Consider the following 57,671-nt stretch of genomic DNA (forward strand, 5'->3'; position numbering starts at 1 on the left):
AGCGCTGCCTTCAGATCCTCGACGAGGTCGGTGCGCTCCCATGAGAAGAAGTCGCCCTCGGGCTTGCGGCCGAAATGGCCGTAGGCGGCGGTCTTCCTGTAGATCGGCTTGTTGAGGCCGAGATGGGTGCGGATGCCGCGCGGGGTGAGGCCGCCCAGCTTCTCGATGCTCTGGATCGCCTGCTCGATCTTGTCGTCGCCCACCGTGCCGGTGCCATGCGTGTCGACATAGAGCGAGAGCGGCTTGGAGACGCCGATCGCATAAGCGAGCTGGATGGTGCAGCGCTTGGCCAGGCCCGCCGCCACGATGTTCTTGGCGAGGTAGCGCGAGATATACGCCGCCGAGCGGTCGACCTTGGTCGGGTCCTTGCCCGAGAAGGCACCGCCGCCATGCGGGGCCGCGCCGCCATAGGTGTCGACGATGATCTTGCGGCCGGTCAGGCCCGCGTCGCCGTCCGGTCCGCCAATCTCGAAGCTGCCGGTCGGGTTGATGTGATAGACCGTCTCGTCGCCGAGCAGCGCCGCCGGCATCACGTCGGCCACCACCTTCTTCACATAGGCGTGCAGCTGCGCTTCCTTCTCGCCCTCGTCATAGCCCGGCGCATGCTGGGTCGAGACCACGATCGCGGTCGCCGCCACCGGCACCCCGTTCTCGAAGCGCAAGGTCACCTGGCTCTTGGTGTCCGGCTCCAGGAACGGCGCCGCGCCAGAGTGGCGATCCGCCGCCATCTGCTCCAGGATCTTGTGGCTGTAATAGAGGGTCGCCGGCATCAGGTCCGGCGTCTCGTCGCAGGCGAAGCCGAACATGATGCCCTGGTCGCCCGCGCCCTCGTCCTTGTTGCCAGAGGCATCCACGCCCTGGGCGATATGCGCCGACTGCGCGTGCAGATGGTTCTGGAAGCTCAAGGTCCGCCAGTGAAAACCGTCCTGCTCGTAGCCGATCTCCTTGACCGTGTTGCGCACGGTCTTCTCGATCTCCTCCAGCGCCCCGTCGACCCAGCCGCCATTCTCGTACACGCCCTTGCACCGGATCTCCCCGGCAAGAACCACAAGCTGCGTCGTCGTCAGCGTCTCGCACCCGATCCGCGCCTCAGGATCCTTCGACAGGAACAAGTCCACAATCGCGTCCGATATCTGATCCGACACCTTGTCCGGATGACCCTCCGACACCGACTCCGACGTGAACAAATAACTACTGCGCATGGGATGCCTCTCTTTTTGATTGGGTGGTTGGCTGTGATGGAAAAATCTTGCGGAGCGCCTAGCGTGTCCGCTCGATGATGTAGCTCTCGTCGTTGAACCAGAGCTCGCCATTCTTGCGGAGGACGGAGCGGGTGGCGTCGAGATAATTGCTGTTGCTCATCGCCTCGGCGAGGCGCTCGTCGTCGATCTGCGCCACATAAGTGGCGGCGTTCCAGGCGGCGAGCAGAGTCGAGGTGCCGATCGACGCGCTCTCGCTATCGATCTCGTCGGGCAAGGTGTGCATCTCGTAACGGAACAGGGCCTCGCGATTAGGGAGCGGGTCGAAGCGATATTTGGCGGCATCCGCGCCCATGGCATCGCGCGTCGCATCGAGCAGTTCGCGGCGCGAGGTGGTGAAGGGATCTTCCTCCGGCCAGATCTTCTGGACGATCTCGATGCCCGGATCATTGCCTGCGGAATGGATGCCGAGCAGTCGGCCACCGACGCCGAGCGCCTTGGCGAGCGGCGCCAGCACGCGCCTGGCCTTGAAGCTGGTCGCGGCGCGCAGGCGGAAAGGCTGGCTCGCGAGAATGAGGTCGTAATTCGCGACCGGCTGGCCCTGCTTGGGAATGACCTGGTCGAGCAGGAACTTGCAGTCCTCGCGATAGAGGATGACGGTGGTCGGCGTCTCGGGGATCATGCTGCCCGTCTTCTCGCTGACCTTGGTCTTCCATTTTTCGGCGAGGAATGGCTGAAGCTCGAGGATCTGCCGCTCGAACTCGGCGGTCGTCGTGCCCTTCAGCGCGACTTCCTTCCAGACCATGTTCTTGGCCGCTTCCGGATTGGCCGGGTGCAGCCAGGGCGCGTCGGAATAAGAGATGTTGGTGAAGGCGAATACCATCTCGGGATGTTCGAGGAAGCGATCCGGCATCTTGTCGAGCGTGAGGCGCACATCCTCGAGGCTGATCTCCTTGCCCGCGATGAAGAAGGGGAAGCGCTCGAACTTGCGGTGCAGGGCGCGCAGGACGCGGGCCAACACAGTACCATCGCCCATTCCCGCGTCGAAGAAGCGCACTGAAGGGGGCCGTGGCGTGAGCGATTCAATTTCCTTGTGGACACGTTCGGACACCACCCACTTCTCCGAGCAGGTGTTCACGAACATCAGATATTTCTGGCGATTGTCGTAGAAGCGGAAGTTCTTCTCCGGCTCGTCCGTCGCTGCGGCGGCCGGCGGTGGCGCGCTCTTGGCCGGCGCGAGTGTCTGTTCGGTCGAAGCCATACCTCTCAAAACTCCTCATCCTCGGCTCGCCCGGTTCGGCAGCCCAACTCCATTGGATGCAGGGAAGACATTTTGCGGTCCTGTCGGTAAACCACATTCGGTCCCACCGGCCGCAGGTGGGCGGATGCCCATTGCGGGAAATATCTGGTTTTCCTGTGAATAGCGCGCTTTGCGAAGCGTTAGGACGAGGTGACATTTCTCGATTTCCTTCCGGCGACTCGCAAGCGTCGCTATGCGCATAATCACCTTTCTTTCGGTGCCTCCCTCGATAGAGTGGCGACACATCCGCAAAGGAGGAGAGGGGACGTGGCGCTCAACCCATCCATTTCGAGCAGTTCCGACCCCGCCGTGATCGATCCTGCGGGCGCGCATGTCGACGTGCCGGAACTGCGCCTGTTCGTCTTTGGCCTCTTCTTCGTCTTCGGTGGTATCACGAGCCTGAACGACGTCATCATTCCCAAGCTCAAGGAGCTGTTTACCCTCAATTATTTCCAGGCGATGACGATCCAGTCGGCCTTCTTCGCCGCCTATTTCTTCATCTCCATTCCCGGCGCGGCGATCGTTCGCAAAGTCGGCTATATGCGGGGCGCCGTGGTCGGGCTGGTCACGATGATGGCGGGCTGTCTGCTGTTCATTCCGGCCTCGTCGAGCGCGCGCTTCGGCCTGTTTCTCATCGCCCTGTTCGTACTGGCAAGCGGCATCACGATCGTGCAGGTGGTCGCCAATCCGCTGATCTCGCTGCTTGGCCCGGCACGCTCGGCGTCCAGCCGGCTCACCTTCGCGCAGGCATTCAATTCGCTGGGGACCACGATCTTTCCCTATGTCGGCTCGCTGCTGATCCTCGGCGGCCTCGCCGCCGTCTCGGCGAGCCAGCTCTCGGGCGCGACACTTGAAGCCTATCGTACGCAGGAGACGCGCGCGGTAGTGCATGCCTATCTCGGGCTGGCCGTGGCGCTCGGGGTCGTGGCGACGATGGTGTGGCTCTACCGCAACCGCCTTCCCGAGGAGACGCGCGGGCAGGGGTCGATCCTGCGCAGCTTCGATCTTCTCGGGCGACCGCGCTTCGGCTTCGGCGCGGCCTGCATTTTCCTTTATGTCGGCGCGGAGGTGTCGATCGGTTCGCTGATCGTCGCCTATCTCATGCAGTCGCATGTGCTGGGCCTGGCCGAGCAGGCGGCCGGCAAGCTCATCCCGCTCTACTGGGGTGGTGCTCTGGTCGGCCGGTTCATCGGCTCGGGCGTGCTGCGGCTGGTCAATCCGGGCAAGGTGCTGATGGGCGTGGCGCTGGGCGCGATCTGTCTGCTGGCGCTTTCCGCCGGGAGCAACGGGGCGGTGGCGGGTTATGGCCTGCTTGCGGTTGGCCTCATGAATGCGATCATGTTCCCGACCATCTTCAGTCTCGCCAGCGAAGGGCTCGGCGTCCGAGCGGCGGAAGGGTCCGGCGTGATCTGCGTGGCGATCGTGGGCGGCGCCGTGGTGCCGCCGCTGACCGGCTCGCTGGCCGATCTGAGCGGCAGCCTGAGCACTGCGCTGGCGCTGCCGGCGCTCTGCTATGCGGTGATCTCGCTATACGGGCTGTGGTGCGCGCGGCGGGCGCGGTAGGCTGTCCCATTGTGGCGCAAGGCGGCGGTGGAACAGCGTGTAAAAGTTTGTAACCATGCGTCCAATCGCATGACGACTCCCTATTTCCGGCCTAGATCGACAGATGAGGGGGCGTGGGAGCGAAGATGCGCATCGCAATTGTGGACGACGACGAAAGTTCGATCGAATTCGTGACCCAGGTGCTTGCTCAAGGCGGCCACAAGATCGTTGCCTTCCCACGCAGTCGGGACGTGCCCAATGCCTTGCGCCGCGAGACATTCGATTTGCTGATCCTCGACTGGAACATGCCCGACATGTCCGGAATGGACATTGTGGCGTGGGCGCGAGTGAACCTGCCCACCTGCCCACCGGTGATCATGCTCACCAGCCGATCGGACAAGGACGATGTCGCCGCGGCGCTCAACGCCGGCGCCGACGATTTCATCGTCAAGCCCGAGTCGGCCAATGTCATCGCCGCGCGGGTCGAGGCGCTGCTGCGGCGGACGAGCGCACAACCGGTCGACAGCCGCGTCGAGGCCCATGGTCCCTACGTCTTTGACCGGCTTGAGGAAACCGTTACACTGAATGGCGAGCAGGTCGTGCTCACCTCCAAGGAGTTCGCGCTTGCCCGGCTGTTCTTCGCCAATCTCCACAAGCCCTTGTCGCGGCGCTACCTGATGGAGGCGGTCTGGAAGTCCGTTGCCGAGCTTTCGACGCGGACGCTGGACATGCATGTCTCGCGAATCCGCGCCAAGCTGCAGCTGCGCTCGGACAATGGCTACCGGCTGCAGACCGTGTTCGGATATGGCTATCGACTCGAAAGCTTCTGAAATTGCGTAGCGCGGCGACCTTGCTGGCTGCCATTGCCGCGCTGCTCTTCGCGCCGGAAGCCCTGGCTCAGAAGGCGCCGTCGGTTCTCAAGCCGAAGCCGGACATGTTCGCCTATACGATGCAGAAAGGCGACAATCTCTACACGTTGGCTGGCCGCTATTTCCTGCATCTGTCCGATTATCGTGCGGTGCAGGGGCTCAACCGGATCGCCAATCCGCGCCGCATACCGGTCGGCAAGGTCATCGGCATTCCGGTCCGGCTGCTGCGTGTGGAGCTGCTCAGCGCCCGACTGGTCGCCGCGCGCGGCGATGTGCGGGCCTGGAACGGCGCGCGGATATTGCCCGTGAGCACGGGCATGGCCCTGCCGATCGGTACGGCGGTGGAGACCGGCGCCAACGGCTTCCTGACGATCGAGCTCCCCAATGGCTCGCGCACGACGCTGCCGACACGCAGCCGGATCGTGATCCGGCAGCTCCGCCGTTTCCTGCTCGGCGGCGCGATCGACTACGACCTCGAAGTGGGGGCCGGCAAGGCGGAGACCGAGGCGACCCCGCTCGGTCCAGGCAAGGGCGACCTGCGCGTGCGGACGCCGCGGGCAGTCTCGGCGGTTCGCGGCACGCGTTTCCGCGTGGGATATGACGGCGAGCAGACCAGTGCGGAAGTGCTGGAAGGCGTTGTCGGCGTGGGTGCGGGCAACGATCCGAGCGAGGCGGTCGAGGCGGGCTTCGGCGCGCGGATCGCATCCAACGGCCAGATCAGGGAGGAGGCGCTGCTGCCGCCGGTCGACCTTGTCGATCCCGGCAAGGTGCAGATCGACGACGAGGTCGATCTCCAGCTGAATGCCGTCGCGGAGGCGTCGGCCTATCATGTCCAGATCGGCAAGGACGCGGGCTTCGTCGATGTCGTTGCCGATCTGCTGGTCGTCCAGCCGGACGCGCGTTTTGCCAACATTGCCAACGGCAACTGGTTCGTCCGCGCGACGGCCATCTCGCAATCCGGCCTGGAAGGTCTCTATCAGACCTATTCGATGAAGCGGCGGCTGACCGGCCTCAGCGCGTCGGCGGAGGGCTCGTCCGACACCCTGCGCTTCCGCTGGAATGGTGCGGGGGAGGGGTGGCGCGTCTATCGCTTCCAGATGATGCGCGCGGATCCCGCGACCTTGCCGATCGTCGACGAAGGCGGGCTCGGTAATGAAGGCCTGGAACTGCACCATTTCGAGCCAGGCATTTATTATTGGCGCGTGGGCGTGCGGCAATTCGCGATGGAGGGATCGCAGGTCGAGATGACCGAGAAGTGGCTGCCCTTCGAGAAGCTGATCGTCGCGCCACAGGGCAAATAGGCATTGCTGTACCGTCGCCTCGCGGTCGAATGGCTGTTGGTGCTGCTGGCTGCCAGCCTATTCGTCGGTTGGGCCGCGCTCGGCGGGTGGACGCGCGCGCTCGACAACCGGTTCTATGATCTGGCCGCCAGCTGGGCGGCCGGGACACCCGATGACCGCATCCTGATCGTCGAGATCGATGACCGGAGCCTGCGCGATCTGGGCCGCTGGCCTTGGCCGCGCAATGTCCACGGAGCCCTGCTGGAGCGGCTTGCGGCGGCGCGGCCGCGCGCGATCGGCTATGATGTGTTGCTGCTCGAGCCATCGGAGGACGATCGTGCCGTCGCGGCAGCGATGCAGCGCGCAGGGCCGGTGCTGCTGCCCGCGCTGGTGTTGCGCGATCGCCGAACGGACGAGGTGACGCGGCCGACGCCCGTGCTGGACGGCGCGGCTGCGGGCATCGGTATCGCGGAGGTCATTCAGGACGAGGACGGCGTGGTCCGTACCGCCGACACGGAAACACCGGTCAACGGCCGCGCGTTTCCTCAGATGACGGCGATGCTGGCCCGCTACGCGCAGCCGGATCTGCAACTGCCGAAAGCCCAGCCTTTCCTTCTGCCCATGGCGCACGGCAAGGCCTTCCGCCGCGTGTCCTTCTCCAGCGTGGCCAGGGGCGAGGTGCCGGCGGCCTTCATCCGCGACAAGCTCGTCCTCGTCGGCGCCACGGCGGACGGCATGGGCGACATTTATCCGGTGCCGAGCGGGGCGGGCGGGCTTATGGCGGGAGTGCAGATCCAGGCCAATCTGCTCAACGCGCTCCTGACCGGCCGGACGATCGGCCAGGTGCCGGCCGCGATACTAGCGCTGTTCTCCTTGCTGCCCGTCTGGCTGCTGCTGGTGGCTTTCCTGCGCCTGCGGCCGGCGGTGAATCTGCGGCTGTCACTGGTCGCGATCGCCGGGATCATGGCCTTAAGCCTTGCGCTCGTGCCGTTGGCGCACCTCTGGCTGCCGCCGGGCGCGGCGCTGCTCGGCATCATTCTCGTCCATATGCTCTGGGGCTGGCGGCGGCTGGCGGCGATGAGCCAGTTTTTCGGGCAGCAGGCGGCGGCCCTGCAGGCGGAGCCCGGCATCGTCGCACGCCCGATGCGGCGTGAGACCATGTCCGATCCGGTCGCGCATGAGGCCCGGCAATTGCAGGAGATTATCGGCCAGCTGCGCACGCTGCGACAGTTCACCGCCGATGTGGTCGAGCGCCTGCCGGACGCCACATTGGTCATCGACGAGCGCGAAACGATCGTGCTGGCGAATGCTGGGGCGAACCGGCTGTTCGGCGGGAGCGCGCAGGGGCAGACGCTGGCCGTATTCGTCACCCATCTGTGTACGAGCGCAATCCGCGACGGCAATCGGATCAGTTGCCCGGGTGGCGAGACCCTGATCATGACGGATGCGCCGTTGGTTGGCGGCGGGCGGATCGTACGCTTCGCCGACATGACCGACCTCCAGCGCGCGACCGACGAGCGCGAGGAAGTGCTGCAGTTTCTGACCCATGATCTGCGCTCGCCCCATGCCGCGATCCTTACCTTGCTCGAAACACGCGCGCTTGTGGATGGCAGGGAAATCGCGCCTTCGCTGGTCGAGCGCATCCGCAGGCATGCGGGCCACGGACTGCGCCTCGCCGACGATTTCGTCCAACTCGCGCGGGCGCGCCGGCGGCCGATCGAGCCACAGCCGGTCGACCTGTGCGACGTCGCGCGCGAGGCGGTCGATATGGTTTGGCCACGCTCGGTCGAGCGCGCGATCCGCATCGATAACGGCTCCGATCAGGGCGAGATTTGGGTGATGGGCGATCACGCGATGCTGCTGCGCGCGACCGTCAATCTGCTCGACAATGCTGTCAAGTTCGCGCCAGAGGGCGCTCACGTCGACATCGCCGTCGTGGGCTCGGGCGACCGGGCCCGGCTCATCGTGTCCGGCCCGGGTCCGGAGATGCCGCCCGGCAGGGCTGAGCGCCCCTTCGCGCTTTATGCCGAGGGACGCGATGTCGGCGGCCGCGTCAGCATTGGCTTGGGGCTTGCCTTCGTTCAGGCAACGGCCACCCGCCATGGCGGCACCGCGGCCTATCATCACGAGCCCGGCTATGGTGCGACCTTCTCGATCATGTTGCCTCGGGCAGATGAGGATTGAACCCGCGCGCCGGCTGGTTCCACGGCCCGGCGCTAATCCCTGGCGCGCCGCCCGCCGGTCTCGCTCGACGATCCCTTGGTGAGGGCTGTCACGGCCTTATCGGCGAGATTTTCGATGCTCGCATCGATCGCGGCTCTGCAATGATGTTCCTCGGCCCAGGCGCGGGTGACAGGCAGATCGCTGGCGGGGCCGTAATAGGTCAGGACGAGGCGGTAGGTGCGCTCCTTGCAGGATTGCAGGAATCGTTTGCCCTTGGCTGCCGACAACTCAGCGCCCCCGATCACCGCGATGCCCGTCGAGGCAGGGCGGTCGGTGATGCCGATCTCCAGGCGCGCGGCGGCATCTGGTGCCAAGACGTAGCCATGCTTTCCGAGCGCCGCGATCACCGCATCCTGCGCCCTCGCGGCGATGGCAGGGCCATCGGGACCGATGCCGATGATCGTCACGGCCTGCCCAGCGGCGAGCGGTGCGCCGGCAGCGCCTGCGTTCAGATGGACGTGACTGGTGCAGGACGCCGTCATGGTCAGGATCGATGCGCAGATCAGGCGGGGGACGACGGGACGCAGGATTGCGGGCGATCTGTTCCGGGAAGCTGGTGCGCGCATCGTATCATCCTCATGCCAGACCGAGCGGTCCGAGCACAAGCGTAGGATCAGGATGGCGAAGAAGCGTGCCGGGCAATCCGGGCAAGCGCGTCCTTGATTGGCGAACGCAGCCAAATCAGGAGATCCCGTTCCGACAGCAGTAGCGGCGCCGTCGGCTCGCCGCCGTCCATAACCAGCGCGAAGCGCGCCCGTTCGCCTGGCGCGGCGGCCCAGACGCCGGCGACGCAGGCGAAGTGGCCAGGCGCCGGAGACATCCACAGGTGCGACCAGACATCGCGATCCCGAACCGGCACCGAATAGCGCGTGAGTGGCACCACACACCGGTGTCGGGCCAGCTTGCGGACGGCGCGCGCGCCTTTGACGAGTTCCATGGCGCAGACCGTCGCGTCGACCTTCTGCCCTACCGGGACCGGATTGGCCGCTTCGCCCCACTGCATCCAGTCGAAGGTAAGGCTCCCGCCCGCACCGTCATAGAGGACGAGCCCGATGCCGCCGGGCAGGACCAGCGCGTCGCACGGAGCATCGGGAGGTGGCGCGGTATCGGGAATGAGCTGATCCAGCGGCGCCCGTTCGTAGCTCAGCACCGGTTCGATCCGGCGCGCCTCGCGAAAGAGCGAGGTCAGAGGCATAGCAGCATCCCGCGGGTTTGGCGCGCCGTTCCCAAACGGCAGGGCCAATTGGGTGGGTCGCGGCGGAAACATGCTGCTGGTGGCATGCTGGCGTACCTGCCGGGGCTTATCGAGAAAGCGCCTGGCGAGACGATCCGCCAGCGATACGGGGTGCGCTGCCGCGAAATCGGCCTCGACTTCAGCGCCGGCCGATAGATCGACGTGCGGTGTGACGACGATCTCGCGCATCATCAAAACGCTGATTTGATGGTTTTGTCGGCTTCCTTCGCGACGCCATGTCGGAGCGACGAGCCTCGATGCGCCAAGCGCGCAAATCCAGAGCATTTCATCATGCGACCCCCGTCATTCCGTTTTCTGGAACGATCTTGTGCCCTCTCGGGTGGTCGTCTCTATAGAACGTCTCGGCCGGCAAGCCTTGTAAAATCTGCACCGGCAAAGAAGGCGACGCGAATTGGGCCGCGAGAAGAGTGGCGGGATGGTCGCCGCGCTAAACAGGGAGGATCTGGCACCACCGGGCCAGCAGCATCGAAAATAGCCCGATGGTCCCAGATCGCAAGGTGGAATGACCCGGCGGAATAATCGTTCCCGCGCGAAGCAATTTTCCTTCAGATCATTTTACCTCATCCGGCACTTCTGCCTCGGACTCCCGGCGCTTCCAGGCGGAATATCCGATCAACGCAATGGTCGCGCCGGCTGCCGCCAGCAGGAGGCGGTTGCGTCGGGCGAAATGGCCAGCGACGCGAAGGAGCGGGCCGGCCTGTCGCAGCGCACCGCCCGCACGGTTGCTGGGCTGGTGACCGCGAAGGGATTGCGCGACGGACTTGGACGTCGACAGCGCCAGAGCGGAAATCGCGTGACCCGCACTTTCGGCGGCAGAGGCGGCTCTGGGAAGACCGGTCTCCCTGAGGCTCTGCGCTCTGCTTTTGAGCGCCCCAATAGCGTCGCGCCCGTTGGCATGCTGAGCTGCGCTGAGGCCCGAGAGTTTCATGCTCATTCTCCGTCTGCAGTCATGGATCCCCAGTCGAGGGAACGACCGCGCCTGCGGTTGGTTCCGCGGACGGCCAGGGCGGGCTGCTGCTGCCAGCTGCATGATGGGAGAGGAGTTGGCCGGTTCCCGTTTTGGGGGGTGAGGAGGGTCGGGAACCGGCCAGGCCGAACTGACATCTCGGGGGCAGGTGGATGCCAGCTTCGATCCCAAAATGCGCCTCGCACGGGTTGGTTCCCGCCCTCGAAAAAAATAAATTTGTTGTCGGCGGGGTCCGGGAACCCATAAAGTCGTCCTGTTCTCGCGGGACTTTCCCGCCGTTTATCGCGCCCTCAAAACCGGGCGTTTCAAGGCTTAAGGAGGCTCTTCGACATGGCCCTTTCCGATCTGATCGCCAGGCAGCTTCCCTATTTGCGCCGCTATGCCCGCATCCTCACCGGCTCGCAGTCGCTGGGTGATGGCTTCGTGCGCGAGCTGCTGGAAGCCGCGCTAGCCGATCCGCAGGTCCGCGAGCAGGTTTCCACACGCGTTGGTCTGTTCGCGGCCTTCACCAAGATTTACGCGGGCGCCGGTGCTCAACTGGAAGTGTCCGGTGCAGGCACGCCGGAGGATGCGACCGTGGCGAGCCGGCTCGAACTGGTCACGCCGCGCGCGCGCCAGGCGCTTCTGCTCAGTTCGGTCGAGGATTTTTCGGCGGCCGAGATCGCCGAGATTCTCGATTGCCCGGAAGCGGATGTGCCCGCGCTTATCGACAGCGCGGTGGAGGAAATTGACGCGGGCAGCCGCTCCGATGTGCTGATCATCGAGGATGAGCCGCTGATCGCGCTGCAGATCGAGGAGATCGTGACGTCGCTCGGCCATAATGTGGTGGGGACGGCGACGACCCACGCCCAGGCCGTGGCGCTGTTCGACGCTCATCGGCCGGAGCTCGTGCTGGCGGACATTCAGCTGGCAGACGGCAGCTCGGGCATCGATGCGGTCAACGAGATCCTGGCGAAATTCTCGGTGCCGGTGATCTTCATCACTGCCTTCCCGGAGCGCCTGCTGACCGGCGAGCGGCCCGAACCGACCTATCTCATCCCCAAGCCGTTCAGCGACGATTTTGTGCGAGCCACGATCGGCCAGGTGATCTTCTTCGGATCGACTGCTCCGCTCAGGTGAGAGGCGACACCACGCCCGTCCGGTCGGCCCGCAGGCGGAACGACTTGGGCGCTCGCAGCGGGATCGAGAACTGACAACGCAGACCGGTGCTCGGAAACTCGATCGTGATCGGGGTTCCGAGTTCCTGCGCGAGCGCCCGCTCGATGAGATTGAGACCGAAGCCGCGCTTGGCCGGCTCGCTGGCCGCAGGTCCGCCCCGCTCTTCCCACTGCACCGAGACGGCCTCGCCCACGATATGCCAGTGGATGCTGACGTGGCCCTCATTGGTGGACAGGGCGCCATAGCGGATGGCATTGGTCAGCAGCTCATGGAGCGCCAAACCAAGGGACAGCGCGTCGTTGGGCGAGATGAGCACGTTGGGGCCGTCGATCCGGATCCGGTCCTCGGCATGGTCGTGAGAGCTGAGCTGCGCCTCGACCAATGCTTTGAGATCGGTCGGCCCCCACTGCGCGCCGTCGAGCAGCGAATGGCTGGCGGCGAGCGCGCGCACGCGCTCCAACAGATTGTTGGTGAAGCTGTTCAGGTCGGTGGCGTTGCGTCGGGTGAGTGCGATGATCGAGGTAACGTTGGAAAGCGAGTTCTTCACGCGATGATTGAGTTCGCGTACGAACGCGGCGCGCTCGGTTTCACGATCAGCCTGCGCCGAGAGCAACGATTGCAAATCCTCGTTCCGCCGCTGGACGAGCAGGATATAGGCCAGCAGCAATAGCGAGAAGGACACGCCGCCGACCAGCACCACGAGCGTCAGCGGCGAGAGGCCGTGCATAGACCGCTGGGAGAAGCGCAGGATCCAATGCTGACCAAACACGGACAGGTTCTGCTCAATCGGACGGCTGGTTTCTTCATCGCCTTGACCGGAGGAAAAGATCAGTTCCCTGCCGCCGTTGGTGGCGTCGAAAATCTCGACACGACCGCTCGATAGCAGATCGGATTTGACGGCCGCGCGGATAAAGTCCTGCGTTCGGATGGCGCCATAGACAAAGCCCTTGAACCGATGGTCTCCATTAATGGCATTCACCGGAAGATAGACGATCAGCCCCGGCGTGGTCTTCCGGTTGCGATCGACCACGAGCTGGATCGGATCGGTGGCGGCCATGGCACCGGTCCGGCGCGCGCGGTCCATTGCGTCGCGCCGGCGCGCCTCGCTGTACATATTGAAGCCGAGCAGTGTGAGATTGCTGGGGGTCCTGGGTTCCAGCATGGTGATGACATGGACCGTCTGATCGCGAGAGGTAGGCTCTGGCGAGATATGAAAATCGGGATGGCCCTCGCTCGCCATGCGCGCCGTCAGCGCAGGCAGATCGCGGCGGCTGACTGCCTCCGACCAACCTAAAGCGGCGACACCGCTCAGATCATAATCGAGACGAAGGCGATCGACGAACTGGTGGAAAAATTCCGGCGACACGGTCTGCGCGCTGACGAACAGTGCGCTGGTCGCTTCGAAATAGGCACTGTTGGCGGCCGCCTGGCGAGTGATAGCGGCAGCGATCTCCGTGCCCTGCGCGGCCGCGTCGGCGCGATTGGTCCGAGCGGTGGCAAGCTCGACCGACCATGCGCTCGCACACACCAGGGTCAACATGAATAGGAATACGCCAATCGGTGTAGCGCGGGGATAGTCGCGAAGCCACCGATCGAAGCGGCTCTTCGCCCACTCGCCCAATTTCCGCCCCTTCATCGCCCCCGCCAAGTTTATGCCTCCCAACCGCTGGAACTCTTTCATTCCCAGTTCGTTCCAATCCCGTCCAACGCTCTATCGGGGAGAAGCCTCATGGCGAATATCGCGCTCCAGTCCAAGCCTGAGGACGTGTCGACCGACACGGGTCTTGCGCGCGCGGACACGGACGCGGTCGCCGAGGAACTCGCAAATGCGCTCGCTGATAGTTTCTCGTTATATCTAAAGACGCTTGGCGTTCACTGGAATGTCGTTGGCTCGAATTTCTACGGGCTGCACAAGCTGACTGAAACGCAATATCTGGATCTTGGCACAGCGATTGATGCGCTTGCCGAACGAATCCGCGCGCTCGGTCATATCGCTCCCGCAGCGTTCGGGGATTATGCGGATCGCAGCGTGGTCGAGAGCAAGGCGACGATCGCGACGGCCGAAGCCATGATCCAGGCGCTGGTGAAGGATAATGAGGCAGTGGCGCGCCGCCTCCGCAAGGCGGTGGGGCTGGCGGCTGTGGCCGACGATGTCTTCACGGCCGACATGCTCACTGCACGCATCGGCCAGCACGAGCAGAACGTATGGATGTTGCGTGCCATTGCCTCGTGATCGCCATGACAAGGGGGCGCATCAAACCGGCCTGGTCGCGCGTGACGCAGGCGTATCAATTGAAGCAGAGGGGCTTTTCGTCTGACCGTGGAATATCAACTCGACAATCTCGCGCACGAGAGGGCAAGTAGGGGGATGTCCAGCAACCCCAAGTCCCCGGATGGCAAGCAAGCCGAGCGCAAGGCTCGCGCCAAGCCCGTCTGGGCCGAGGGCCTCAGGCGCATGTATGACGAAGTGGTGGATGAGAAATTGCCCGACGACTTCGTTGACCTCCTGAAGAAGCTGGATACGAACAGTGACGGCAGCTGACACACCCCAAGGCTTCGATTTTCGGGTCGAATTGACACGGGTGCTTCCGCATCTTCGCGCGTTCGCGCGCGGCTTGTGCGGTCGCCCGGACTATGCCGACGATCTCGTCCAGGAAGCCATGCTCAAGGCGTGGGCGGCGCGGGATTCGTTTCAGCCCGGCACGAGCATGCGCAGCTGGACGTTCGTCATCCTGCGCAACGTCTATCTCAGCGAAGCGCGGCGCAACCGCTTCCGCGGAGACTATGATCCCGACATGGCCGAGAAACTGCTGAGCCAGCCGGCCGGCCAGGAGGATGGCCTCCACATGGGCGATCTGCGCACTGCGATGATGCGGCTATCCCCCGAGCGGCGCGAGGCGCTGTTGCTCGTCGGCGCGGGCGGGTTCAGCTATGAGGAAGCCGCTGACATTGCCCAATGCGCCGTCGGCACGATGAAGAGTCGCGTCGCCCGCGCGCGCCGCAGTCTCGAGGACATGCTGACCGGCGACGGAACCAGCGGAATCAAGTTCAAGACGCAGTCGGTCGATCATACCGAGATGCTCGAAGAGCTGGATCGCGTCGCCCATCACCGCTGACTAGCGAGGAACCGCCTCCGGTCCCGCGCATTGTGCGGGAACCGGTGGTGATGCCGGCTTCCCTTAATCGCAGGCAGATCCCCCTCCGTGGCCAGTCTCAGTCAATATCCCAAGCTCGCTTATCCGCACATCCGCCTGAATGGCCCGGTCGATCTCGCCATGTACAACAGCTTCCGTTCGGTCATGAACAATCCGCCGGCGGACGAAATCGTGATCGCGCTGACAACGCTTGGCGGCGATCCGGAAGTCGCGCGGGTCATGGGCGAGGATATTCGCCTGTTCGGCGAGCAGACCGGGAATAATGCGCTCTTCCTCGGAAAGGTGGCCGTCTATTCCGCCGGGGCGACGTTCATGAGCTATTTTCGCCGGGAGAACCGGTTCCTCACGCACGGGACGCGCATCCTTATTCACGAGCGGCAATTGCACAAGACGGTCGAGCTCGGCGGACCCTTGCGCGCCTGCGCCGATCAATTGCGCGCGACGCTCAACGAGATCGAAGAGTCGATCCGCATCGAGGAGGAAGGCTTCGCCAATCTCATTGTCCAGTCCAATATTCCGATCGAGGATGTGCGCCAGAAGGCGCCGCACAACTGGTATCTCGATGCCGAGGAAGCGATGCGTTTGGGCCTTGTTCTTGACGTAATCTGACGGCGCCGCGCGGCCAGTGGGGAAACCGGCCGGCGGCTGAGGCGTTGTCCGCCCATGGATCCCAAGGAGTTCACGAGCGACGCGCGCACCGAGGCCGAGCCCCTCTGGGAAGCAGGTGTCGATCCGCGCCGCCGGAATAGACTGCGCCGCGCGCACCGGCGGTGGCAGCGCCTGCCATTGCCGGTTCGCATCCTTGCCTGGGCGCTGCTCATCCTCTTCACGGCCTGGCTGATCCTCTACATCACCAAGGGTCGCTTCCTGAAGCATCCCGCCGAGCGTTTCGCCACATCGCTGTTGTCCCGCGACGTGAAAGTCGAAGGCGATTTCCAGCTCTATTTCGCGCCCTTCTCGCTCAAATTCTATGCCGAGGGGCTGACTGTCGCCAATCCCGATTGGGCGAAGCAGGATGGTTCTTTCTTCAAGGCGGATGTGATCGACACTCGCATCTCGACCCGCCGCCTCATTTTCGGCAATCGCACGATCAAGGCGCTCGCGTTGAAAGGCGGAACGGTCGACCTGCGCTGGTCGCGCGAGGGCGATCGCAACACCTGGACGTTTGGCGACCCCAACAGGAAGGGCAAGCCGCTCGAATTGCCGCGCATCTGGCGCGCGATCATCAGCGGCTCGCAGGTCCATTACGAGGACCCGCGCCTGCAGCTTTACACCGACGTCAAGATCGACACGGTGCTCGCGAGCGATCGGGCAATCGACAATGCCATCACTTTCACCGGCACCGGCCGGATGCGAGCGTCGCCCTTCACGATGACCGGCAGCCTGCTCACGCCTAACGCGACTGTGGCGGGCGGCGAGAACAAGTTCGCGCTGCACGGCCGGTCGGCAACCGCCTATCTCGACGTCACGGGCACGCTCGATGCCCCCACGCAGCTGGAAGGCGCCAGGCTGGACATGGCCGTGTATGGCACTAACCTCGCAGATCTGTTCGATTTCCTCGGCGTCGCCGTGCCGGACACGCGCTCCTATCGGTTCAAATCAGATGTCACCTATATCGATCAGGCTTGGAAGTTCGCGCGGCTGCGCGGCGTGTTTGGTGAGAGCGATCTCAACGGCAACATGACGATCACCATGCCCAACGACCGACTGCTGATCGAGGCTGATCTCGCCACGCAGCATCTGCATATGATCGATATCGCGCCGTTCGTCGGTTATAATGCGCAGCGGATCGAGGCTAAGGGTGCGAATGGCCTGGTCCAGCAGGTGCAGGGCACGCCGCGTATCCTGCCCGACGCGCCATTGCGTGTGGAGGCGATCAAGCGCTTCGATGCCAAGGTGCATTACAAGGTACGCGATGTGATGGGGCAGAACTTGCCCATCTCGAACATCGCGCTGGCACTTGACCTCGATAAGTCGCTGCTCAAGCTCTCGCCTCTGACCTTCGACATGGCCGGCGGTCATGTCTGGTCGGACATCGCCATCAATGCCCGGCGGATGCCTGTCCACACCGATTACGACATCCGACTCTCGCCGACGCCGATGGGCAAGCTGCTCGGTCGCTGGGGCGTCGAGGAGAGCGGCACCAGCGGCACCATCAATGCGCGCGTCAAGATGAGTGGCGAGGGTGACACCGTGCGCAAGTCGCTGGCGACATCGAATGGCCGGATAGCCGTCATCCTGCCCAAGGGCTCAATGTGGACGCGCAACGTCCAGCTCGCCGAGCTCGACATCGGCGTGTTCATCCAGAAGATGTTCGAGAAGAAGCTGACCGAGCCGGTGCAGATCAATTGCGGCCTCATCGCCTTCACCGTGCGTGACGGCATCGCGTCGGCCGACCCGATCCTGATCGACACGCAAAAGAATGTCATGTTGGGCCGCGGCGCCTTCAGCTTCCGCGATGAGCGCCTCGATCTCGCCGTGCGCGCGGACGGCAAGAAGTTCAGTCTCTTCTCCGGCCAGTCGCCCATTGGCGTGAACGGCTTTTTCGCGAAGCCGGGCATTAATCCCATCTCGCCGGAACTGCTTGCTCGCGCTGGCCTGAGCCTCGGCCTTGGCGTGGCAGCGTCGCCTTTGGCCGCAATCATTGCCTTCATCGACGTGGGTGATGCCAAGTCCGCCGCCTGCGGGCCGGTTCTGGCCGGGGCTCAGGCTACCGCGCAGCGCACGACCAAGGGCAAGCCCCGCGACGATGTCGGCCACGGTACGCCGTCCAAGCGCGAGGATAGGCGCTGAAATTTTGGAACTGGGCGGCTAGCTCACCATGGCCATCAGGTCCGCAATCAGATTGGCTTCCTCGGCCGGCTTGTCGGTTCGGATTCGCGCGATCCGGGGGAAGCGCATCGCGAGGCCCGATTTGTGGCGCTTGGAGAGATGGATGGAATCGAACGCGACTTCCAGCACGAGCGTCTTTTCGACTTCGCGCACCGGGCCGAAGCGGTTGGCCGTGTGCTTGCGGACATATGCGTCGAGCCATTTCAGCTCCTCGTCGGTAAAGCCGAAATAGGCTTTCCCGACCGGGAGCAGTTCACCGCCCTGATCGGGGGGAGCAGTCCAGCAGCCGAAGGTATAGTCGGAATAATAGGAGGATCGCTTTCCTGAGCCGCGCTGGGCATACATCAGGACGCAATCGGCCGCGAGCGGCTGACGCTTCCATTTGTACCAAAGGCCGACCTTGCGCCCGCCGGAATAGATGCTGTCCCGCCGCTTGAACATCAGGCCCTCATAGGCCTGGGTGCGCGCGTCATCGCGCAGCTGGACGAGTGTTTCCCAATCCGACGCCTCGATGACTTGCGAAAGGTCGAAGCGATCCGGCGGCAATTGCACGATCGCCCGCTCCAGCCGCGCACGGCGCTGCATCCAGGGGAGGGCGCGCAGATCGTCCCCGTCTTCGACCAACAGGTCGTAAAGTCGCACGAACGCCGGAAATTCGTCCAGCATTGCACTGGTGACCTTCTTGCGCCCCAGCCGCTGCTGGAGCGCATTGAAACTCCCTGCCTCGCCGCCCTGGACGTCGCCGCGCACCAGCAGTTCGCCGTCCATCACCGCGCGAATATTATAGGCGGAGGCGATCTCCGGGAAGGCGCCGCTTATCTCCTCGCCGCCGCGGCTGAACAGCTTCGTGGAGCTGCCATCGCCAATGAGCTGGATGCGGATGCCGTCCCACTTCCATTCGACCGCAAAGGCCTTGAGATCGAGTGAGCCCTCCTCCAGCGGATGCGCGAGCATGAAGGGCTTGAAGGCGAGGGGATCGATAGCCGGCTTCTGTCCCTCGGGTGTCGTGGCCCAGGCGAACAGGTCGGCATAGGGTGGCTTTGCACCGTGCCAATGCTCCTCCACTTCGTCCACGTCGAGATTGAACGCCCGAGCGAAAGCGGTGCGTGCGAGGCGACCGGAGAGGCCGATGCGCAGCGCACCCGTCGCCATCTTGAGCAGCGCGAAACGACCGTCGGCCTCCAACCGGTCGAGCAGACGGGAAAGCTCGGCGATGACCGTTGAGCGCGACATGCCGGCCATGGTCTCGACTGCCTCGGAAACGGTGGGCGGCGGCTTGTCGCTCGGCTGGCGTGGCCAGATCAGGCTCGCCGTCTCGGCCGTGTCGCCGACAAAATCGCGCGACAGCGAATAGAGCAGCGGGTCGACGCGGGTCGCGACGACATCGCGGATGGTGGATGCCTTGACGGCCGGGAAGTTCAATCCGCTGGTCAGGGCGGCCAGTGCCCAGCCGCGATCCGGATCGGGCGTTTCGCGCAGGTAGGCGGCGACGAGCGCGATCTTGTCGTTGCGCGAGCGCGTGTAGATCAGGCGATCGAGCAGGGCGGCGAAGCGCTCCATGTCTCAGTTCTCATCCTCATCGTCATAACCCACCAGATCGAGCGCGCGTGCTCGGATCTGGTGCAGCCCGCACCAATGCACCAGCGCATCCTCGCGACCATGGGTGATCCAGGTCTCCTGCGGCGCCAGTTCGACGATGGTGCTGGTCAATTCTTCCCAGTCGGCATGATCCGAGATGACCAAAGGCAGCTCGATCGCGCGCTGTACCCCGCGCTGGCGCACCCGCATCCAGCCGGAAGCGAAGGCCTGAAGCGGATCGGGCAGGCGCCGGGTCCAGCGATCACCGAGCGCGGAGGGCGGACAGATGACGATCTTGCCCCTGAGGTCGTCGAGTGGCGTGTCTGCGACCAGCGCCAGTGGCCCGAGCGGAACGCCATGCGCCTCGTAGAGCGCGCACATCTTCTCCATGGCGCCGTGCAGATAGATGGTGTCGGAGAAACCGCGCGCGCGCAGTTCCGCGATAATCCGCTGCGCCTTGCCGAGTGCGTAGGCGCCGACCAGCACGCAGCGATCCTGCCGCTCGACCAGCGCGCCAACCAGTTTGTCCAGCTCCAAGGCGATCGGCGGATGGACGAAAACGGGCAAGCCGAACGTCGCCTCGGTGATCAATATGTCGCAGGGCGTCGGTTCGAAGGGCGCACAGGTCGGATCCGGGCGGCGCTTATAGTCGCCCGTGACGATCACGCGCTCGCCGGCCCGTTCCAGCAGGATCTGCGCGGAACCGAGCACATGACCAGCCGGTAGGAAGGTCGCGGTGATGCCGTCGCCAAGCGACACGGTGTCGCCATAATCGACCGGCCTGGGGCTCGACTGCTCGCCGTAGCGCAGTGCCATGATTGCAAGCGTCGGCGCGGTGGCCATGACGTGGCCATGCCCGCCGCGCGCATGATCGGCATGACCATGTGTGACCAGCGCCTTGCCGACCGGGATCGAGGGATCAATCCAGCAGTCGACCTCCGGCAGATAGATGCCCTGCTTCTCTGCGCGTAGCCAGCCGAGACCGTTACTCATGACTGCGTTTGCCTTGGGGGCTTGCGATGGCGCATGGTCGGTCCAAGGTAGGATTGCCGCAGGCCGGTGTCGAGGGCTGGGAACCTCAGCTCATCGCTCGATCATCTTTCCATGGACGCCGCGGCTGGCCGATGGCAAACCGCCTCCAATGCCACCAAGTTCCATTCCATCGCTGGTCCTCTTGGTCGAGGATCATGCCGTGATCGCGATGAATACGGAGATATTGCTGCTTGATCTCGGCGTTGCGGAGGTAAAGGTCGCTGCCTCTCTTGCCGGCGCCCTGGCGCTGATCGAGACGACGTCCTTCGATTTCGCCATTCTCGACGTGAATCTGGGGGAAGGCGAAAACTGCCTGCCCATCGCTGAGCGCCTGACTAGGGACGGTGTCCGGTTCGCCTTTGCGACCGGCATGGGAGATGAAATGGTTCTTCCAGAGGCTTATGGCGATGCGATGATACTCAAGAAGCCCTATGGCTTCGAGGACTTGGCACACCTCTTGAGCGATGAACCGAACTCCGAATAATCCCCCGATCGGAACTAACGTCTGCACCAGCTATTCTATGACAACATAGCATAGGAGGCAGATCATGGGTATTATCATTCTTTTGATCGTGGGCGGCGTTATTGGTTGGCTTGCAAGCCTGATCATGCGCACGGACGCGCAGCAAGGTATTTTCCTCAATATCGTCGTCGGCATTGTCGGCTCGGTGCTGGCTGGGCTTCTGCTGTCGCCGGTGCTTGGCACCCCGCCAGTCACCGCCGGTGTCATTTCGCTGAGCACGATCGTGGTGTCGCTGCTCGGTGCAGTGGTCCTACTTGCCGCCGTCAATCTCATTCGTCGGGGCAGTATCCGCTAAGGCCTTCTGATGGTCGGGGCGCCGGGCCGGCGAGGGCCGGCGTCCTTTCCCATTCAGGCAGCGTTGCGGCTCGATCGTCTGGGCGCTGCCGTCTTGGCCACGGTCGCCGACGTGATCTTATGAGGCAGCTTGCTCACAAATTCGGCGAGCGGCACGGGGCGGCCGACATGATAGCCCTGGATGATGTCGCATTCCATGCCGGCCAGAGCGTCCAGCACCTGTTGATCCTCCACGCCCTCCGCAACGACCCGCATGTCGAGCTCATGCGCGAGCTTGATCGTGGAATTGATCAGCACCGCGTCGGAGCGGCTGGTCAGCACTTGGCGCACAAAACTCTGGTCGATCTTGAGCTCGGACGCTGGCAGGCGCTTGAGATAGGACAGAGTCGACTGGCCGGTGCCATAATCGTCAATTGAAATGAGGATTCCGAGTGCCCGCAGGCTCTCCAGTTCGGCCATGCCCTGATCATCCGTCATGGTCGCGGACTCGGTGATTTCCAGCGTAAGCTTCTCGGCGGGCATGCCATAGGTCTCAAGCAGGTCGCGGAGCGGCGCCTCAAGCTTGTTCTTGCCGAGCATCCGCATCGACAGGTTGACCGCTACCGAGAGGCCAAGCGGCGCGAAATCGGCAATGGCGCGCTCAAGCACGTAAAGCGTGAGCTTGTCGATGCGACCGGCGTCCTCGATCGCGCGGACGAAGCGGTCCGGCCGGATGAAGCCGCGGTCGGGATGGATCCAGCGGATCAGCGCCTCGGCACCGGTGATCGCATTGGAGTGGAGATCGAGCTTGGGCTGATAGGCGACCCAGACGTCGCCACGGCCCAGTGCCTGTTCGAATTCGTTGAGGATCGAGAGTTTCCAGAAGACTTCGTCCTCGTCAGTCTCGTAGCGCTCCCAGAGGATGCCGCGATTGATCGCGTTGGTCGCGGCCATGACCGCCTTGGGCAGGGCGTCCTCTACCGACAGCGCGGTCTCGTCGCAGAAGCCGGCGTTCAGGGTGATGTCGACGGTGAGCTGTTCGACCTGCACGCCGGGTGCGAACAGCGCCTCCAGACCCTCGAGGCTGGCCACGACCTCTGGCACGTCTTCCTTGCTGCGCCACGCGAAGCTGTGATTGTCGATCTGGTAGATGCGCTCATGGCCGGCCGCGAGGATCAGGCGATCGCGGATCTTGTTGAGCAATTTGCCTTGCGCGGCGAAGCCGAGCAGCGCTGTCGTTTCGACATAATTGCGCAGGCACACGACGACCATGACCCCATCATTGCGCTCATCGAGTTCCATCGCGGCGAGATTGGGCAGACCTGCCTCTGCGGACTTGGTGATGCGGTCGAGCATTGCCTGGGCCATGGTGAGAAAGGCCTGAGTGAGCAGAGCGGCGGCCGTGGCGAGACTTGCCGCGCCGATATCGAACCTGATGATCGAGAAATGCTCGACGAGAATTTGCACGGGGGCAAATGTGAACAGGCTCAGCGCCAAGGCGCCATAGCGCCAGCGTGGCTTGAGCAGCATCGCACCACTCACGAGAAGCAGCGCGGTCAAGATGGCGGGCCAGTCGCCTAACTCGATCGGCCGCCCGGCATGGAGCGTCTCCGCGGCGGCGGCCTGGACATACATGCCGGCGATCTTCTTGTGCGCAGGTACGCTGATCTGATCGCCCAGGCCGAATGCATCCGGACCGATGAGGACGCTCTTACCCCGGAAAAAATCCTTGGGGAACCGTCCTGCGAGCACGTCCGCATAGGAGATCGACGGAAAGCTTCGCGGCCAATAGGCCCAATCGATCAGGACTTTGCCCGCATCGGCATAGTGCGTGCCCGCGAGCGCCTGCGACATCATCGGCAGCGTCTGACCGAGCACGGGCGCGGTGAGGCTGGTGTGGCGGTGAAACTGGTCGTCGTCGCTCTGTACCCAGATGCTGACCGGGGTCACATAAGGAAGCAAGGTCGCGTTTGGCAGCGCCTCCTGTTTCTCCTCGCCATTGGCGAGATTGCCGAGCAGGGCCGCGAAATAGATGTCGGCCTTGGTCTGGGCCAGGGCCTGGGCGAAAAGCTGGTCCTGCCGCGGATCTGCGGACGGCTGGTCGAAGATGATGTCGACGGCGATGCGACGGGCCCCGGCGCGATCGATCGCTGTGATCAGATCACCGTGACGGCTGCGCGGCCAGGGCCAGATGCCGAGCGACTTGATGCTCGGTGTGTCGATCAGCACGAGGACGATGTCGCCGCTCGGCGTCTTGGGGAAATGTTCGTAGCCGGCTGCACGGACCCGATTGTCAATATCGCGGCCGGCACCGGCCAGCGCTACAGCAAGCCCGATCAGGCAAGCCGTGCCAAGCACGAGGCTGCGAGCCGTTTTCGTCAGGCTCGCCAATAGGCGCAATCGAAACATGGTCCAAACTCTCGGCGGAACGGACCGCCGCGCTCGGTTTATCGCAGCCAACTATGAAGAAGTTCTTCCCAAAAGGGCGAAAATCCGGGGTCTGGAACAGAAATGCCTATTATTGTAGGGAGTCGTATCTGGATGCTATCGCACAGAGGATCGTTCGCGGTTGCCGGCTCAATCAACCGGAAACTCCGTGTAGATCAACTCTCTACCATCTTGCCTGCCACGAGACGCACGACGCGGTCCGCCGCGGCGATCGTCTCGGGCCGGTGCGCAATGACGATGCGGGTGATGCCGAGCTTTGCGATCGCGCCGCTCACCAAGGCCTCATGTTCCAGATCGAGATGCGCCGTGCCCTCGTCGAGCAACAGCACCTCGGGACGACGATACAGGGCGCGGGCGAGCAGGATGCGCTGGCGCTGGCCGCCCGAAAGAGTCGAACCCATGTCGCCAACGAGGGTGTGATGGCGCATCGGCATCGTCTCGACATCATCGAAAATCGCCGCAGCCTTGAGGCATTCGCGCAGCCAGTCCATGTCAACATCTTCGAAAGAGGCGACATTGTCGGCAATCGAGCCGGCATAGAGCACATCGTCCTGAAGCACGGCGGCGACATGCTGACGGAAGGCGCGGCGACCATATTGGGGGAGGGGGCGGCCGTCGATCAGCACCTGGCCCTCGATCGGGTCGATGAGGCCGAGAATGATCTTGGCGAGGGTGGACTTGCCGCTTCCAGACGGTCCGGTGAGCGCGACATGCTCGCCCGGCGTGATGGTGAGATCGATGCCCGCCAGCACCAGCGGCTCCTGCGGCCCGTAGCTGAAATGGACATTGCGCAGTGCGATCCGTCCTTCGAAGCTGGGTTGCATCAGCGGCTCGGAAAAACCCAGATCCTCCTCGGTGTGGGCGATGTCGGCCAGCTGTTCCAGATGCAGGTCGAGCAGGCGCAGCTCCACCGCCTCGTCGAGCAGCGACTGGCCGGCCTGGACGAATTGCTGGCGATAGGCGAGATAAGCGAAGAGCGTACCGAGACTGAGCGCCCCGGCCATCGAGGCGCGCATCGCGAGATAGATGACGATCACGAGCTCGACAGCGGGGATCAACGTCTTGGCCGTCTCGTGCCAGGCCTTGGTCCGCTCATGGAGATAGCGCGCGCCGAGCGCTTCAGTCAGACGGTTCTGCCAATAAGCGTGGCGCATTGCTTCGCGCCCGGCGAGGCGCAGCGTCACCATGCCGCGCAGTGTCTCGATGAGTGCGCCCTGCTCGCGACCGAGCGCTTTCACATAATCGGCCTCGCGAACCCGCTCGTCGCGCAGCAGGACCAGGCGCAGCGCAGCATAGACAAGCAGGCCAACCAGCGTGACGGCCGCGAGCGGCGGCGCCGTGACCAGCATCATGGCGAGGGTCAGAAGCGACAGACAGCCGTCGATCAGCGCCAGCGGCGCGCTCTGGATCAGGAATTTCTGGATTGGAAGGACGGACTGGAAGCGCGTGAGAATGTCGCCGACCTTGCGCTTCTCGAACCAGGCGATGGGCAGGCGCGTCAGGCGCCGTCCGAGATTGGAGGTGATGCCGAACGAGAGCGCCGCGCCCGAGGAAAGCAGCACAAACTTGCGCAGCACACTGGCGCCCGCGCCGATCAGGGCGAGCGCCGCGAAGCCGAGCGCCAGCGTCACCAGCAAACTGTTGTCGAGTGCGGGCAGCGCCTCGTCCACCGCCGAGCGGAGGTAGAAGGGCGTTGCCAGTACATAGGTCTGCATGACGATGCTGAGGATGATCGTTTGCGCCAGAGCGCGGCGGAAGCCGGTAATGCCGCTCCACAGATCGGTGAAACGCAACCGCCTTTTGGCGCGGACGGGCTCGAAGTCGCCGGATGGGCGCAGCTCCAGCGCGACACCGCTGAAATGCTTGCCCAATTCCTCGAACTCGTACCAGCGCGCCGACCCGGCCGGATCGATGATGTGGGCACGCTCGCCCTCGACCTGCTCCAGCACGACGAAATGGTTGAGGTCCCAGTGCAGGATCGCGGGCACATGCAGCATGGGCAGGCCCTTGAGGTCCAGCTTCAGCGGCCGCGTCAGCAGATGCATCGCGTCGGCCGTCTGCATGAGCTGTCGCAGGCTCATGCCGCGCGCGCTGACGCCGAAGCGCTGACGCAGCATGTTGAGATCGACCTCATGGCCGTGCCAGTTCGCGACCATGGCGAGGCTGGCGAGCCCGCACTCGGCCGCCTCGGTCTGGCGGATCGGCATGATCCGCTTGCGTCCGGTGAAATTGGCCGGGAAGATGTTCATCGCTGCGCCACCGCGGCGAGCGGATCGATCAGCCATTGGAGGAACGAGCGGCGCGCCAGCACGATACGCGCCTGGAGTGCCAGGTCGGACCGCAGCAGCATGCCGCGTTGGCGCTGACGTTCGCTCGGCGGATCGAGCCGGGCTGTGACGAGAAAGTAGCTTTCCGCTCCATCCTCCACCGGCGCTGCCCCGACATGATCGACCACGCCATGGAGCACGCCGTAATCCGGCACCGGATAAGCGGCGAGGCTGACGCGCACATCCTGCCCCGGGGCGACTTGGGCGATAGTGGAGGTCGGCACTTTGAGCTCGATCTGCCATTCGGTGATCGCCGGAACGATGCGGCCATATAACTCGCCGCGCGACACGCTCTCGCCTTCACGATAGCGCAATGCCGTGAGCGTGCCCGTCCGGCTGGCGACAAGGTCGACGGTGCCGGCATTGCCGAGCGTCGCGCCCTCGCGGCGCAGAGCGGCAAGCTGAGCATCGAAGCCGCTCTGCCCCGCGCGCATGTGGCTGCCGATCTCGCCTAGTTCGATCTGCGCGGTGGACAGGGCATTGCCATGCAAGCTGCGGGTCTGCTGCAACTCGGCCAGACGCTGCCGGCGCGTGATCAGCAACTCGCGTCGCTGTTGGAGATCGCGGCCCGAGATGAAGCCGCTCTGAGCCACGCTCTCGATGCGCGACAACTCCTGTTCGGATGACTTGATCAGCGCCTGCTGGGACGCGATCTGCGCGTCGATCGCGCCCAACTGGCGCTGCTCGTCGAGAATGCGCGCGGAGAGCTTGCGCCCATTTTCTTCCACTTCCGATCGCGCCGAACTGCGTTGCGTGGTGAGCGCGCTCTGCTCCCTGGCAAGCTGACTCTGACGCTGCTCGGCCAGCGACTGGCCACCGGCGAGCTGTGGAAGCATCAGCCGGGCGATGACCTGACCTTGGCGGACGGTCTCGCCGTCACGCACCAGCACGGCGGAAACGACGCCATCCTCCGGCACGGCAATGCTGGCGACGCCTCCGGTCGGACGCAGGGTCCCGTTCGCCGTGACCGTGCGGCTATAGGAACCGAGCGTGATGAAGAGAGCTGCCGCCGCGACGAAGCTCAGCAACAGCCAGCCGATCGCCTGCCAGCGCAGTGGCGGGACGAGAAAGACCTCGCCGTGGAGGCGATGCTGGTGATCCAGCGCCTGTTGCCTGAAGAGCTGCATATCTCTCGACCCTCAAGCCGCTTCTAGGGCGTGAGGTGGGGAAAGGGCCATAGCTATTTTTTGCGAGCGGGGCGGGCTGCCGAACCATGAGCTGGGCGGTGGTCTGCCACGCCCGCTGGCCCATGCTCATGAAAATCCGGGCGGACAAGGGTCCCAGGAGACCCGCCCGCCCGGCTAAATCTTTCTGCCCCTGAAAATCAGGTCAGTCGCGGCCTAATGACTAGCCGCGGATACCCGTGTCCGACTCGTTGTTGCCGAAACCGCCGGCAACCTGGTCGATTTCCTGCTCGTTGAGCTCTTCGACGAGAACTTCGTTAACCATCGACGACTCCTGTTATCTGCCGGATTAAACCCGACTTTTCGTCGTTATCTTATGGTCAACGAATCGTAAACGGAGTTAACCTTTGTGTGCGGCGAGGCGTTTTCTGGGCTTTTTATGGCTGTTATTAACCATAATATTCAAGCTCATAGGCGGGTCTGCTCGCAGCGGAAATTCACGAGGACTATTCATAGATGAACCAATTTGAGACAGCGTTGGCGCCCGCTGTGGCAGCTACTCCCCGAGTGTTGTTTGGTCGAGTCGCAGGGCTGTCCGGGGTTGCGGGAGGGCGCCTTCAAAATAAGGATGAGCCGGGGGCGATGTTTCGCCCCCCCCTCAGCCCAGCTTCCTCCCCGAGCGGCTACCGTGCGTTGATAAGGCTTTGTCCTGTCGGGAAATTGCCTTCATAAGGCTCCCAGTTGGGTAATGGAATCCTGGCATCGGCATAGGTCATCGCCGCATAGACGGAGCTGATCTTCCCGCCGTCGAGATAGAAGACCTCCATGAAGCAGTTGCGCCGCTTGGGATTGAGCGGCTCGCGCATGAAGACCGCCGAGGCCATCACGACCTGTGCCTCGACATCCACCATCAGATAGCGCCGTGCGGCGACATTGACGATGTTGAGGCTCGCGTAGCCCGAGCGGCAATCGGTGTGGCTCTGGAAGTCGGCATCGGCGGGCGGCGCGGGCTTCCTGTTCCACTCCTGGCCGCCCATGCCATTCTCGAAGCGCATGCAACCATCATTGGCCTGTACGTGGCGGCCAGTCTGGGCGACGATGCCATCGAAATAGCTGTTCACAGCGGCGATGAGTTGCTCGCGCGTGGCACGCTGGGCGACCGGGACGGTACGCTGCGCGGGCGGGTGCGCGACGAGATTGTCGACGTCGAACGTCGCCTTCGATCCTTCGCCCATGATGCCGGGATCGGCGGCGCGGGCGATATGCCATTCCGCTTCCGTGACTTGCCCGCCCTGGCCGATCTTGAGGCGCAGCGAGACGACCGCCATTTTGTCGCTCTCCCTGACCGTACCGAAAAACTCGGCCTGGCTGGTGTCGGCATCATAGTAGCGCCGGTCGATCGGGCCGATGCCGGTGTTGGATTTCCAGATGCCGTCGCCCTGGTGCAGCAGCACGGCATTCTGGGTTTGGCGGAAGCCGACCCAGAGATTGGCCTTGGCCGGATCATGCGCGACGACGGCGTTCAGGAACTGGTCGAGCTTGCCGGCGAGGCATTTGCGGTCGCATTTCCCCTGTGCGGCGGCCGGTGCGGACAGCCCGGCGAGGCCAAGCGCCGTCATGGCCAGGACGATCTGTCTCTTCATCTTACCCCTCCCTTGTGATGTCACTGCGCGTTGCGTTCGCGCTCCGCCTGATAGAATGGCGTTTTCATCGGATCGGATCGCGCCGTCGTTTCGACGGCGATCGCAACTCGCCCATTATCTCACATGTTAACTATATTGCGGCCGGCGGGGAATACTTTCTCGGAGCGGCACTTCGTCTGGCCTTGGCGAGCGCCTTCCCGGCTCGCTATGAGGGCGCTTGAAAATGAATGACGGGACGGGAAGCCATGACAGCGGTGATCGAAGCGACGCAGGATGCCGGCCGGGGCGCCGCCGTGATCGCGCGCCTGAAGGCCGAACTTGGCGCAGATATCATCAAGGATGCCGCAGAGGCCGATTTCGCGCGCCACGGCCGCGACATGACCAACGTCATGCCCGAGGGGATCGATCTCCCCGGTATCGCCTATCCGCGCACGACGCAGCAGGTCTCGCGGATCATGGCGATCTGCAACGAGGAGCGCTATCCGGTTGTGCCGCAGGGTGGGCTCACCAGCCTTGCGGCGGGCGCGCTTGCGGACCGGCCCTGCCTGCTGCTCTCTCTGGAGCGGATGCGCGGCATCGAGGAGCTGGACGAGGCGGGGCGGACGATGACGGTGCTGGCCGGCACGGTGCTCGAGACGGTGCAGGTGGCGGCGGACGAAGCCGGCTTCCTGTTCCCGCTCGATCTGGGCGGACGCGGCACGGCGCAGGTCGGCGGCAATGCCTCCACCAATGCCGGCGGCAACCGCGTGCTGCGTTATGGCATGATGCGCGACCTGATCCTGGGCTGCGAGGCGGTGCTGGCGGATGGGACGATCGTCAGCTCGCTCAACGTGATGATCAAGAACAATGCCGGCTACGACCTCAAGCATCTGTTCATTGGTAGCGAGGGGACGCTGGGGGTGATCACCCGGCTGGTGCTGCGCCTGTTCCCCAAGCCGACCACCGCCTGCACGGCGGTCGTCGCGGTCGAGGATTATGACGCGACCTTGCAGCTCCTCAAGCAATGCAACGCCGCCTTTGCCAGCACCCTGTCCGCCTTCGAGGTGATGTGGCCGGATTTCTACCAGCTCGGCACCACGGCAGTGGGCCGCCAGCCGCCGCTGCCGCATGGCTACCCGGTTTATGTGCTGGTCGAGATTCTGGGCACCGATCCCGAGCGCGATGGCGAGCGCTTCGAGCAAGTGCTGGGCGGGATGGTCGAGTCCGGACTGGTCAAGGATGCCGTCATTGCCCAGTCGGACAAGCAGCGTTCGGAAATCTGGGCGGTGCGCGACAGCCCGGGCGAATGGCATCAGGGCTCGCACTGGCCGCAAGTCGCGTTCGACGTCAGCCTGCCGACGCGCAAGATCGGCGATTTCATTCCCTATGTGCGCGACCTGTTGCTGGCGAAGTGGCCCGACTGCGTGACCATGTTCTTCGGCCATCTCGCCGACTCCAATCTCCATCTCTCGGCACGCGTGCCGCGCGACCCGATGCCGGAGAAGGAGATGGAGGAGATCGTCTATGCGGCAGTGGGCGAATGGGGCGGATCGATCACCGCCGAGCATGGCATCGGCAGCGTCAAGCGCGACTTCCTGCACTTCAGCCGCACGCCCGAGGAAATCGCGCTGATGCGGACGCTCAAGAAGGCGATGGACCCCAACAATATCCTCAATCCGGGGAAAGTGATCTGACGATCGCCTGACTCCGGGGAAGCCGCGCCGGTGCCGCGTCAGGGGCGACCACGGTCCGGGCGGGCCGAAGTTCACGAAGTTCACGGTGCGAATTAAATTTTCGCGGTGGCGCCGCTCCTGGATCGGGAGTCTGGATCTCACGCTGGAAAGAGCCGGCGCCGGAACGCTCCGCTTCTCATGCCATGATGCGGTTCGTGTAGGACAGGGGCTTATTCGGCCAGCTCGGGCGACGCGGGCAGGGGCTTGCGGCGCCAGCCTTCCCTGAGCTGCGCGGCGCGCCTCCCGAGCGAGCGGCAGGCGACATAGAAGACCGGCGTGAAGATGAGGCCGAGCGCCGTCAGGCCGATCATCCCGAAGAACACCGCCGTTCCCAGCGCCTGCCGGATTTCCGATCCCGCGCCGGTGGCGAAGGCGAGCGGCACGACGCCGGCGATGAAGGCAAGGCTGGTCATCAGGATCGGCCGCAGCCGGATCTGCGCGGCAAGGACGGCCGCTTCCTTCGGTTGGGCGCCTTTCTCCTCGGACTGGCGGGCGAACTCGACGATCAGGATCGCGTTCTTGGCGGCGAGGCCGATCAGCACGACCATGCCGATCTGGGTCAGAATATTATTGTCCGCGCCGCGCAGATTGACGCCGAGGATCGCCGCCAGCAGGCAGAGCGGCACGGTCAGGATGATCGCCAGCGGCAGGGTCAGGCTCTCGTAGAAGGCGGCGAGTGCAATGAAGACGAACACTACCGCGAGCACGAAGCTCAGTTCACCGCTGCCACCCGCGACGCCCTGCTGATAGGCGAGATCCGTCCATTCGAAGGCGAGGCCCGCGGGCAGCCGCTCGCGCGCGATCCGCTCCATCGCGGCCATGGCCTGACCGGACGAATAGCCGGGCGCGGCGTCGCCCTGCACGTCGGCCGCCGGATAAAGATTGTGACGCAGCACGCGATAGGGGCCGGTCGCCGGCGTCAGCGTCGCGACCGCGTCGATCGGCACCATCGCGCCGGAGGCGGAGCGGGTCTTGAGCTGGCCGAGCAATGCCTCGTCCTGCCGATAGGCGGGATCGGCCTGTGCGATGACCTGAAAAGTATGACCGAGAAGGTTGATATTATTGACATAAGAGCCAGCCATATAGGTCTGCAGCGTCGCATAGACGTCCTGGCTCTGGACACCGAGCATCTCCGCCTTGTCGCGGTCGACCTCGATCGCGACGCGGGGGCTGCGCATGTTGAAATTGGCGAAGGCATTGGCGATCGCCGGATCCTCATTGGCGGCCGCCGCCAGATCACGGGTCGCGGCGTCGAGTGCGCCGTAGCCGAGGCCGCCGCGGTCCTCGATCATCATCCGGAAGCCGCCAGCCGAACCCAGGCCGCGGATCGGTGGCTGCGTCATCACGCGGATGTCGGCGCCGATCACTTTCGCATAGCGCTTGCGCAGATCGGCGATGATCTCGTCGCCGGTCAGCCCCTTGGCAAGGCGCGTCTCGAACGGTTCGAAAATGGCATACATCTGGCCGCTGCTCGCCGAGATGGTGAAGCCGAGCGCATCGACGCCGGAATAGACCGAGGCGGCCGAGATGCCCGGCGTGGACAGCATGATGTCGATGGCCTGGCGAGTCACGGCATCCGTGCGGGCGAGGCTCGCGCCGGGGGGCATCTGGATGGAGACCATGGCGACGCCCTGGTCCTGCTGCGGCACGAAGCCGCGCGGCGTGTCGTAGAGCCGCCAGCCGGTGATCAGCAGCAGTCCCGCATAAATCAGGAACATGACGCCGCTCATACGCAGCAGCCGCCGGGTGAGCTGGCCATAGCCGGCGCTGAACCGGTCGAACGCGCCACTGAAGCGCTCGCCTTGATCGGCGAGCCAGCGCAGCGGCGCCCAGCGCGGCGCGGACGCCGCATCATGGGGCTTCAGGATCAGCGCGCACAGAGCGGGGGACAGGGTCAGGGAGACGATGAGCGAGATGAGCGTTGCCGCGGTCACGGTGAGCGCGAACTGCTTGTAGAACTGGCCGGTGAGGCCGCCCATGAAGGCGGTCGGCACGAACACCGCGACGAGCACCAGAGCGATGCCGATCAACGCACCGCCGACCTCGTCCATGGTGAGATGGGCGGCCTCGCGCGGGTGCATGCCTTCGCGGATATGCCGCTCCACATTCTCGACCACGACGATCGCGTCGTCGACGACGATACCGATCGAGAGAACGAGGCCGAACAAGGAGAGATTGTTCAGCGAAAAGCCGACCGCCGCCATCACCGCGAACGTGCCGATCAGCGAGATTGGAATGGCGAGCAGCGGAATGATCGCGGTACGCCAGCGCTGCAGGAAGAGGATGACGACGATCACCACCAGGATGATCGCCTCGACCAGCGTATCCCGCACCTTCTCGATCGACTGGCGCACATATTGGCTCGGATCGAACACGATCTTGTAGGCGACGCCGGGCGGGAAATTCTTCGAGAGGTCCGCCATGGTCGCATAGACCGCCGAGGCCGTTTCCAGCGCATTGCCGCCCGAGGCCTGGACCACGCTCAACGGGAAGGCCTCTTTGTGGTTCAGATAGGCGTTGATCGAATAATTCTGCGCGCCCAGCTCGACGCGGGCGATATCGCCGATGCGGGTGACGCGGCCCTGCGTATCGCGCTTGACGATCACGTTGGCGAACTGCTCGGGTGTGTTGAGCTTGCTCGTCACTTGCAGGTTGAGCTGGGTCGCGGCCGGATCGTGCGTGAAGGGCGCGCCGCCAATCGTGCCGGCGGCGAGCTGGATGTTGTTGCCGCGCAGGGCCGCGAGAATCTCCGCCACGGTCAGGTTGCGCGCGGCCGCCCTGTCCGGGTCGATCCAGATGCGCATCGCATAGTCGCGCGCGGCAAACGTGCCGATGTCACCCACGCCAGGCAGGCGCAGCAGCCGCTCGCGCACCTGCAGGGAGGCGTAGTTGGCGAGATAATCCCGATCGACCTTGGGCGAGGTCGAGTACATGTGGATGATCATCAGATTGTCGTTCTGCGCCTTGCGCACGGTGACGCCGAGCGTCTGTACCTCCTGCGGGAGCTGGGGCAGGGCGGTCTGCAGGCGGTTCTGCACCTTGACCTGGGCGAGATCTGGGTCGGTGCCGATCTTGAAGGTGACGGTGATCGTGACGCGTCCGTCGCCGATCGCGGTGGAGGCGATGTAGAGCGTGTCGTCGACGCCGTTGATCTGCTGCTCGAGCGGCGCGGCGACCGTGTCCGCCATCACTTCGGCCGAGGCGCCGGGATAGACGGCGGTGACCGTGACGGAGGGCGGCGCGATGGGCGGATACTGGTCCACGGCCAGGCGCGGATAGGCGATCAGGCCGATCAGCGTGATGAACACGCAGATGGCGCAGGCAAAGACCGGCCGGGCGATGAAGAAGTGGGAGAAGCCCATTCTCCCGGCCGCGATGCTCATGGCGTCTGGCCCAGCGGCGGTGCCGTGCCGCGCGTGACGCCGGCCGGGAAGGCGGCGATCCTGCCGGGCTTGGCATCGACCTTGAGGCCCTGGCGCGCACGCTGCATGCCGCTGACGATCACTCTGTCGCCCGGCAGCAGGCCCGAGCGGATGACCCGCAGCCCGTCGACCAGATTGCCGCGGTCGACGATCTTCTGCTCGACCAGATTGTCCTTGCCGACCACATAGACCACCGGCCGCGTCTGATCGATCAGGATGGCCTCGTCCGGCACGAGCAGGGCCTGATGCGCGGACGACGCCATCCAGCGCATGCGGCCGAACATGCCGGGGGTCAGCAGGCCGGTGGGATTGGGCACCAGCGCCTGACCGCGGATCGTGCCTGAGCCGCGATCGATGGCATTGTCGAGCGTCTCGAGCGTGCCCGTCCACTTGAACTCGGTCTCGTCCTCCAGGCGGATATGGACCGCGCCCGCGCCGCCGTTTGCACGGCGATATTTGAGGAAGGCAGCCTCCGGTGCGTCGAACACGAAGCGGATCGGGTTCTGCGTCATGATCGTGGTGAGCAGGCTCTGCTCCGCGCTGACCAGATTGCCCGGCGCGAGCCGGCGATAGGAGACGCGGCCGGAGACCGGCGCGGTGATGCGCGTGAAGGAGAGATCGAGCGCGGCGGCATCGGCGGCGGCGCGCGCCTGGGCGAGTTCGGCGGCCGCCTGGCGCTGGTTGGCGAGCCGCGTGTCGGCGACCGATTGACTGATGAAGCCGCTGCCGATGAGGGCCGTCGCGCGCTTCTGCTCTGCCTCGGCGTTGGCAAGGGCCGCCTCGGCCCGCTGCACGCCCGCGCGCGCCTGCGCCAGCCGGGCAGCAAACGGCCGCTGGTCGATGACGAACAGGAGCTGGCCGCGCGACACGCTCTGGCCATCGCGGAAATGGACGGACTGGAGCAGGCCGGACACGCGCGGGCGGACGTCAACGGCATCGACCGCCTCGAAACGACCGGAGTAGTCCTCCCAGTCGGTGATCTGCCGGTTAAGGGGCTGCGCGACGAGCACTTCCGGCGTCGGCGGGGGTGGCGGCGCGTTGGCGCCGCAGCCGGCCAAGGTGGTGAGAATCAGGGCTGCGATCAGGCGCTCGGGGCGCATCGTCACGCGCATCGGGTGAAGCAATCGGGGCGCCGGTTTGTCATCGCCGTCATTCATCTCCCCTGCACCGCGCTCCGACAGTCTTTCGGAAATTCCGCGACTTCGCTCTTATCTTATCTTTTGGTCATTGCGGAAGCACCGCTTTGCGGCACCAGGCGCAATGTTCGATTGCGCATGGTTTCAAATTCGACCCACACAGTCCAGTCGTTAGATTGCTATCCGCCACTGCGAGCGAACCAACTTATTGCATGAGAAGGTCCAGTGGACGCTTGCAATACGGTCCTGAGCCTTACGGCGCGGAACGCTGCTCTGTCGCGTCCGCCAGGATGATCAGGAAATCCTCCCCCGTGTCCGTCCACAGATGCACCGGTGTCCAACCGCCCGCCTGAAGCAGCAGTCGTGCTTGATTCGGCGTATATTTGTGGCTGTTCTCGGTGTGAATGGTCTCACCGCGCCGCATCTTCACGTGCTGGTCGGAGACGGAGAAGATCAGATCCTCGAGCGCTTCGAGATGCATCTCGATCCGACTCCAGTCCGCGTTCCATCGCGCGACATGGCGGAACTTCTCGCGCGGCATGTCGCCGTCCAGCTCGCGGTTGATCCGGTCGATCAGATTGAGGTTGAAGCGCGCCGTCACGCCTTGCGGATCGTCATAGGCGGCGATCAGTCGCGCGATGTCCTTGGCGCGATCGAACCCGATCAGCAGTTGCGATCCTTCGCCCAGCGTGTCGCGCATGGTGCGCAGCAGGTCGACGGCAGTGTGGGGCACCATGTTGCCGATCGTCGAGCCGGGGAAAAAGCCCAGCATGTCGAGGTGCCTCACCGACGCGGGCAGCTCGACCGGCCGCATGAAATTGGCCTCGACCGGGATGATCGGCAGATCGGGAAATTTCTCGGCCAGTTCCTGGCTCGACTGGCGCAGGAAGTCCCCGGAAATGTCGAGCGGCACATAGGCGGCGGCGTTCAGCTCGCGCAACAGCAGTGGCGTCTTGACGGAACTGCCTGATCCGAACTCGACGACCGAGCGATTGGGGCCGATGCGCGTGGCCATCGCGGCGCCGTGGGTCTCCAGCAAGCCAGTCTCGACCCGCGTCGGATAATATTCCTGCAGGCGCGTGATTTCCTCGAAAATCTCCGAACCGGCCAGATCATAGAACCAGCGCGCGGGGATCGCCTTCTGCCGCTCGGAGAGGCCACGCAGCACATCTGCGCGGAAAGCGAGATCGACGCCGTCATCATCCGTTTCAACAAGCTTGAGATCGGCATGCACACTCATCTCAGAGATCCTTCGCGAGGCGCAGGCCGGTGAACTGCCAGCGCTGATGGGGGTAGAAGAAATTGCGGTATGCGGCGCGCATATGCCCGCGCGGCGTGGCGCAGCTGCCGCCCTTGAGCACGAACTGGCCGCTCATGAACTTGCCATTATATTCGCCGACCGCGCCCGGCGCCGTGCGGAAGCCGGGATAGGGGCGATAGGCCGAGCCCGTCCATTCCCAGACATTGCCGAACAGCGCGGCGAGCCCGTCGGCATGCGGCACGAAGCGGGGTTGGACCGGCCCGGCCTGATCGAGCTGGACGCCGCCGGCCGGATCATGATCGCGCGCCGCGGCCTCCCATTCCTGCTCGGTCGGCAGCCGGGCGTCCGCCCATGTCGCGAAGGCATCGGCTTCGTAGAGGCTGATATGTGTGACGGGAGCCGTGGGATCGATCGGCCGCCAGCCGGAGAGCGTGAATTGCTCCCAATGGTGGTGATGGCGCCGCCAGTAGAGCGGCGATCCGACGTCTTCCTTCTGCACCCAGGCCCAGCCGTCAGACAGCCAGAGCGAGGCAGTCGCATAGCCATTGTCGTCGATGAAGTCGCAATAGTCGCCGTTCGTCACCGGCCGGTCGGCCAATGCATAGGGTGTGAGGAAGTGCCGATGCGCGGGCTGCTCGCAATCGAAGGCGAAGTCGTCGCCGGCGTGTCCGATCTCGACGAGGCCGGCCGGGCCCGCGTGCCAGCTCATGTCATAGCCGTAATGATTGTCCTGCCCGTTGGGCGCCACCGGCCAAGCCGCAGGGCTGAGCGGGTTCTGGAAGAAGAGATGCTTGAGATCGGTGAGCAACAGCTCCTGATGCTGCTGCTCGTGATTGAGGCCGAGCGCGAGCAGGTCGGGGCAGCGCTCGGCGATGAGCGGCATCGCCTCCAGCATCGCCTCGTCGACGCGGCGGCGATAGTCGATCACCTCCGTCAGGCTCGGGCGCGTCAGCAGGCCACGCGCCGGCCGGGCATGGCGCGCGCCTTCGGCCTCGTAATAGCTGTTGAACAGAAAGGCCCAGCGCTCGTCATGGGCCTGATAGCCCGGCACATGATCGCGCAGGATGAAGGTCTCGAAAAACCAGGTGACATGGGCGAGATGCCATTTTGCCGGCGAGGCATCCGGCATCGATTGGGCCGTTGCATCGGCATCCGAGAGCGGCGCCACCAGATCGAGACTGAGCGAGCGAACAGCGAGATACTGGGCGCGCATTCGTTCCACTGCCGTGTCGTCGGCTAGCGGCATATTCATCGGGCAAGCCCTCCCTTTTCGTCCAGACTGCACGGGGCAGCGCGAGGTCCAGCCAAGATGGCCCCCACGGGCTCGACTTCCAAGATACGCACAAGGATGATTATAGTTACATCGCGGGCCCTATTTTGGCAGCAAGCCAAGCCGAAGCCTCTCGGGGCGTTCGTTTGTCGTTGTCCCGGTCGACCATCCAGTTCGCTCCCCGCATCATGCCGATGTCGATCCTGCCGATCAAAGGTTGCAGTGCCGCGACGACCCTTGCCTCCCGAGCGGGGCGGGGCGCCAGCAGCAGCACCGCGTCGTAATGCGGCAGGGCGCCGCGCGGATCGGACAGCGTGACGAGATCCATGGCCGAGATGCGCCCGTCCGACGAGAAGGCGGTGATGACGTCCGCCGATCCATCGCCGAGTGCACGATACATGAAGGTGGGGCTGTAAGCGCGGGCCGCACTGAAACTCGGGTGATAATGATTCTCCACGGCCCGCCATTCGGGCCGGTTGAGAAATTCCAGGTCAGTCGCAAGCCGAAGGCGCGGCGAGGCGCGCGCGAGATCGCCAAGATCACCGATGCCCAGCACCTGCGCCCGCTTCCTGCTCATCGCGAAGGCATAGGCATTTTCGAAACCGAGCGACCCGAGCAGGCGCACCTTGTCGCGCTGCGCCAGCTCGCGCCCCAGCGTCTCCAGCATGGCCTTGGCGGGTGGCGTGTCGGTGCGGCTGAGCACGTTGGCCCAGAGGGTCCCGGAATAGTCGACATAGACGTCGATATCGCCCGCCGCGAGCGCGCGATAGGCGATCGCCGAGCCGAGATTGTCGCGCCGCTCGGTCCGGTAGCCGGCCTTGCGCAGTCGGGTCTCGATCAGGTCGGCGAGAATATATTGCTCCGAGAAGTTCTTGGCACCGACGATGATCGTGCGGCCCGGAGCCGTGCCCACGCTCCCCGTCCGGTCCGGAATCGGCAGCACCGCCCCGGCGACGATCGTCAGCAAGAGGGCAATGCCGGCCCCCAGCCGCCCGCGTGAGCGTACGGCGAGGCCGGACTCCATCAACGCCAGCACGAAATCGATCAGCAGGGCGAGCGCAGCCGCCGCGATACAGCCGACAAGGACGCGCCGCCAATCCTCCGTCTGCAATCCCGAGAAGATCAGGTCACCGAGGCTCGGCTGGCCGATGGTGGTGGCCAGCGTCGCCGTGCCGATCGTCCAGACCGCCGCCGTGCGGATGCCGGCGAGGATCACTGGCGCACCGAGGGGCAGCTCGACCAGCAGGAGCCGCTGCGGTCCGGTCATGCCGAGGCCATCCGCCGCCTCGACGAGCGCCGGATCGATGCCGCGAATGGCCGCGACGCCGTTGCGCACGATCGGCAGGAGTGCATAGACGCCGAGCGCCAGCAGTGCCGGGAGGAAGCCCAGCGCCGGAATCGGCAGGCCGCTCGCGCGTCCGGCCAGCAGCAGCAGCGGATAGAAGAGCGCAAGGAGGGCGAGGCCGGGAATGGTCTGCAACAGGCTGATCAGGCCGAGCATGGGCGCGCCGATGCGGCGGTTGCGCGCCGCAAGGATCGCTGTCGGCAGGCCGACGAGCAGCGCCGCGGCGACCGCGCAGCCGCTCAGGAAGAGATGGGCCTGGACCAGCCGCAGCAGATCCGGAAGGGCAATGCCGATGTCAGCCATCCGATCGCCCCAGCGCATCGAGCCGGTCGGTCTGATCTCGCACGACATCGATCATCGCCTGGACATTGGCATGGCCGCGATAGGCCAGCAGCTCGCGCGGCGGCAGGTCGGCCAGGATGTGCCCTTCACCCAGCACGATAATCCGGTCGGCGAGCAACAGTGCCTCGGCCATGTCGTGCGTGACCAGCAGGCTCGTGAGGCCCATGCGCTCGTGCAGTGCCCGATAGGCGCGGCCGAGCTCGCTGCGCGTGACGGGATCGAGCGCGCCGAACGGCTCGTCCATCAGCATGAGCGAAGGCTCCGCCGCCAGCGCCCGGGCGAAGCCGACGCGCTGCGCCTGGCCGCCTGACAATTGCGCCGGGTATCGGTCCGCCAGAACGGGCGGGAGCGCGACCAGCTCCAGCAGCCGTGCAACACGCTCCGCCCGCCCATCGATGGGCACTCCCTGCAAGCGCGGCACCAGCCAGATATTCTCCGCCACGCTCATATGGGGAAAAAGGCCGATACCCTGAAAGACATAGCCGGTGCGGCGGCGCAGGGCGGCCAGGGGGAGAGCCGTCACGTCCTCGCCGTCGATCGTGATCGCGCCGCTGTCGATCTCGACCAGCCGGTTGATCGCCTTGAGCAATGTCGTCTTGCCCGCGCCGGACTGGCCGACGAGCGCCACGAATGCCCCACGCGCGATCGAGAGCGAGATGCCCTCGACCACCGGCCGGCCGGCATAATGCTTGGTCACCTGTGAGAAGCTGATCATTGAACCACCGCGAATGCCCGGAAACCTGGCAACGATCGATCTGCCCGGGCGCGAGCACGTTTATGGCCGCGCCGGCGCTTGACGCCAAGCTCCGTCGTCATTGCGTGATGACGACCGTGATACTTTCCGGCGGCAGACTGATCGGCGCGAGGCCGGCGGCGCGGCGCGAGCGGACCGGCGGCAGGTTCCTGGCGGGATGGCTTGCCGGGCCTTGATCCAGCCATTGATATTGCTCCCGGCCATATTGAACGATCGAAACCGCAGCGCGCAGCGGCACGATCCTGTTGGCACCGGTGCGCAGGAAGACCGGCAGGTCGTAGGGCATATCCGGGCTTCGATTGACGATCAGCAGCGCCAGATGGCCATCGGGACGGCGCACCGCATAGGCGCGAACCTCGTTGCCGGGGAAGCCCTCGGCCTTCACCCCGACGGCGCGGTGGCGGCCGGAGCCGGGCGCGATCCAGTCCTGGCTCAGCAACTGCGCGGTACGGAAGATCGCGGTCGGCTGCGCAGCCTGGCCCTGGCCGTCCGCCATGAACGGTGTCATCTCGCCATAGCCCGCGCAGGCCAGATGCTGGTTGACCGGATTGCCGGGACCATAGCCGAACATGAAAGCCGGATCGCCGCGATCGGTCGCCCATTGGCCGACGATGCTCGCCATCAGGAGGCCGCCGGTCATCTGCGACATGGCTCGCCCCGAATAGGCCGAGAAGCCATATTCCGAGATGATCCACGGGATGGTCGTCGGCACGCCGTCCGTCGTGAACTGCGCGATGGCGGCCGCCAGCATCCGGTCCTGATCGATCAGCTTGGCGTGGATCTTCCCGCACATATCGTCGAACGGATAATATTCGAACGAGGCGAAGCCCAGGTCGGACACCCGGTTACGCTCGCGCAGATACGCCATGAATCGACCGATCCAGCTTGTCGGCCCGGTCGGGCTCATCCAGTTGCCGGTCTGCGCGTTCTGCAGACTCGGCCCGCCGAAGCTGATCTGCGGCGCGGCCGCCTTTAGGCGATCGACCGCCGCCAGATAGAGCGCGCCATAGTCCGCCGCTTCGCCATACTGGCCGTCCGGCTCCTCGCCGAGCTCGACCTGGGTGACGGGATAGCCGCGACGCGTCAGATAGCGCAGCTCGGCCGCCATATTCTCCGGCGTGTCGAACAGCAGCCCCGTGGGCATCAGGACCGGCAGGCCATTGCCGAGGCCGCTGGCGAAAATCCGGTCGATGCCGACCTGTTCGAGATCGACGTCTCGGTCGACGGCGCGGTGCCAAGGGTCGGTCGAGGAAACATGCGTGAAGGTCTGGCCCAGATGATCGGCGGCGTGGACGACCGCGTCTTGGAAACTGCCGCCCGGCTGGATCGATCCGAACGAGACCTCGCGCACCGCGTAGCCGGCCTTGTCGCGCCAGTTGGTCGCGCCGGCGGGCGCGGTGCCGGACCCCTGGCGCATCAGGATGCGCAGGAATTTCGCCTTGATCGGCGCGTCCGACAGCGAGAGCTGGACCTCGCCGCCACGTCCCGCATCGACATCCCCATGCGGAAAGTCGCGCCACTCGCCCTTTTCGTTATATTCGGATTCCGCCGTCCAATATTGGACCTTGTAGCGTGTCGCATAGGGCTCGCCCCATGCGATCCTCGCGGTGTCGAGCGGTGTCATGCCCGCCAGACGGACGACCAGCCATTGCGGATGGTCGCGGCCGTCATGCAACGATACCGGATCGAGATAGGGATTGGACTTCCAGAAACTGGCCGGATCGCCATCGGTGAGGCGGGAATAGTCCGCATTATTGGCATTATCGACCGTGTCACCGCGCCGGGGCAGCTTGTAACCCCATGACAGGCCGATCGGCTCGCCGAGGCGATCGTCCGATGTCCAATAGCCCTGCTGGCGGTCCGGGTCGCTCCAGGTGCCGGCGGGGTTCCAGTGCCAGACCTCGATGCCGAGCTCGGTGCGCAGGCGATAGGTCAGCGACGGCAGTCCCAGGCTCTTCATCGCCGCGATATTGTGCGGCGTGAACAGACGATCGATGTCGCCGGCCTGAGCCCCGTCGATCGCTGCGCCCATCGCCAGCGCTGGCCGGAAGGCGGCTCGCTGCCCCGCGGGCGTCAGGTCGACGATCAGTCTTGGCGCTTCCCGTCGCGCATGCGCGCTCATCGGCTGCGGCAGCAGGCTCGCTGCGACAAGGGCAAAGGACAGCGTGCGCACGTTGATCTCTCTCCATTGGACCGCGAGGCGGAATGCCCGAACTGCGAACGCCCTATAGGTCGCTGGTCATCGCTCTGTCGCGGGCGATGTGAAACCCGATGGGACTTTCCGCCGATCCCCGCTATGCTCGCCTTGTTCGGAGAGAGGGAGCGCGCACCAAGCGCGCCCGGAGAGGAGCAGCATGAACAAGGAAACCGGCATGGAATTCTGGCGCGGACTGAAGCCGATCGAGAAGGTCTTTCAGCCCGATGCCTTGCCCGAAGTCTATATTTCCAAGGCATCGGACATCGAGGACGAGCGCTACTATGTGCCGATCAGTGACACCGTGTTCACCAAGCCGCTCTGGATCTCGCCCCAGCGCAACCAGTGGTGCGACATTCTGCTCGCCAAGGGGCCGGGTCTGGTGAACCGCCACTATCATCCGCACGGCGTCTTCGCCTACACCATCTCCGGCAAATGGGGCTATCTGGAGCATGACTGGGTCGCGACCGCCGGCGACTTCGTTTACGAGACACCGGGCGAAGGACACACGCTCGTCGCCTATGAGCATGAGGATCCGATGCGGGTCCATTTCAACGTCACCGGCCCTTTGATCTGGCTCGACGAGAAGGGCGAGTCCGTCGGCTATTTCGACGTCCACAGCTATATCGCGATGTGCAAGGAGCATTATGAGAAGGTCGGTTTGGGCGCGGATTATATCGAGCGCCTGTATCGATAGGGCTTCAGGTGCAAATCCCGTGCTTTGATCCAGGTCAATGCGCGGTGTTCGCGCAACCGGGATGGTCAGGCGAATTCGCAAGGAGTCTCTCCCATGACCATGCCCGCCCTGGTGCCTGCGCGTGAAGCTGCGCGCGTGATCCCCGGCACATCATTGTTCGACGGCGAGGCGGCGTCGCGCGGCTATGCCCTCAACGCGATGTGCTACTCGTTCAACGACGCGCAGAACCGCGAGAGCTTCAAGGCCGATGAGGAGGCCTATTGCAAGCGCTACGGGCTCACCCGGGAGCAGCGCGACGCGGTCGCGTCCCGCAATGTCCTCGCGATGATCGCGGCCGGCGGCAACATCTATTATCTCGCGAAGCTCGCGGGCATCTTCGGGCTGAATGTCCAGGATGTGGGCGCGCAGCAGACGGGGCTGACGGTGGAGGAGTTCAAGCGGCGCCTCCTGGCGAAGGCGGAGAACTGACATGGCCCAGATTGTCGGCGGCATCTTCACCAGCCATGTTCCGGCGATCGGCAACGCCATCGCCAAGGGTCTCCAGGATGATCCCTATTGGAAGCCCTTCTTTGACGGCTTCCACCCGGTCCACCGCTGGCTTGCGGCGGCAAAGCCCGACGTAGCCGTGCTGTTCTACAATGATCACGGCCTCAACTTCTTCCTCGACAAGATGCCGACCTTCGCGGTCGGCGCCGCAGCACGCTACGAGAATGCGGATGAAGGTTGGGGCCTGCCCGTCATGGCGCCGTTCCCGGGCGCGCAGGCGCTGTCCTGGCATATCATCGAGCATCTCGTCGCCAGCGAGTTCGACATCACCATGTGCCAGGAGATGAAGGTCGATCATGCCCTGACCGTGCCGCTCGCTCTGTCATGGCCCGGCGCCGACACCCGCCCGGTCACCATCGTCCCGATCGCGATCAACACGGTGCAGCACCCGCTGCCGAGCGCGAAGCGGTGCCTGGCGCTGGGTCGTGCCGTGCACGAGGCGCTGCGCTCCTGGAAGAGCGACGAGCGTGTCGTCGTCTTCGGCACCGGCGGATTGTCTCATCAGCTCGACGGACAACGTGCCGGCTTCATCAACAAGGACTACGACCATTTCTGTCTGGAAAATCTCGGGCCCGCGCCGGATGCGCTGACGCGGCACAGCGCGGTCGACATCATCGAGCTCGCCGGCAGCCAGGGCATCGAGATCCTGAACTGGATCGCCGCGCGGGGCGCGCTCGGGGAAAGCGTGAGGGAGGTCAGCCGCAATTACCATATCCCCATCTCGAATACGGCGGCGGCCACGATGTTGCTCGAAACCGTAACCGCCCTACAGAAAGTCGCCTGAGGTCAGGATCCGAACGCGGTCGCGAGCCGCCCGCACAGCAAGGAGACGGCGGGCCGATCGACCAGGCTGAGCATCGCCAGCGCCGTCATCGCGACGCCGATCCATCGTCCAGCCGACCGGCCATGCAGCACCGCCTTGAGCCGTTCGAAGCCGAGCTGTGCCGCGATCAGCGCCGGCAAGGTTCCCAGCCCGAACCCGAGCAGCACCAGCGCGCCGTCGAGCGCGCTTCCGGCGAACATCGCAAACAGCAGTGCGCCATAGATCATGCCGCACGGGAGCAGACCCCATGCCAGGCCGCCGACGATGCGGCGCACCGGCATCGGCAGCCTGAAGATCGCCCGCACCGGCACGCGCAGAAGCCCGGCGGCATGGCCGAACAGGGCAGGGGCTGGCATCAGGCCCGCCGTCGAAAGCCCGATCCATCCGAGCGACACCGCTGCCGACCAGCGCAGCAGGAGATGGCCGGTCGAGGGCTCAAACTGACCTATGGCGGCCTGGCCGAGCGCGCCGGCCAGAGCGCCGAGCGTCATGTAGCTGGTGATCCGGCCGCCATGGAGCAGCAACTGGCCGGGAAGGGTCGCCCTGGCGCCAGGCCCCGGAGCATAGCTGAGCAGCATGGAGATGCCGCCGCACATGCCGATGCAATGCAGGCTTGACGCAAGGCCGAGGGTCGCGCCCCCGACAAGGCCGATCGCCGACATGGGCGCTCAGATCGCTGTGCTGAAGCGCTGCGTCGCTGCGCCGCGATGGCGATCGAAGATCGACGCGATGACGCGGCTATAGGGCCGGCCTTCCGCGGTGACCTGCAAGCGGCCCTGGATCAGACGCGCCAGACCGCGATGAAGGAACGGCCAGAGCCGCTCGGTCACGCCCGGATCATCCAGAAAGGCATCGACGGTTGCGGCCCGCTCGCACAACAGCGCCTCGATAATGTGCGACCGGGCCTGCTCGACCGAATCGCGCTCGATGCCGCGCTCGGCGCAAAGCTGTCCGGCACCGGCGCGCATCCGATAGCGGCCGCTGTTCTTTTCGTTCTGGACGATCAGATCGGGAAATTGGCTGATCGCCGTCGCGCCGAGGCCGATCAGAACCTGCGCGTCGTCTTCGGTGAAGCCCTGGAAGTTGCGGTGCAGCCGGCCCTCCGCACGGGCGATCGCGATGTCGTCATGCGGCAAGGCGAAGTGATCGAAGCCGATCGGCACATAGCCCGCGCCGGTGAGGCGGTGATGGCCAAGTTCGGCCATGGCGAAGCGCTCGGCCTGATCCGGCAGATGATCGGCGGCGATGCGCCGCTGTCGCGGCAGGAGATGCGGGACATGCGCATAGCCGAACAGGGCGATCCGCTCGGGCCGCAAGGCAAGCGTCTCATCCAGCGTCGCGTCGAGATGACCACGATCCTGGTCCGGCAGGCCATAGATCAGATCGAAGTTGATGGACGTGACGCCACTGGCGCGCAGTGAGTCGACCGTGTCGGCGATCATCTCGCGCGGTTGAACGCGGCCGATCGCGGCCTGGATCGCGGGGTCGAAGGTCTGGACGCCGAGGCTGGCCCGGCTCACGCCGCTCGCGCGCAGAGTGGCCGCCCAGGGCGCGGTGTAGGTGCGGGGGTCCAGCTCGATGGAGAGGATGGGGCGTTCCGCGCCGAATCCTTCAATCAGATCTTGCAGCAGCCGCGTGAATTGTTCGGGCGCGAGCGCATTGGGACTGCCGCCGCCAAAGGCGATTCGGTCGATCCGTCCCCGGTCCCCGAGGCGGGTCGAGACGGTCCTGATTTCTTCACAGAGCGCGTCCAGATAGCTCGCCAGACGCTGCTCCCGGTTGGCCCGGCCTGTGTTGCAGCCGCAGTACCAGCAGATCTGCTGGCAAAACGGAATATGCACGTAGAGCGAGACCGATTGCCCCGGCGTCACGGCTTCGAGCGCTTCGGCCTGATCGACCGCCGCGATGGCGTCGGTGAATTCCGCAGCCGTGGGGTAGCTCGTGTAGCGGGGCACGGGCCGGGCGAGAAGATCGGGATGATAGAACCACATAGCGCGGGACTATCCAGCTTGCGGGGCGTGCGCCTTGAGTCAGATCAAGCGCCGGATTGCGCCGCGTCAATGCCCGGCGCGACATGCCGTCCTAGCTGGCCCTCATAGTTCAGGGACAGAAGGAACAAAGATCATGAAAGCGACATTTATTTCGTACGCAGCTGCGCTTGCTCTGGCATTCCCGATGGCGGCCCACGCCGGTGCGCCCGACGGCAAGATCCAGGTCAAGCTGCTCGGGACCGCGGTCCTGCCGGATGGCGGTATTTCAACGGTTCGCGCGACGAGCCTTGCCTTGCCCGCGAAGACCGACACCTCGGCGAACGACAATTATGTACCGACGGTCGCGATCGAATATTTCCTCTCGAACGCTGTCTCGGTCGAGACGATCTGCTGCACGACGTCGCACCATGTCGATGGCGCCGGTGCGATTGCGGGCGTAACTCACCTCATCGATGATATTTTGATCGTGCCGGCGACGGTGACGCTCAAATATCATCTGACCGGCCTCGGCCCGGTCAAGCCGTATGTCGGCGCGGGGCCGAGCTATTTCCTGGTGCTGGATTCGAAGATCGGCGCCGGTGGCAAGGCGGCGCTCGGCGCAACGGATGCGTCGCTCAAGAGCAAGCTCGGCTTCGCGCTCCAGGCCGGCGTCGACATTCCCGTCGGCGGCAACGGATTTGGCGTTTCACTCGATGCGAAGCGCTATTTCATGCGGCCGCTCGCGCGCTTCAGCAATGCCGCGGGTGCCACGCTTCTCGAAACACGCCACGAGCTGGACCCCTGGGTCCTGAGTGCTGGCCTGTCCTACCGCTTCTAGCGGCATATCGATCCGGGAGCGTGGAAGGGTTCGCGCTCCCGAGACGGTTCAGGCCTCGCCGACGGGCGATCGCGCCGTTTGATCCCGATCAAAGCCATCGCGCCCGATCGCCATACAGTCCGTCTCTCTGACTTGGAGGAGAGGGCAGATGGCACATTATCCGACGACGCCGAGTTTCACCGGCACATTGCGCCCGATGCGCCTGGAAGGCGACATTCTCGATCTCGAGGTCGACGGCGAGGTGCCCGCGCAGCTGGCAGGGACATTTCACCGGGTGCATCCGGACGCCCAGTTCGCCCCGAAGTTCGAGGACGATCAGTTCTTCAACGGCGATGGCCTCGTAAGCCTCTTCCACTTCCGCAACGGCAAGATCGATTTCCGGCAGCGTTATGCCCACACCGACAAATGGCTTGCCGAACGTGAGGCCGGCCGCGCGCTGTTCGGTGCCTATCGCAATCCCCTGACCGACGATGAGAGCGTCAAGGGCCGCATACGGGGCACCGCCAACACCAATGTCCTGGTCCACGCCGGCAAGCTTTATGCGATGAAGGAGGATAGTCCGTGCCTGCTGATGGACCCGCTCACGCTCGATACGTTCGGCTACACGGATTTCGGCGGCAAGCTGGAAAGCCAGACCTTCTGCGCCCATCCCAAGATCGATCCCAAGACGGGCAATCTCTGCGCCTTTTCCTATGGCGCGAAGGGCCTGATGACGCGGGACATGGCCTATATCGAGATCAGCCCGACGGGCGAACTGCTCAAGGAAATCCCGTTCGAGAATCAATATTATTGCATGATGCATGATTTCGGCGTGACCGAGGATTACGCCGTCTTCACGACCATGCCGCTGCTCAGCTCCTGGGACCGGCTGGAAAAGCGACTGCCTTTCTTCGGCTTCGACACCTCGCTGCCCTGCTACATGGGCGTGCTGCCGCGCAACGGCGACGCCCGGGACCTGCGCTGGTTCAAGACCGACAATTGCTTCGTCGGCCATGTCATGAATGCCTTCAACGATGGCACGAAAGTGCACATCGACATGCCGATATCCAGCAACAACAGCTTCCCCTTCTTCCCGGACATCCACGGCGCGCCGTTCGATCCGGTCGCGGGCAGGGGCTATCTGACGCGCTGGACGGTCGACATGGCTTCGAACGGCGAGGGCTTCGACAAGATCGAGCAGTTGGTTGACGTGCCCGACGAGTTCCCCCGCATCGACGATCGCTATGCGACGCAGGCCTATCGGCATGGCTGGATGCTGATTCTCGACACCGACAAGCCTTACGAAGGGCCGGGCGGCGCCTTCTACGCGCTGACCAACACACTTGGCCACGTCGATCTGGCGAGCGGCAAGCGCAAGAGCTGGTGGGCCGGGCCGCAATGCGCGATCCAGGAACCCTGCTTTATCCCGCGCAGCGCCGACGCGCCGGAAGGAGACGGCTATGTGGTCGCGCTCGTCGACAATCACGTCACCAATTATTCTGACCTCGCGATCTTCGATGCGCAGCGCGTCGAGGAGGGGCCGATCGCGCGCGCGAAGCTGCCGGTCCGGTTGCGCCAAGGTCTGCATGGCAACTGGGCCGACGCCCGCCAGCTCGCCGCCTGATGGGGCGGACGGCGCGATGTGAAAAAAGCTGCGTTTGATCCCTATCAAAGCATGACGAGCGCGGAGCGGTCATGACAGGCTTGTGTTGATATGGAGGCCAAGATGAAGCGTTGCGCGAAGCGTCATCCGCTCGATACGGTGCCTCCGACCCTGGAGACGCTCCGCGAGGATCACATCATCCAGCGGGTGCTGTGCCATGATCTCGAGATGCTTGCCGACGGCCTGCCGGCATTGCCGCCGCTGACGGCGATCCGCCGGCTATGCGACCGGATCGATCGGGTGGTTACCACGCACTTCCGGCGTGCCGAGGCGATCCTGGGGAACCTGCCGGCCGAGCAGCGGCCCGGTTTCTGTTCGCTGACGGAACTGCGGCACATGCATCAGATGGACGAGGTTCATGCCGAGGATCTCATCGCGGCCCTGTGGCACTATGCGCGACAGGGGGACGAAAGCGAGGTGGGGCAACTCGCTTATATGTTGCGCTGTTTCTTCGATGGATGCCGGCGCGCCATTGCCCTCAAGGAAAGCTGGATCGCCAAGGCAGGACGTGACCTTGGCTACGACTGATCGAGGATCTGCTCGAGCTCGAGCGAATCCAGGATCCGGCAGTCCCGGTCGCCATTGACGAAGGCGATGATGTTCGCCGCGCGCAAGCGCGTGAGCTGCCGGCTGACCGTCTCGATCGTCAGTCCGAGATAATCGGCCATCTCGCCCCGGCTTACCGGGATCGACACCTGGCTCTCGCCAGCCGCGCGGGACCGCTCGTAAAGCTCCAGGATGAAGCCCGCGACGCGCTCCTGCGCACTCTTGCGGCCGAGCGAAAGCATGCGGTTCCGTGCGTCGTTGAGCGATGCCATGGTGCGCTTGAGCAGCATCCGCTCGAGCCGGGGGAACTGGTCGAGAATCCCCTCGAAGGCACGCCGGGAATAACAACAGAGATCGGTTTCGACGACGGCCGTCACGGTCATTGACATCTCGTCTTCGAAAAGCTGTCCGACAAAGTCGCCCGGGAAGAGGAGGCCGACGATCTGCTCGCGCCCGTCCGCCATCGTGCTGGTCACCTTGAGGGCGCCGTGCACGACATTCGCGCACAGATTGCTCTCGTCGCCGGCCCAGCTCAGGATCTGGCCGGCGGGGATGACGCGCCGCCGGCCCACATTGCTGAGCGCCGTCAGATCTTCGTCCGTCATGCTCGCGCAGAGCGCAGTGGTCCGCACGGCACAGCTCTTGCACCGCGTCGCGGTCGTTTCGGAGCCGGCTCCATCCGGAACCCGGGCGGCGCTCAACACGGCAACTTGGGACATCGTCTTCTCCACGTCGAATTGTGCCTCGCTCTCTGCGCTTTTCCATCAGTTGCCGGAATAAGGGATAATACGCGGTGCCGCTGTGAGGCGGTCGTGCGGCCCGGCTCGTTTCTGGCTGAATTCCGCCAGTTTGACTCGTTGAATTGATCCGGGCTCGCCGCGGGCAGAGAGCGATTTTGGCCGGCGATGCCCACGCTTGACCCAAGTCAATGAGGCCAGCGACCCCGGCCACTAGACCTCCAGCGAATCAAAATTTGCAGCCGAGGGGTTGACCATGATCCAATTGACGATGCGCGCCGGCATCTACCTGGCAGTCGCCGCGCTGGCATTCTTGGCCGCGGGGCTTGCCGTCGACTTCGGCTTTTCCGTGCACATGGCGATCGTCTGCATCGCCGCTTTGATCGCCTGCTGGGTGACGATCAGCGGTGCCGACTATGGCGCGATCGCGCGCGGCATCCTGCGCACGCCCGATGCCGGACGCTATGATGACGATCCCATCCGCTGGGGCGTCATCGCCACCGTGTTCTGGGGAATGGCCGGCTTCCTCGCGGGCCTGTTCATCGCCCTCCAGCTTGCCTTCCCCGTTCTCAACCTCGGCATCGAATATACGACATTCGGTCGGTTGCGGCCGCTGCACACGTCCGCCGTCATCTTCGCCTTTGGCGGCAATGCCCTGATCGCGACGAGCTTCTACGTGGTGCAGCGGACCTGCCGCGCCCGCCTGGCGTTTCCCGGCCTCGCGCGCTTCGTCTTCTGGGGTTATCAGCTCTTCATCGTGCTCGCCGCCACCGGCTATATGCTGGGAATCACCGAAGCCCGCGAATATGCCGAGCCGGAATGGTATGTCGATCTCTGGCTGACCATCGTCTGGGTCGCCTATGCCGCGGTGTTCATCGGTACGATCCTCAAGCGCAGCGAGCCGCACATCTATGTGGCGAACTGGTTCTACCTGAGCTTCATCATCACCATCGCGATGCTGCATATCGTCAACAATCTGGCGGTGCCGGTGAGCTGGGTGGGATCGAAGAGCTATTCGGCCTTCGCGGGCGTGCAGGATGCACTGACCCAATGGTGGTACGGCCACAACGCGGTCGGCTTCTTCCTGACCGCCGGCTTTCTGGCCATGATGTATTATTTCGTGCCCAAGCAGGCCGAGCGGCCGGTCTATTCCTACCGCCTGTCGATCATCCACTTCTGGTCGCTGATCTTCCTCTACATCTGGGCGGGGCCGCACCATCTCCTGTTCACCGCCTTGCCCGACTGGGCGCAGACGCTGGGCATGGTCTTCTCGATCATGCTGTGGATGCCGAGCTGGGGCGGGATGATCAACGGCCTGATGACGCTGAACGGCGCCTGGGACAAGGTTCGCACCGATCCGATCATCCGCATGATGGTCATGGCGCTCGCCTTCTACGGCATGAGCACGTTCGAAGGCCCGATGCTCTCGGTGAAGAGCGTCAACAGCCTCTCGCACTATACCGACTGGACGATCGGCCATGTTCATTCCGGCGCACTCGGCTGGAACGGCATGATCACCTTCGCTGCCATTTATTATCTGACCCCGCGCCTCTGGGCACGCCAGCGCCTCTATTCGCTGCGCATGGTGAACTGGCACTTCTGGCTCGCGACGGTCGGCATCGTCTTTTACGCGTCCGCGATGTGGGTCGCCGGCATCATGCAGGGCCTGATGTGGCGCGAATATGGGGCAGACGGCTATCTGGTCTATGCCTTCTCGGACACCGTGAAGGCCATGCACCCGCTCTATCTGATCCGGGCCTTCGGTGGATTGCTCTACCTGTCCGGTGCGGTGATCATGACGATCAACGTCTGGCGCACGATCCTGGGTCATCTGCGCGACGAAGCCCCGATGCGCGAAACGCGGCCCGATCCCGAACGGGATCATCCCGCCACGCCCTTTCACGCCCTCCCCGCCGAATAAGGACGGAAAGCCATGACTACGCTTACCGAGAAGCACAAGAAACTCGAGCGCAACATCACGTTGCTTGCCGTCGCCGCCTTCGCGGTCGTCGCGATCGGCGGGCTTGTGGAGGTGGCCCCGCTCTTCTGGATCGACAACACGATCGAGAAGGTGGAGGGCATGCGCCCCTACACGCCGCTCGAGCTGGCCGGGCGCAACATCTACATCCGCGAGGGCTGCTACAACTGTCACAGCCAGATGATCCGGCCGTTCCGTGACGAAGTCGAGCGCTACGGGCATTACAGCCTCGCGGCCGAGAGCATGTATGATCACCCCTTCCAGTGGGGATCGAAGCGCACCGGCCCCGATCTTGCCCGTGTCGGCAAGCGGTACTCGGATGCCTGGCATGTCCAGCATCTCACCGATCCGCGCAGCGTCGTACCCGAATCCATCATGCCGCCTTATGCCTTCCTCGCCGATCGCGACCTGAAGCCGGGCGACATGAGCGCCCATCTCAAGGCGCTCAAGGATGTCGGCGTGCCCTATACCGACAAGGATCTCGCACAGGCCAACGCGGACCTCGTCGCCCAGGCCGATCCCGAGGCGGACACGAAGGATCTGCTGAGCCGCTATCCCAAGGCGCAGGCGCGCGATTTCGACGGAAATCCCTCGCGCCTCACCGAGATGGACGCCCTCGTCGCCTATCTGCAGATGCTCGGCACCCTGGTCGATCTCGACAGTGCCGCGCCGCAGGAGGTCGAGCGATGATCTACAATGATCTGCGCACGTTCGCCGACAGCTATGCGCTGGCCGCGATGTTGCTCGCTTATTTCGTGCTCGTCTTCTGGGCATTTCGCCCCGGCTCCAAGCGACGGAACGAGCAAGCCGCCACCATGATCTTCGCCGACGAGAGCGAAGGGACAGCCGAAACCGGGGACAAGAACCATGGCTGAGCAAAAACGCATCGATCATCCGACCGGGACCGAAACGGTCGGCCATGAGTGGGACGGCATAGAGGAGCTGAACACGCCGCTGCCGCGCTGGTGGCTGCTCACCTTCTACGCCTCGATTGTCTTCGCGATCGGCTATGTCGTCATGTATCCGGCGATCCCGTTCCTGCACGGCAACAGCAAAGGCCTGTCGAACTGGTCGAGCCGGCGCGAACTCGCCAAAACGATGGGTACGGAGGCGACACGCAAGGCGCCGATCCTCTCCGCCATTGCGGCGACTCCGATCGAGAATCTGCCAGGCAAGCCAACGCTGATGAATGTCGCGATCCAGGGCGGCGGCGCGGCCTTCAAGGTGCATTGCGTGCAATGCCATGGGTCGGGTGCCGCCGGATCGAAGGGTTATCCCAACCTCAACGATGATGACTGGCTGTGGGGCGGCGACCTCAAATCCATCGTCTATACCATCACCTATGGCGCTCGAAATCCCGAGGTCGCGGAAACGCGCACCAGCCTGATGCCGGCCTTCGGGCACGACGGCATCCTGACGCCGGCGCAAGTCCAGGACGCCGTGTCCTTCGTCCGCGTGCTCAGCCGACAGGAGAAGTCGAGCTCGTCGTCAAGACGCGGCAGCGCGCTGTTCGAGGCTAATTGCGCCGTTTGCCACGGTCCTCAGGGCAAGGGCAATCGCACCGTCGGCGCGCCCAATCTGGCGGACGGCATCTGGCTCTATGGCGGGGACCGCGAGACCCTGACCCAGACGCTGACCGACAGTCGCCGGGGCGTCATGCCGGCATGGGGGCACCGTCTCGATCCTGTGACCATCAAGATGCTGGCGGCCTATGTCCATTCGCTGGGCGGCGGCGAGGCAAATCCGCAACCGCAGCTTGTCGCGACGGCACAGGCGACGAATTAGCACGGCTTGATCTGGCGCAATGCATGCTCCGTCAGGCCGTCGTAAATCACCATTGATGAGGGTGCTCGCGGTCCCCCGTTTGCCGCGGGTGCCCTCGTCACCGTAAAACAGCTTAACAGGCGCCGACATGTCAAGCGTGAACGATCTCACCAACGGGCCGACGAGCCTCTACGAAAAGCGCAAGTCCGTTTTCCCCAAGCAGGTCGATGGGCCATTTCGCCGTTTCAAATGGCTGGTGATGGCCGTCACCCTGACCATCTACTGGGTTACGCCATGGCTGCGCTGGGACCGCGGCGCATATGCTCCGAACCAGGCCGTGCTGGTCGATCTCGCCAATCGCCGCTTCTACATGTTCGACATCGAGATTTGGCCGCACGAATTTTATTATGTTGCGGGCCTGCTGATCATGGCGGGCATCGGCCTCTTCCTGGTCACCTCGGCAGTCGGCCGCGCCTGGTGCGGCTATGCCTGCCCGCAGACCGTCTGGACCGATCTGTTCCAGCATGTCGAGCGCTTCCTGGACGGAGACCGCAACGCCCAGATCCGTCTCGATCGCGCGCCCTGGACCTTGACGAAGCTCTGGAAGCGCCTGCGCAAATGGTCGGTCTGGCTGCTCATCGCCTTTCTGACCGGCGGTGCCTGGATCAACTATTTCGCTGACGCGCCAACGCTCCAGCGCGCCTTCTGGCATGGTACGGCGCCGACGGTCGCCTATGGCACCGTGCTGGTGCTCACCATGACCACCTTCCTGCTGGGCGGTTTCATGCGGGAACAGGTGTGCATCTATATGTGCCCCTGGCCTCGCATCCAGACCGCCATGACGGATGAAAAGTCGCTGATCGTCACCTATCGCCACTGGCGCGGCGAACCGCGCAGTCATGGTCTCAAGAAGGCCAGCGAAGAGCATATCCAGACCGGCGACTGCATCGACTGTCTCCAGTGCGTTCAAGTTTGCCCGACCGGCATCGACATTCGCGAAGGCCCCCAGATCGGCTGCATCACTTGCGCGCTGTGCATCGATGCGTGCGACAAGGTGATGGGGCAGATCGGCCGGCCGCGCGGCCTGATCGACTATGCGACCGAGCTGGACTGCGAGCGCGAGATGCGCGGGGAGGCATCGGTGTCCGCGCTGAAGCGCCTGCTGCGGCCGCGCACGTTGATCTACCTTGCGCTCTGGGCGGCCATCGGGATAGCGATGCTGTTCGCGCTGGGTACACGCACGCGCGTCGACATCGCCGCGGCGGCGGATCGCAATCCTCAATATGTCCGCCTGTCGGATGGGTCGATCCGCAACGCCTATCTGGTGCGCGTGCGCAACATGCAGAACCGGCCCCGCACGATGATCGTCGGCCTGCGTGGGCTGCCCGACGGCGTCATGTGGAGCGAAGGGCAGAGCAGAGCGCAGGCGAGCCGGACGCTGCGGGTCGATGTTCCCGCCGACCAGGTGCTCAAGCAGCGTCTCTATATCGTGGCAGGTGCCTTTGGGCCGGCAAGGCAGGATTTCGTCTTCACCGTCCAGGCGGCGGGCGACGACAAGGAGACGGCCGAGGATGACGAGAGCTTCGTCCGGCCGGAGGAGGGACAATGACCGGGACGTTCACGGGGCGCCACATCACGCTCATTCTCGTTGCGTTTTTCGGGGTCGTGATGGCCGTCAATTTCACCATGGCCTATTTCGCGAGCGCGACGTTTGGCGGCACGGTGGTCGACAACAGCTATGTCGCCAGCCAGCAGTTCAACGGATGGCTCGAGAAGGCACGCGCGGAAAAGGCGCTGGGCTGGTCGCTCGATACGGTGCGGACGCCCGATCATCATGTGATTGTCTCGATCGCGCAGGGCGCTGCGCCGCTCCCCTTCGCGACCGTCACGGCCCTGGCGCGCCATCCGCTCGGCCGCCTGCCGGAGCGGACTCTGGCCTTCCGCGCTTTGGGCGGCGGCCGCTACGAGAGCCTCGACGCGCTGCCCGCGGGCCGCTGGATCCTCCATCTGCGCGCGGTGCAGGGCAGGTGGCAGATCAACCGGATCGTCGACCTCCAATGAACGCGCGCGCGCCAGCGGTCGAGCCGGCCGGGCATCCGCGCGAAAGCCGCTTCGCGGTGCCGGACATGCATTGCGCCGGCTGCATCGCCAAGATCGAGCGGCTGCTGCCGCTGCAACCGGGGATCTTCTGGGGCCGGGTCAATTTTTCCGGCAAGACGGTGACGGTGAGCCACGCCGACACGCTCGCCGAACCCGACCTGATCCGCGCCTTCGAGGCGATCGGGTTCGAAGCGCAACCGCTCCAGAATGCCGCTTCTCTGGAGCGCAGCGTCGCGCTCAAGCGGCTGATCCGCGCGCTGGCCGTCGCCGGCTTCGCGGCCATGAACGTCATGCTGCTGTCCGTGTCGGTCTGGTCGGGCGCGGACGGGAACTCGCGCAATCTCTTCCACTGGATCTCGGCGCTGATCGCTATCCCCGCGGTCGCCTTTTCCGGGCGCCCTTTCTTCTCATCGGCGTTCCGCGCGCTGAAGGCCGGCACGACGAACATGGACGTGCCGATCTCCATCGGCGTCTCGCTCGCGACCGGCATGAGCCTCTACGAGACGATCATCGGCGGCGAGCATGCCTGGTTCGACGGCGCGCTCATGCTCCTGACCTTTCTCCTCGCCGGGCGCGTGCTCGACGAGATGATGCGCGGACGGGCGGCGAGCGGCGCCGAGGCGCTGGTCCGGCGGACGGCACCCGGCGCGATGCGCCTTGGCGAGAAGGGCGAAAGCCAGTGGATCGCGGCGGATGCCCTCGTGGTTGGCGACCGGCTGCTCGTCGCCGCCGGTGAGCGGCTGGCGACGGATGCGATCATCGAGCAGGGGACGAGCCGGTTCGATCTGTCGCTCCTGACCGGCGAGAGCGCGCCGGTCAGTGCCGGCCCCGGCGATCGCGTCACCGCCGGCACGCTCAATCTCGATGCGCCCGTGACCCTGCGCGTGACGGCTGTGGGCGAGGACCGGGCGATCGCGGCGATCGCGCGTCTCATGGAGAGCGCGGCGCAGGTGCGCTCGCGCTATGTGCGCCTGGCCGATCGGGCGTCGCGGCTCTACGCGCCCGCCGTGCATCTGCTCGCGGCGCTGAGCTTTGCCGCCTGGATGATGGCCGGGGCCGGCTGGCATCAATCGCTGCTCATCGCGATTGCGGTGCTGATCATCACATGCCCCTGCGCGCTCGGCCTCGCGGTGCCGGTCGCCCAGGTCGTCGTCTGCGGCTCGATGATGCGCGAGGGCCTGCTGGTGAAGGACGGCAGCGCGCTCGAGCGCCTGGCCCAGGCGGATGAAGTGCTGCTCGACAAGACGGGGACGCTGACCCTCGGCCGGCCGCAGCCGGAAGGGCTCGATGCCATACCAGAGGACAAGCGTCCGATCGCGCGCGCGCTCGCGATGGCGAGCCGCCATCCGCTCGCCATCGCCATCCGGCAGGGGCTGGGCGGCGCCGATGTCGGCCCTGCGCAGCTGAGCGATATCATCGAGAAAGCGGGCGAGGGCGTGGAAGCCAGGATCGATGGCACTCTGGTGGCGATGCGTCGCCCGCGCCCCGGCGAAGTTGGGAGCGATGAAGACGATCGCACGTCCGTCGCTCTCGATCTGGGCTGCGAGCATCCCTTCATCATTCGCTTCGCGGACGGCCTGCGCCCGGATGCTTCCGCCGCACTGAGGCAACTCGCCGCCCTCGGCCTGCCGGCGCGGATCATGTCCGGCGACAGGGCAGGGGCCGTCGCGCTGGTTGGCGATGCGCTCGGCATTGCCTGGCAGGGCGAGATGCAACCGGCGGAAAAGATGGCATTGCTGGAGTCGGAGATCGCGGTGGGGCATCGTCCGCTGATGGTCGGCGATGGCCTCAATGACGGGCCGGCGCTCGCGGCCGCCCATGTCTCGATGGCGCCCGCCTCGGCCAGCGACGTCGGCCAGCAGGCGG

At 64.6% G+C, this 57,671-nt stretch carries 48 protein-coding genes (1 of these 48 running past the window's edge); 26 read left to right on the forward strand and 22 right to left on the reverse strand.

Features of this window, described 5'->3' with window-relative positions; all coding sequences use genetic code 11:
• Both metK and KK488_RS18810 read right to left on the reverse strand, forming a co-directional pair.
• The coding region (metK, locus tag KK488_RS18805; protein ID WP_214625253.1) for a methionine adenosyltransferase at positions 1-1,202 on the reverse strand (1,202 nt) is incomplete at its 3' end.
• Between the two features lie 58 nt (positions 1,203-1,260).
• On the reverse strand, positions 1,261-2,460 hold the full coding sequence (locus KK488_RS18810) for a hypothetical protein (RefSeq protein ID WP_214625254.1): 1,200 nt from the start codon (positions 2,458-2,460) through the stop codon (positions 1,261-1,263).
• A gap of 306 nt (positions 2,461-2,766) precedes the next feature.
• Between KK488_RS18810 and KK488_RS18815 the strand changes: the two genes are divergently transcribed.
• From KK488_RS18815 to KK488_RS18830, 4 genes are all read left to right on the forward strand, one after another.
• The gene (locus KK488_RS18815; protein WP_214625255.1) at positions 2,767-4,062 is read left to right on the forward strand and encodes a sugar MFS transporter; all 1,296 of its coding nucleotides are present in this window, start codon (positions 2,767-2,769) and stop codon (positions 4,060-4,062) included.
• A 125-nt stretch (positions 4,063-4,187) separates the two neighbouring features.
• Positions 4,188-4,871: a response regulator transcription factor gene (locus KK488_RS18820; protein WP_214625256.1), complete on the forward strand. Its 684-nt coding sequence runs from the start codon at positions 4,188-4,190 to the stop codon at positions 4,869-4,871.
• A gap of 2 nt (positions 4,872-4,873) precedes the next feature.
• Positions 4,874-6,211 (forward strand): FecR family protein, encoded by a 1,338-nt coding sequence (locus KK488_RS18825; protein ID WP_214625257.1) that lies wholly within the window; start codon positions 4,874-4,876, stop codon positions 6,209-6,211.
• A 3-nt stretch (positions 6,212-6,214) separates the two neighbouring features.
• Positions 6,215-8,374, forward strand: a complete 2,160-nt coding sequence (locus KK488_RS18830; protein WP_214625258.1) for a CHASE2 domain-containing protein — start codon at positions 6,215-6,217, stop codon at positions 8,372-8,374.
• 32 nt (positions 8,375-8,406) lie between these two features.
• On the opposite strand, the gene KK488_RS18835 is transcribed toward KK488_RS18830, so the two are convergent.
• The 3 genes from KK488_RS18835 to KK488_RS18845 form a co-directional block, all read right to left on the reverse strand.
• Positions 8,407-8,979: a DsrH/TusB family sulfur relay protein gene (locus KK488_RS18835; RefSeq protein WP_214625259.1), complete on the reverse strand. Its 573-nt coding sequence runs from the start codon at positions 8,977-8,979 to the stop codon at positions 8,407-8,409.
• A gap of 47 nt (positions 8,980-9,026) precedes the next feature.
• Positions 9,027-9,839, reverse strand: a complete 813-nt coding sequence (locus KK488_RS18840) for a hypothetical protein (RefSeq protein ID WP_214625260.1) — start codon at positions 9,837-9,839, stop codon at positions 9,027-9,029.
• A gap of 379 nt (positions 9,840-10,218) precedes the next feature.
• Positions 10,219-10,602, reverse strand: a complete 384-nt coding sequence (locus tag KK488_RS18845) for a hypothetical protein (RefSeq protein ID WP_214625261.1) — start codon at positions 10,600-10,602, stop codon at positions 10,219-10,221.
• Between the two features lie 363 nt (positions 10,603-10,965).
• On the opposite strand from KK488_RS18845, the gene KK488_RS18850 reads away from it, so the two are divergent.
• Positions 10,966-11,754, forward strand: coding sequence for a response regulator (locus tag KK488_RS18850; protein WP_214625262.1), 789 nt, complete (start codon positions 10,966-10,968; stop codon positions 11,752-11,754).
• Here KK488_RS18850 and KK488_RS18855 read toward each other — a convergent pair.
• Entirely contained in the window at positions 11,747-13,333 is a 1,587-nt protein-coding gene (locus tag KK488_RS18855) for a CHASE domain-containing protein (RefSeq protein WP_214625263.1), read from the reverse strand. The two genes, KK488_RS18850 and KK488_RS18855, sit on opposite strands and share 8 nt — an antisense overlap.
• Positions 13,334-13,522: 189 nt before the next feature.
• Here KK488_RS18855 and KK488_RS18860 point away from each other — a divergent pair, with 189 nt between their 5' ends.
• The 5 genes from KK488_RS18860 to KK488_RS18880 all read left to right on the forward strand — a co-directional run bounded on the left by KK488_RS18860 (position 13,523) and on the right by KK488_RS18880 (position 17,741).
• The gene (locus KK488_RS18860) at positions 13,523-14,026 is read left to right on the forward strand and encodes a Dps family protein (protein ID WP_214625264.1); all 504 of its coding nucleotides are present in this window, start codon (positions 13,523-13,525) and stop codon (positions 14,024-14,026) included.
• A gap of 135 nt (positions 14,027-14,161) precedes the next feature.
• Positions 14,162-14,335, forward strand: a complete 174-nt coding sequence (locus tag KK488_RS18865) for a NepR family anti-sigma factor (RefSeq protein ID WP_214625265.1) — start codon at positions 14,162-14,164, stop codon at positions 14,333-14,335.
• The gene (locus KK488_RS18870; protein ID WP_214625266.1) at positions 14,322-14,909 is read left to right on the forward strand and encodes a sigma-70 family RNA polymerase sigma factor; all 588 of its coding nucleotides are present in this window, start codon (positions 14,322-14,324) and stop codon (positions 14,907-14,909) included. The genes KK488_RS18865 and KK488_RS18870 overlap by 14 nt, the downstream gene beginning before the upstream one ends.
• An 87-nt stretch (positions 14,910-14,996) precedes the next feature.
• Positions 14,997-15,557 carry an ATP-dependent Clp protease proteolytic subunit gene (locus tag KK488_RS18875; protein WP_349356936.1) on the forward strand — a complete coding sequence of 187 codons (561 nt, stop codon included), beginning with the start codon at positions 14,997-14,999 and terminating at the stop codon, positions 15,555-15,557.
• Positions 15,558-15,611: 54 nt separating this feature from the next.
• Positions 15,612-17,741 carry an AsmA family protein gene (locus tag KK488_RS18880; RefSeq protein WP_214625267.1) on the forward strand — a complete coding sequence of 710 codons (2,130 nt, stop codon included), beginning with the start codon at positions 15,612-15,614 and terminating at the stop codon, positions 17,739-17,741.
• 18 nt (positions 17,742-17,759) lie between these two features.
• Here KK488_RS18880 and KK488_RS18885 read toward each other — a convergent pair whose 3' ends face one another.
• Positions 17,760-19,340, reverse strand: a complete 1,581-nt coding sequence (locus tag KK488_RS18885; protein WP_214625268.1) for a cisplatin damage response ATP-dependent DNA ligase — start codon at positions 19,338-19,340, stop codon at positions 17,760-17,762.
• Between the two features lie 3 nt (positions 19,341-19,343).
• On the reverse strand, positions 19,344-20,351 hold the full coding sequence (locus tag KK488_RS18890; protein WP_214625269.1) for a ligase-associated DNA damage response exonuclease: 1,008 nt from the start codon (positions 20,349-20,351) through the stop codon (positions 19,344-19,346).
• Positions 20,352-20,499: 148 nt separating this feature from the next.
• Between KK488_RS18890 and KK488_RS18895 the strand changes: the two genes are divergently transcribed.
• Together KK488_RS18895 and KK488_RS18900 are read left to right on the forward strand one after the other, a co-directional pair.
• Positions 20,500-20,874, forward strand: a complete 375-nt coding sequence (locus tag KK488_RS18895; RefSeq protein WP_214625270.1) for a response regulator — start codon at positions 20,500-20,502, stop codon at positions 20,872-20,874.
• 64 nt (positions 20,875-20,938) lie between these two features.
• Positions 20,939-21,208, forward strand: a complete 270-nt coding sequence (locus tag KK488_RS18900; protein ID WP_214625271.1) for a GlsB/YeaQ/YmgE family stress response membrane protein — start codon at positions 20,939-20,941, stop codon at positions 21,206-21,208.
• Positions 21,209-21,261: 53 nt separating this feature from the next.
• On the opposite strand, the gene KK488_RS18905 is transcribed toward KK488_RS18900, so the two are convergent.
• The 4 genes from KK488_RS18905 to KK488_RS18920 all read right to left on the reverse strand — a co-directional run bounded on the left by KK488_RS18905 (position 21,262) and on the right by KK488_RS18920 (position 28,728).
• Positions 21,262-23,595, reverse strand: a complete 2,334-nt coding sequence (locus KK488_RS18905; protein ID WP_214625272.1) for an EAL domain-containing protein — start codon at positions 23,593-23,595, stop codon at positions 21,262-21,264.
• Positions 23,596-23,789: 194 nt separating this feature from the next.
• Positions 23,790-25,883: a peptidase domain-containing ABC transporter gene (locus tag KK488_RS18910; RefSeq protein ID WP_214625273.1), complete on the reverse strand. Its 2,094-nt coding sequence runs from the start codon at positions 25,881-25,883 to the stop codon at positions 23,790-23,792.
• Positions 25,880-27,088: an HlyD family secretion protein gene (locus tag KK488_RS18915; RefSeq protein WP_214625274.1), complete on the reverse strand. Its 1,209-nt coding sequence runs from the start codon at positions 27,086-27,088 to the stop codon at positions 25,880-25,882. The genes KK488_RS18910 and KK488_RS18915 overlap by 4 nt, the downstream gene beginning before the upstream one ends.
• Positions 27,089-27,768: 680 nt before the next feature.
• Positions 27,769-28,728 carry a DUF8021 domain-containing protein gene (locus KK488_RS18920; RefSeq protein WP_214625275.1) on the reverse strand — a complete coding sequence of 320 codons (960 nt, stop codon included), beginning with the start codon at positions 28,726-28,728 and terminating at the stop codon, positions 27,769-27,771.
• A 245-nt stretch (positions 28,729-28,973) separates the two neighbouring features.
• Here KK488_RS18920 and KK488_RS18925 point away from each other — a divergent pair, with 245 nt between their 5' ends.
• Positions 28,974-30,401 (forward strand): FAD-binding oxidoreductase, encoded by a 1,428-nt coding sequence (locus KK488_RS18925; RefSeq protein WP_214625276.1) that lies wholly within the window; start codon positions 28,974-28,976, stop codon positions 30,399-30,401.
• A gap of 209 nt (positions 30,402-30,610) precedes the next feature.
• On the opposite strand, the gene KK488_RS18930 is transcribed toward KK488_RS18925, so the two are convergent.
• The 7 genes from KK488_RS18930 to KK488_RS18960 form a co-directional block, all read right to left on the reverse strand.
• Entirely contained in the window at positions 30,611-33,802 is a 3,192-nt protein-coding gene (locus tag KK488_RS18930) for an efflux RND transporter permease subunit (protein ID WP_214625349.1), read from the reverse strand.
• A 17-nt stretch (positions 33,803-33,819) separates the two neighbouring features.
• Positions 33,820-35,019 carry an efflux RND transporter periplasmic adaptor subunit gene (locus KK488_RS18935; protein WP_214625277.1) on the reverse strand — a complete coding sequence of 400 codons (1,200 nt, stop codon included), beginning with the start codon at positions 35,017-35,019 and terminating at the stop codon, positions 33,820-33,822.
• A 232-nt stretch (positions 35,020-35,251) separates the two neighbouring features.
• Complete coding sequence (egtD, locus tag KK488_RS18940; RefSeq protein ID WP_214625278.1) at positions 35,252-36,238, reverse strand: L-histidine N(alpha)-methyltransferase; 987 nt, start codon at positions 36,236-36,238, stop codon at positions 35,252-35,254.
• Position 36,239: 1 nt separating this feature from the next.
• Positions 36,240-37,511 (reverse strand): ergothioneine biosynthesis protein EgtB, encoded by a 1,272-nt coding sequence (egtB, locus tag KK488_RS18945; RefSeq protein WP_214625279.1) that lies wholly within the window; start codon positions 37,509-37,511, stop codon positions 36,240-36,242.
• 106 nt (positions 37,512-37,617) lie between these two features.
• Positions 37,618-39,177, reverse strand: coding sequence for an ABC transporter permease/substrate-binding protein (locus tag KK488_RS18950; protein ID WP_214625280.1), 1,560 nt, complete (start codon positions 39,175-39,177; stop codon positions 37,618-37,620).
• Positions 39,170-39,931, reverse strand: a complete 762-nt coding sequence (locus KK488_RS18955) for an ATP-binding cassette domain-containing protein (protein ID WP_214625281.1) — start codon at positions 39,929-39,931, stop codon at positions 39,170-39,172. Before KK488_RS18955 ends, KK488_RS18950 begins: the two co-directional genes overlap by 8 nt.
• Positions 39,932-40,028: 97 nt before the next feature.
• The gene (locus tag KK488_RS18960; RefSeq protein WP_214625282.1) at positions 40,029-42,143 is read right to left on the reverse strand and encodes a discoidin domain-containing protein; all 2,115 of its coding nucleotides are present in this window, start codon (positions 42,141-42,143) and stop codon (positions 40,029-40,031) included.
• A 181-nt stretch (positions 42,144-42,324) separates the two neighbouring features.
• Here KK488_RS18960 and KK488_RS18965 point away from each other — a divergent pair, with 181 nt between their 5' ends.
• The 3 genes from KK488_RS18965 (at position 42,325) to KK488_RS18975 (ending at position 44,191) form a co-directional block, all read left to right on the forward strand.
• Positions 42,325-42,861 (forward strand): 2,4'-dihydroxyacetophenone dioxygenase family protein, encoded by a 537-nt coding sequence (locus KK488_RS18965; protein WP_214625283.1) that lies wholly within the window; start codon positions 42,325-42,327, stop codon positions 42,859-42,861.
• A 93-nt stretch (positions 42,862-42,954) separates the two neighbouring features.
• A complete protein-coding gene (locus KK488_RS18970; RefSeq protein ID WP_214625284.1) occupies positions 42,955-43,329 on the forward strand; it encodes a protocatechuate 4,5-dioxygenase subunit alpha in 375 nt (124 codons plus the stop codon).
• Position 43,330: 1 nt separating this feature from the next.
• Complete coding sequence (locus tag KK488_RS18975) at positions 43,331-44,191, forward strand: class III extradiol dioxygenase family protein (RefSeq protein ID WP_214625285.1); 861 nt, start codon at positions 43,331-43,333, stop codon at positions 44,189-44,191.
• A 2-nt stretch (positions 44,192-44,193) separates the two neighbouring features.
• On the opposite strand, the gene KK488_RS18980 is transcribed toward KK488_RS18975, so the two are convergent.
• On the reverse strand, positions 44,194-44,892 hold the full coding sequence (locus KK488_RS18980; protein WP_214625286.1) for a sulfite exporter TauE/SafE family protein: 699 nt from the start codon (positions 44,890-44,892) through the stop codon (positions 44,194-44,196).
• A gap of 6 nt (positions 44,893-44,898) precedes the next feature.
• Positions 44,899-46,221: an oxygen-independent coproporphyrinogen III oxidase gene (gene hemN / locus KK488_RS18985; protein ID WP_214625287.1), complete on the reverse strand. Its 1,323-nt coding sequence runs from the start codon at positions 46,219-46,221 to the stop codon at positions 44,899-44,901.
• Positions 46,222-46,405: 184 nt separating this feature from the next.
• On the opposite strand from hemN, the gene KK488_RS18990 reads away from it, so the two are divergent.
• The 3 genes from KK488_RS18990 (at position 46,406) to KK488_RS19000 (ending at position 49,208) form a co-directional block, all read left to right on the forward strand.
• Positions 46,406-47,038: an OmpW/AlkL family protein gene (locus KK488_RS18990; RefSeq protein ID WP_250890757.1), complete on the forward strand. Its 633-nt coding sequence runs from the start codon at positions 46,406-46,408 to the stop codon at positions 47,036-47,038.
• A 148-nt stretch (positions 47,039-47,186) separates the two neighbouring features.
• Positions 47,187-48,641 carry a lignostilbene-alpha,beta-dioxygenase gene (locus KK488_RS18995; RefSeq protein ID WP_214625289.1) on the forward strand — a complete coding sequence of 485 codons (1,455 nt, stop codon included), beginning with the start codon at positions 47,187-47,189 and terminating at the stop codon, positions 48,639-48,641.
• A 102-nt stretch (positions 48,642-48,743) separates the two neighbouring features.
• A complete protein-coding gene (locus KK488_RS19000; protein WP_214625290.1) occupies positions 48,744-49,208 on the forward strand; it encodes a hemerythrin domain-containing protein in 465 nt (154 codons plus the stop codon).
• Here the strand turns inward: KK488_RS19000 and KK488_RS19005 are convergent.
• Positions 49,199-49,858 (reverse strand): Crp/Fnr family transcriptional regulator, encoded by a 660-nt coding sequence (locus KK488_RS19005; RefSeq protein ID WP_349356937.1) that lies wholly within the window; start codon positions 49,856-49,858, stop codon positions 49,199-49,201. The two genes, KK488_RS19000 and KK488_RS19005, sit on opposite strands and share 10 nt — an antisense overlap.
• Before the next feature lie 361 nt (positions 49,859-50,219).
• Here KK488_RS19005 and ccoN point away from each other — a divergent pair, with 361 nt between their 5' ends.
• The 7 genes from ccoN to KK488_RS19040 all read left to right on the forward strand — a co-directional run.
• Positions 50,220-51,884, forward strand: coding sequence for a cytochrome-c oxidase, cbb3-type subunit I (gene ccoN / locus KK488_RS19010; RefSeq protein ID WP_214625292.1), 1,665 nt, complete (start codon positions 50,220-50,222; stop codon positions 51,882-51,884).
• Between the two features lie 12 nt (positions 51,885-51,896).
• Positions 51,897-52,631, forward strand: coding sequence for a cytochrome-c oxidase, cbb3-type subunit II (gene ccoO, locus KK488_RS19015; protein WP_214625293.1), 735 nt, complete (start codon positions 51,897-51,899; stop codon positions 52,629-52,631).
• Positions 52,628-52,816, forward strand: a complete 189-nt coding sequence (locus KK488_RS19020; protein ID WP_214625294.1) for a cbb3-type cytochrome oxidase subunit 3 — start codon at positions 52,628-52,630, stop codon at positions 52,814-52,816. The genes ccoO and KK488_RS19020 overlap by 4 nt, the downstream gene beginning before the upstream one ends.
• Complete coding sequence (gene ccoP, locus KK488_RS19025; RefSeq protein WP_214625295.1) at positions 52,809-53,726, forward strand: cytochrome-c oxidase, cbb3-type subunit III; 918 nt, start codon at positions 52,809-52,811, stop codon at positions 53,724-53,726. The genes KK488_RS19020 and ccoP overlap by 8 nt, the downstream gene beginning before the upstream one ends.
• 127 nt (positions 53,727-53,853) lie before the next feature.
• Positions 53,854-55,314, forward strand: coding sequence for a cytochrome c oxidase accessory protein CcoG (gene ccoG, locus KK488_RS19030; RefSeq protein ID WP_214625296.1), 1,461 nt, complete (start codon positions 53,854-53,856; stop codon positions 55,312-55,314).
• Positions 55,311-55,766, forward strand: coding sequence for a FixH family protein (locus tag KK488_RS19035; RefSeq protein WP_214625297.1), 456 nt, complete (start codon positions 55,311-55,313; stop codon positions 55,764-55,766). The genes ccoG and KK488_RS19035 overlap by 4 nt, the downstream gene beginning before the upstream one ends.
• Positions 55,763-57,671: the 5' portion of a heavy metal translocating P-type ATPase gene (locus KK488_RS19040; protein WP_214625298.1), read on the forward strand. Its footprint extends 236 nt past the window's final position; the window shows 1,909 of its 2,145 coding nt (coding positions 1-1,909); the start codon lies at positions 55,763-55,765; its stop codon lies beyond the right edge, outside the window. Before KK488_RS19035 ends, KK488_RS19040 begins: the two co-directional genes overlap by 4 nt.

Origin of the sequence: Sphingobium nicotianae (genome assembly GCF_018603885.1) — a bacterium.
GTDB classification, from domain to species: Bacteria; Pseudomonadota; Alphaproteobacteria; order Sphingomonadales; family Sphingomonadaceae; genus Sphingobium; species Sphingobium nicotianae.

Excerpts from the sequence above, each read along its gene's own strand:
- KK488_RS18990 (WP_250890757.1), top strand. The coding sequence starts at position 46,406 with ATGGCGGCCCACGCCGGTGCGCCCGACGGCAAGATCCAGGTCAAGCTG.
- KK488_RS18820 (WP_214625256.1), top strand. The coding sequence starts at position 4,188 with ATGCGCATCGCAATTGTGGACGACGACGAAAGTTCGATCGAATTCGTG.
- ccoN (WP_214625292.1), top strand. The coding sequence starts at position 50,220 with ATGATCCAATTGACGATGCGCGCCGGCATCTACCTGGCAGTCGCCGCG.
- KK488_RS18935 (WP_214625277.1), bottom strand. The coding sequence starts at position 35,019 with ATGAATGACGGCGATGACAAACCGGCGCCCCGATTGCTTCACCCGATG.
- KK488_RS18855 (WP_214625263.1), bottom strand. The coding sequence starts at position 13,333 with ATGTTGACCCTGGTGTGTGCGAGCGCATGGTCGGTCGAGCTTGCCACC.
- KK488_RS19035 (WP_214625297.1), top strand. The coding sequence starts at position 55,311 with ATGACCGGGACGTTCACGGGGCGCCACATCACGCTCATTCTCGTTGCG.
- KK488_RS18895 (WP_214625270.1), top strand. The coding sequence starts at position 20,500 with ATGCCACCAAGTTCCATTCCATCGCTGGTCCTCTTGGTCGAGGATCAT.
- KK488_RS18915 (WP_214625274.1), bottom strand. The coding sequence starts at position 27,088 with ATGCAGCTCTTCAGGCAACAGGCGCTGGATCACCAGCATCGCCTCCAC.
- KK488_RS18980 (WP_214625286.1), bottom strand. The coding sequence starts at position 44,892 with ATGTCGGCGATCGGCCTTGTCGGGGGCGCGACCCTCGGCCTTGCGTCA.
- KK488_RS18970 (WP_214625284.1), top strand. The coding sequence starts at position 42,955 with ATGACCATGCCCGCCCTGGTGCCTGCGCGTGAAGCTGCGCGCGTGATC.
- KK488_RS18865 (WP_214625265.1), top strand. The coding sequence starts at position 14,162 with ATGTCCAGCAACCCCAAGTCCCCGGATGGCAAGCAAGCCGAGCGCAAG.
- KK488_RS18975 (WP_214625285.1), top strand. The coding sequence starts at position 43,331 with ATGGCCCAGATTGTCGGCGGCATCTTCACCAGCCATGTTCCGGCGATC.
- egtB (WP_214625279.1), bottom strand. The coding sequence starts at position 37,511 with ATGAATATGCCGCTAGCCGACGACACGGCAGTGGAACGAATGCGCGCC.
- KK488_RS18860 (WP_214625264.1), top strand. The coding sequence starts at position 13,523 with ATGGCGAATATCGCGCTCCAGTCCAAGCCTGAGGACGTGTCGACCGAC.
- KK488_RS18955 (WP_214625281.1), bottom strand. The coding sequence starts at position 39,931 with ATGATCAGCTTCTCACAGGTGACCAAGCATTATGCCGGCCGGCCGGTG.
- ccoG (WP_214625296.1), top strand. The coding sequence starts at position 53,854 with ATGTCAAGCGTGAACGATCTCACCAACGGGCCGACGAGCCTCTACGAA.
- KK488_RS18995 (WP_214625289.1), top strand. The coding sequence starts at position 47,187 with ATGGCACATTATCCGACGACGCCGAGTTTCACCGGCACATTGCGCCCG.
- KK488_RS18920 (WP_214625275.1), bottom strand. The coding sequence starts at position 28,728 with ATGAAGAGACAGATCGTCCTGGCCATGACGGCGCTTGGCCTCGCCGGG.
- KK488_RS18850 (WP_214625262.1), top strand. The coding sequence starts at position 10,966 with ATGGCCCTTTCCGATCTGATCGCCAGGCAGCTTCCCTATTTGCGCCGC.
- KK488_RS18880 (WP_214625267.1), top strand. The coding sequence starts at position 15,612 with ATGGATCCCAAGGAGTTCACGAGCGACGCGCGCACCGAGGCCGAGCCC.
- KK488_RS18930 (WP_214625349.1), bottom strand. The coding sequence starts at position 33,802 with ATGGGCTTCTCCCACTTCTTCATCGCCCGGCCGGTCTTTGCCTGCGCC.
- ccoP (WP_214625295.1), top strand. The coding sequence starts at position 52,809 with ATGGCTGAGCAAAAACGCATCGATCATCCGACCGGGACCGAAACGGTC.
- KK488_RS18910 (WP_214625273.1), bottom strand. The coding sequence starts at position 25,883 with ATGAACATCTTCCCGGCCAATTTCACCGGACGCAAGCGGATCATGCCG.
- KK488_RS18965 (WP_214625283.1), top strand. The coding sequence starts at position 42,325 with ATGAACAAGGAAACCGGCATGGAATTCTGGCGCGGACTGAAGCCGATC.
- KK488_RS18885 (WP_214625268.1), bottom strand. The coding sequence starts at position 19,340 with ATGGAGCGCTTCGCCGCCCTGCTCGATCGCCTGATCTACACGCGCTCG.
- KK488_RS19020 (WP_214625294.1), top strand. The coding sequence starts at position 52,628 with ATGATCTACAATGATCTGCGCACGTTCGCCGACAGCTATGCGCTGGCC.
- KK488_RS18840 (WP_214625260.1), bottom strand. The coding sequence starts at position 9,839 with ATGATGCGCGAGATCGTCGTCACACCGCACGTCGATCTATCGGCCGGC.
- KK488_RS18845 (WP_214625261.1), bottom strand. The coding sequence starts at position 10,602 with ATGAGCATGAAACTCTCGGGCCTCAGCGCAGCTCAGCATGCCAACGGG.
- egtD (WP_214625278.1), bottom strand. The coding sequence starts at position 36,238 with ATGAGTGTGCATGCCGATCTCAAGCTTGTTGAAACGGATGATGACGGC.
- KK488_RS18950 (WP_214625280.1), bottom strand. The coding sequence starts at position 39,177 with ATGGCTGACATCGGCATTGCCCTTCCGGATCTGCTGCGGCTGGTCCAG.
- KK488_RS18810 (WP_214625254.1), bottom strand. The coding sequence starts at position 2,460 with ATGGCTTCGACCGAACAGACACTCGCGCCGGCCAAGAGCGCGCCACCG.
- KK488_RS19000 (WP_214625290.1), top strand. The coding sequence starts at position 48,744 with ATGAAGCGTTGCGCGAAGCGTCATCCGCTCGATACGGTGCCTCCGACC.
- KK488_RS18900 (WP_214625271.1), top strand. The coding sequence starts at position 20,939 with ATGGGTATTATCATTCTTTTGATCGTGGGCGGCGTTATTGGTTGGCTT.
- ccoO (WP_214625293.1), top strand. The coding sequence starts at position 51,897 with ATGACTACGCTTACCGAGAAGCACAAGAAACTCGAGCGCAACATCACG.
- hemN (WP_214625287.1), bottom strand. The coding sequence starts at position 46,221 with ATGTGGTTCTATCATCCCGATCTTCTCGCCCGGCCCGTGCCCCGCTAC.
- KK488_RS18905 (WP_214625272.1), bottom strand. The coding sequence starts at position 23,595 with ATGTTTCGATTGCGCCTATTGGCGAGCCTGACGAAAACGGCTCGCAGC.
- KK488_RS18835 (WP_214625259.1), bottom strand. The coding sequence starts at position 8,979 with ATGCGCGCACCAGCTTCCCGGAACAGATCGCCCGCAATCCTGCGTCCC.
- KK488_RS18890 (WP_214625269.1), bottom strand. The coding sequence starts at position 20,351 with ATGAGTAACGGTCTCGGCTGGCTACGCGCAGAGAAGCAGGGCATCTAT.
- KK488_RS18925 (WP_214625276.1), top strand. The coding sequence starts at position 28,974 with ATGACAGCGGTGATCGAAGCGACGCAGGATGCCGGCCGGGGCGCCGCC.